At 34.1% G+C, this 57,671-nt stretch carries 40 protein-coding genes and 2 tRNA genes (1 of these 42 only partly in view); 17 read left to right on the forward strand and 25 right to left on the reverse strand.

Translation table 11 applies throughout. The features are described from left to right. Positions 1-1,060: the 3' portion of a TonB-dependent receptor gene (locus WN975_RS25420; protein WP_337968906.1), read on the forward strand. 1,949 nt of this gene lie to the left of the window's left edge; only the last 1,060 of its 3,009 coding nucleotides appear in the window; the start codon falls outside the window, past its left edge; its stop codon occupies positions 1,058-1,060. A gap of 13 nt (positions 1,061-1,073) precedes the next feature. Next, positions 1,074-2,567, forward strand: a complete 1,494-nt coding sequence (locus WN975_RS25425) for a RagB/SusD family nutrient uptake outer membrane protein (protein WP_337968907.1) — start codon at positions 1,074-1,076, stop codon at positions 2,565-2,567. 773 nt (positions 2,568-3,340) lie between these two features. Here WN975_RS25425 and WN975_RS25430 read toward each other — a convergent pair. Beyond that, on the reverse strand, positions 3,341-4,807 hold the full coding sequence (locus tag WN975_RS25430) for an MFS transporter (RefSeq protein ID WP_337968908.1): 1,467 nt from the start codon (positions 4,805-4,807) through the stop codon (positions 3,341-3,343). A 942-nt stretch (positions 4,808-5,749) separates the two neighbouring features. On the opposite strand from WN975_RS25430, the gene WN975_RS25435 reads away from it, so the two are divergent. The 11 genes from WN975_RS25435 to WN975_RS25485 all read left to right on the forward strand — a co-directional run bounded on the left by WN975_RS25435 (position 5,750) and on the right by WN975_RS25485 (position 27,000). Beyond that, on the forward strand, positions 5,750-7,681 hold the full coding sequence (locus WN975_RS25435; protein ID WP_337968909.1) for a glycoside hydrolase family 97 catalytic domain-containing protein: 1,932 nt from the start codon (positions 5,750-5,752) through the stop codon (positions 7,679-7,681). A 124-nt stretch (positions 7,682-7,805) separates the two neighbouring features. Continuing rightward, positions 7,806-8,768 (forward strand): glycoside hydrolase family 43 protein, encoded by a 963-nt coding sequence (locus tag WN975_RS25440; RefSeq protein WP_337968910.1) that lies wholly within the window; start codon positions 7,806-7,808, stop codon positions 8,766-8,768. An 88-nt stretch (positions 8,769-8,856) separates the two neighbouring features. After that, positions 8,857-10,152 (forward strand): glycosyl hydrolase family 8, encoded by a 1,296-nt coding sequence (locus WN975_RS25445; protein ID WP_337968911.1) that lies wholly within the window; start codon positions 8,857-8,859, stop codon positions 10,150-10,152. 28 nt (positions 10,153-10,180) lie between these two features. Continuing rightward, positions 10,181-11,311 carry an alpha/beta hydrolase-fold protein gene (locus WN975_RS25450; protein ID WP_337968912.1) on the forward strand — a complete coding sequence of 377 codons (1,131 nt, stop codon included), beginning with the start codon at positions 10,181-10,183 and terminating at the stop codon, positions 11,309-11,311. Positions 11,312-12,065: 754 nt separating this feature from the next. Continuing rightward, complete coding sequence (locus WN975_RS25455) at positions 12,066-15,269, forward strand: TonB-dependent receptor (protein ID WP_337968913.1); 3,204 nt, start codon at positions 12,066-12,068, stop codon at positions 15,267-15,269. Between the two features lie 10 nt (positions 15,270-15,279). Beyond that, complete coding sequence (locus WN975_RS25460; protein WP_337968914.1) at positions 15,280-17,169, forward strand: RagB/SusD family nutrient uptake outer membrane protein; 1,890 nt, start codon at positions 15,280-15,282, stop codon at positions 17,167-17,169. Positions 17,170-17,214: 45 nt separating this feature from the next. Continuing rightward, positions 17,215-20,241, forward strand: coding sequence for a SusC/RagA family TonB-linked outer membrane protein (locus tag WN975_RS25465; protein ID WP_337968915.1), 3,027 nt, complete (start codon positions 17,215-17,217; stop codon positions 20,239-20,241). A 27-nt stretch (positions 20,242-20,268) separates the two neighbouring features. After that, positions 20,269-22,005 (forward strand): RagB/SusD family nutrient uptake outer membrane protein, encoded by a 1,737-nt coding sequence (locus tag WN975_RS25470; RefSeq protein ID WP_337968916.1) that lies wholly within the window; start codon positions 20,269-20,271, stop codon positions 22,003-22,005. A gap of 52 nt (positions 22,006-22,057) precedes the next feature. After that, positions 22,058-23,089, forward strand: a complete 1,032-nt coding sequence (locus WN975_RS25475; RefSeq protein ID WP_337968917.1) for a DUF5627 domain-containing protein — start codon at positions 22,058-22,060, stop codon at positions 23,087-23,089. A gap of 17 nt (positions 23,090-23,106) precedes the next feature. Then, a complete protein-coding gene (locus WN975_RS25480; protein WP_337968918.1) occupies positions 23,107-24,780 on the forward strand; it encodes an endo-1,4-beta-xylanase in 1,674 nt (557 codons plus the stop codon). Between the two features lie 291 nt (positions 24,781-25,071). Beyond that, a complete protein-coding gene (locus tag WN975_RS25485; protein ID WP_337968919.1) occupies positions 25,072-27,000 on the forward strand; it encodes an RICIN domain-containing protein in 1,929 nt (642 codons plus the stop codon). Between the two features lie 351 nt (positions 27,001-27,351). On the opposite strand, the gene WN975_RS25490 is transcribed toward WN975_RS25485, so the two are convergent. The 23 genes from WN975_RS25490 to WN975_RS25600 form a co-directional block, all read right to left on the reverse strand. Beyond that, positions 27,352-27,436: transfer RNA gene (locus tag WN975_RS25490), tRNA-Ser, on the reverse strand. A gap of 140 nt (positions 27,437-27,576) precedes the next feature. Next, a tRNA-Ser gene (locus WN975_RS25495) sits at positions 27,577-27,664 on the reverse strand. 149 nt (positions 27,665-27,813) lie between these two features. After that, a complete protein-coding gene (locus WN975_RS25500; protein WP_337968920.1) occupies positions 27,814-28,203 on the reverse strand; it encodes an acyl-CoA thioesterase in 390 nt (129 codons plus the stop codon). Position 28,204: 1 nt separating this feature from the next. After that, positions 28,205-29,338, reverse strand: a complete 1,134-nt coding sequence (gene ribB, locus WN975_RS25505; RefSeq protein ID WP_165877219.1) for a 3,4-dihydroxy-2-butanone-4-phosphate synthase — start codon at positions 29,336-29,338, stop codon at positions 28,205-28,207. A 2-nt stretch (positions 29,339-29,340) separates the two neighbouring features. Next, the gene (locus WN975_RS25510; protein ID WP_337968921.1) at positions 29,341-30,801 is read right to left on the reverse strand and encodes an LptF/LptG family permease; all 1,461 of its coding nucleotides are present in this window, start codon (positions 30,799-30,801) and stop codon (positions 29,341-29,343) included. Positions 30,802-30,808: 7 nt separating this feature from the next. After that, positions 30,809-31,501, reverse strand: coding sequence for an outer membrane lipoprotein carrier protein LolA (locus WN975_RS25515; RefSeq protein WP_099712806.1), 693 nt, complete (start codon positions 31,499-31,501; stop codon positions 30,809-30,811). Between the two features lie 7 nt (positions 31,502-31,508). Then, positions 31,509-33,956 carry a DNA translocase FtsK gene (locus WN975_RS25520; RefSeq protein WP_337968922.1) on the reverse strand — a complete coding sequence of 816 codons (2,448 nt, stop codon included), beginning with the start codon at positions 33,954-33,956 and terminating at the stop codon, positions 31,509-31,511. A gap of 18 nt (positions 33,957-33,974) precedes the next feature. Continuing rightward, a complete protein-coding gene (locus tag WN975_RS25525) occupies positions 33,975-34,349 on the reverse strand; it encodes a diacylglycerol kinase family protein (RefSeq protein WP_099711194.1) in 375 nt (124 codons plus the stop codon). A 9-nt stretch (positions 34,350-34,358) separates the two neighbouring features. Further along, complete coding sequence (gene tpx / locus WN975_RS25530) at positions 34,359-34,856, reverse strand: thiol peroxidase (RefSeq protein ID WP_337968923.1); 498 nt, start codon at positions 34,854-34,856, stop codon at positions 34,359-34,361. A gap of 339 nt (positions 34,857-35,195) precedes the next feature. Continuing rightward, entirely contained in the window at positions 35,196-35,453 is a 258-nt protein-coding gene (locus WN975_RS25535; RefSeq protein ID WP_017495510.1) for a hypothetical protein, read from the reverse strand. Between the two features lie 103 nt (positions 35,454-35,556). Continuing rightward, positions 35,557-35,865 (reverse strand): thioredoxin family protein, encoded by a 309-nt coding sequence (locus tag WN975_RS25540; RefSeq protein ID WP_007805605.1) that lies wholly within the window; start codon positions 35,863-35,865, stop codon positions 35,557-35,559. Positions 35,866-36,037: 172 nt separating this feature from the next. Further along, positions 36,038-36,676, reverse strand: coding sequence for a peroxiredoxin (locus WN975_RS25545; protein WP_055098566.1), 639 nt, complete (start codon positions 36,674-36,676; stop codon positions 36,038-36,040). A gap of 136 nt (positions 36,677-36,812) precedes the next feature. Further along, the gene (locus WN975_RS25550) at positions 36,813-38,426 is read right to left on the reverse strand and encodes a glycoside hydrolase family 3 N-terminal domain-containing protein (protein ID WP_337968924.1); all 1,614 of its coding nucleotides are present in this window, start codon (positions 38,424-38,426) and stop codon (positions 36,813-36,815) included. Positions 38,427-38,428: 2 nt separating this feature from the next. Further along, a complete protein-coding gene (locus WN975_RS25555) occupies positions 38,429-38,875 on the reverse strand; it encodes a GNAT family N-acetyltransferase (protein ID WP_337968925.1) in 447 nt (148 codons plus the stop codon). Between the two features lie 193 nt (positions 38,876-39,068). Further along, on the reverse strand, positions 39,069-39,410 hold the full coding sequence (locus tag WN975_RS25560) for a hypothetical protein (RefSeq protein WP_337968926.1): 342 nt from the start codon (positions 39,408-39,410) through the stop codon (positions 39,069-39,071). 23 nt (positions 39,411-39,433) lie between these two features. After that, positions 39,434-40,756: an MFS transporter gene (locus tag WN975_RS25565; RefSeq protein WP_337968927.1), complete on the reverse strand. Its 1,323-nt coding sequence runs from the start codon at positions 40,754-40,756 to the stop codon at positions 39,434-39,436. Continuing rightward, positions 40,743-42,317 carry a family 10 glycosylhydrolase gene (locus tag WN975_RS25570; RefSeq protein ID WP_337968928.1) on the reverse strand — a complete coding sequence of 525 codons (1,575 nt, stop codon included), beginning with the start codon at positions 42,315-42,317 and terminating at the stop codon, positions 40,743-40,745. Before WN975_RS25570 ends, WN975_RS25565 begins: the two co-directional genes overlap by 14 nt. Before the next feature lie 94 nt (positions 42,318-42,411). Further along, entirely contained in the window at positions 42,412-43,680 is a 1,269-nt protein-coding gene (locus tag WN975_RS25575) for a DUF5009 domain-containing protein (protein WP_337968929.1), read from the reverse strand. Between the two features lie 334 nt (positions 43,681-44,014). Then, positions 44,015-45,223: an anhydro-N-acetylmuramic acid kinase gene (locus tag WN975_RS25580; protein ID WP_337968930.1), complete on the reverse strand. Its 1,209-nt coding sequence runs from the start codon at positions 45,221-45,223 to the stop codon at positions 44,015-44,017. A gap of 69 nt (positions 45,224-45,292) precedes the next feature. Then, positions 45,293-46,798, reverse strand: coding sequence for a sodium:solute symporter (locus WN975_RS25585; RefSeq protein ID WP_337968931.1), 1,506 nt, complete (start codon positions 46,796-46,798; stop codon positions 45,293-45,295). Between the two features lie 238 nt (positions 46,799-47,036). Continuing rightward, entirely contained in the window at positions 47,037-47,858 is an 822-nt protein-coding gene (gene murQ, locus WN975_RS25590) for an N-acetylmuramic acid 6-phosphate etherase (protein ID WP_337968932.1), read from the reverse strand. Positions 47,859-48,083: 225 nt separating this feature from the next. Further along, complete coding sequence (locus WN975_RS25595) at positions 48,084-49,361, reverse strand: RagB/SusD family nutrient uptake outer membrane protein (RefSeq protein ID WP_337968933.1); 1,278 nt, start codon at positions 49,359-49,361, stop codon at positions 48,084-48,086. A 15-nt stretch (positions 49,362-49,376) separates the two neighbouring features. After that, positions 49,377-52,439, reverse strand: a complete 3,063-nt coding sequence (locus WN975_RS25600) for a SusC/RagA family TonB-linked outer membrane protein (protein ID WP_337968934.1) — start codon at positions 52,437-52,439, stop codon at positions 49,377-49,379. Between the two features lie 220 nt (positions 52,440-52,659). Between WN975_RS25600 and WN975_RS25605 the strand changes: the two genes are divergently transcribed. The 4 genes from WN975_RS25605 to WN975_RS25620 all read left to right on the forward strand — a co-directional run bounded on the left by WN975_RS25605 (position 52,660) and on the right by WN975_RS25620 (position 57,189). Continuing rightward, the gene (locus WN975_RS25605; protein WP_337968935.1) at positions 52,660-53,409 is read left to right on the forward strand and encodes a DeoR/GlpR family DNA-binding transcription regulator; all 750 of its coding nucleotides are present in this window, start codon (positions 52,660-52,662) and stop codon (positions 53,407-53,409) included. A gap of 329 nt (positions 53,410-53,738) precedes the next feature. Continuing rightward, complete coding sequence (locus WN975_RS25610) at positions 53,739-54,668, forward strand: hypothetical protein (protein WP_337968936.1); 930 nt, start codon at positions 53,739-53,741, stop codon at positions 54,666-54,668. After that, on the forward strand, positions 54,669-55,148 hold the full coding sequence (locus WN975_RS25615; RefSeq protein WP_337968937.1) for a hypothetical protein: 480 nt from the start codon (positions 54,669-54,671) through the stop codon (positions 55,146-55,148). After that, positions 55,135-57,189: a hypothetical protein gene (locus tag WN975_RS25620; protein WP_337968938.1), complete on the forward strand. Its 2,055-nt coding sequence runs from the start codon at positions 55,135-55,137 to the stop codon at positions 57,187-57,189. Before WN975_RS25615 ends, WN975_RS25620 begins: the two co-directional genes overlap by 14 nt. Positions 57,190-57,395: 206 nt before the next feature. On the opposite strand, the gene WN975_RS25625 is transcribed toward WN975_RS25620, so the two are convergent. After that, positions 57,396-57,629 (reverse strand): hypothetical protein, encoded by a 234-nt coding sequence (locus WN975_RS25625; protein ID WP_337968939.1) that lies wholly within the window; start codon positions 57,627-57,629, stop codon positions 57,396-57,398. Positions 57,630-57,671: the final 42 nt, after the last annotated feature.

The following is a 57,671-nucleotide window of genomic DNA, read 5'->3' on the forward strand; positions in this document are numbered from 1 at the left end:
TTTAAAATGGGAGTCAAAACTAGACAGAAATGTAGGTGTAGATTTTGCTTTATTTGACGATAAATTCACAGGTACTTTAGAATATTTCAACAATAAAAGCAGTGATATTCTTTTTGCCGTGCCTCTTCCAGCTTCTGTAGGATCTGCTGGTGGCGGAACTCAAATTCAAAATGTTGCTGATGTAAAAGTACACGGATTTGAAGTGTCATTAGGTTACAATGACAGAAAAGGAGATTTTACATGGTCTGCAGTAGCTAATTTAGGAACAAGTAAAAACGAAGTAACCGGTTTAGCGCCTGGAGTAACAAGTGTTTTAGGTGGGCCAACAGCCAGAGCTGGTCTTGAAAACTTTTCGAGACTAGAAGTCGGTCAGCCGTTATTCTACTTTTATGGATATCAAACCAATGGAATTTATCAAAATCAGGCAGAAGTAGATGCTGTTTTTGGACCGGGTCAAACTACGATTAAACCAGGAGATCTTAAAATTGTTGACCGCGATGGAAATAAGGTAATTAATTCAAATGATAAAACAAATATTGGGAATCCATATCCAGATTTTACTTATGGTTTAAATCTTAGTGCAGCTTACAAAAATTTCGATTTTAACTGCTTTATATCTGGAGTTCAAGGAAACGATATTTACAATGCAAACACTTTTGACCTAACAGGTATGAATCGTTTGTTTAATGCCAGTACTGCAGTATTAGACAGAGCAATTGTTGTAAATGGAGTTGTCACAAATCCATCTGCTACTTTGCCAAGAGCACAAGGTGCAGATATCAACTGGTCGTCTGCAAACCAGCGTTATATTGAAGACGGATCGTATACAAGACTAAAAAATATAGCCTTAGGATATACATTTTCCGGAGATGCATTTAAGACTTATTTTTCAAAAATAAGATTCTATGTAAGTGGACAAAACTTAATTACAGTTACAAAATATGACGGTTTAGACCCTGAGATCGCACGTGCAGACGCCAATGCAAATTCTGCAGGTATTGATTTAGGAAGATATCCACAACCAAAATCTGTGATTTTTGGACTTGATGTTACATTTTAATTTATAAAAGATAATGAGAAAAATAAAATATATACTTATAGTGCTGTCCGGAGTTTTAACTATAACTTCATGTGACACTGGTGAATTAGAATTAACTAATCCCAACACTTTATCGCCTGAAACCTTCTTTAAAAGCGAAGCACAGGTGCAGTCATCTGTAAATGCATCCTATGCAGGTCTACAGACAAGAGGACTTTACGGAAGAAATTTTTCTTTTGCGATGGATCTTATGGGGCATGATGCTTTAGGAAATCCACAATTAGAAGGAAACAAAAAACCATTTCAGGATTTTTCTTTTAATGGAGGAAATGATATTATTCAATATTATTGGGAAGCCTGTTATATAGGAATATCCAGAGCTAATTTTGTACTGGATAATGAAGCGAAAATAAATGCTCTTCCAAATTCTGTTTTATCACAAGAAAAAAAGAACAAATATTTAGGAGAAGCTCATTTTCTAAGAGCTTACTATTACTTTCTTTTAGTGAAACGATTTGGAGATTTACCAATTTATAAAACAGGTACTATTGTTGGTAAAGGAAGAAGTCCAAAGGCAGAAGTTTATGCCTTGATTGAAGAAGATCTTGTATTTGCGTCTAAAAATCTTTTGCCAAGAGCAACAGAAGCAGCAGGAAGAGCCAATAAAGAAGCGGCTTTTGCTTATTTGGGAAAAGTATTGTTATACGAAAAAAAATACGATGAAGCGTTGGTTGCTTTTAATGGCGTTACCGGATACAGTCTTGAAGATAAAGGCAGTTTTTACAACAACTTTATGGCAGAAACAGAACACGGTAAAGAATCTATTTTTGAAATTGAGTTTGACGAGAAAAACGGAACAGGTGATCAATGGGGTGCAGTTGGTGATAGTCAGGGAACTGGTTTTGAAGAGTCTACACTTAGAGGACAGGAATATGGTAACCTAAGCTGGTATAACGTGTATCCGTCAGACGATTTATTAGATTCGTATGAAGTAGGCGATGACCGTTTCGGAGATACTTTTTATGTGCCGGGTTCAACTTATTTGAAAGGAACTAAGGTAATGATAGCAAGTAATTTTACTACTTCTGCAGGTATTAGAAGAGCAGGCTGGAAAAAATATCAAAACTATTACATAAGAGAAGATGAAGCGACACGCTCAAGTATTAACTTCAAAGTGATGCGTTACGCAGATATATTGCTTATGAAAGCCGAATGTGAAAACCAAAGAGCAGCAGGTTCACAAACTACAGCAATTGCATACATTAAAGAAGTTAGAGACAGAGCCAATTTAGCAACTAATATTACGGCTACAAAAGATGCTGTTTTTAAAGCAATTGTACATGAACGTAAAGTAGAATTTGCTGGTGAGCAAAGTCGTTTTGATGATATTATAAGATGGGGAATTGCTGCTACAGAATTAGCCGGAACTGGTTTTCAAACTGGTAAAAGTGAGTTATGGCCAATACCAAACAGAGAGACATCTTCAAATCCTAATATAAAACCAAGTGATAATAATCCTGGTTACTAAAAATTAAAATTTGGTAAGTTTGAGTTAAGTTAGTAATTGACAAAGAGCGCATTGTAAAATGCGCTCTTTGTTTTTTTAGTAAGTATAGAGATGCTTTAAGTTTGACGAATTTATAATCTAACAGTTTAAATTATTGATGGTTGCGATGCTTACTGAAATTTTTATAATGGCAAATCCCAATCTGTGTAAATATCGATTCTTTCATAATAGATAGTTATTTGTATTTTGTGCCGTTAGGCACTAAATCTTGGTAGAAAAGATGAATTGGAGTAATCCAGCGTGCCGTAGGTACGCAATGGATATCGTTTTGTTGCGTCCCTACGGCCAATGTCATTAAGTTAAGTGGAAATCTACAAAATTACTTAACAGTTTAATCAAGAAAGTAATTAGAAAAATCCGTTTTTATCAGCGTTTTCCTTTAGCGAATCAGTAAAATCAGCGTCTAATTTTGACGCGGATAAAACAGATTTACTTCGTAAAAACGCAGATAAAAACGGATTTTATTTTTTAAAAGCTTAGCTTAATGACATTGCTCTAAGGCACGACGACAAATTTGGAATCTAATGACTACCAATATTTAGTACCTAAAGGCACATTTTAACTATTGATTTGCATTGTTTAGTTTAATCCATAAAGTTTTGAAGTATATAAATATAATAACCACAATATAGCGTCACATTTTTAAAATTAGATAAAACGAGCAATTCATTGATTATAAAAAGTTTTAATTGATTTCAATGCTTTCAATTTTAAGGTTTTACGATTTTTCGACTTTATATTTCCCTTCTTTCCTTTAAATCCGTTTCTATTTGAATTTCCATTTTTTTATCTATTACATAAAAGCACAACAGAACTGCACTTATAATAAATATAAAGCCTGGATAAATGCTAACAGAAAGTTTAATTCCTTCTACTGCTGCCGGCACTTGATTAACTTCTTCGGCTACATAACCATATTTAGACAGAAAAGCTGCGCCTAAAGCACTGCCAATACTTATTCCGATTTTTAGCCCGAAAATCATTGCCGAAAAAACAGTAGCAGTCGCTCTTCGATTGTTTCTCCATTCGCTGTAATCAGCCACATCAGCAATCATAGCCCACAACAAAGGAATTGTTATTCCGTAAATAAATCCGTGTATTAATTGGGTTATAAAAACGATTGCAATAGCTGTTCTGCTATAAAAATTAAATAGCAGTAAACTAATAGCAGATAGAAAAATAAAACAGATGTAAATATTTCTTTTACCAAAGGAATCTGCAAGAGGTTTTGAAAACATAATTCCAAAGATCATGAAAGTAATTCCTCCGGCATTAAAGAGACTAAATGCAGACGTTGGAGCGTCTTTTGGCCACTGAAAATTTACAAATCCCATTGCCGTTAAAGAGTTGTTCAGTTTGTCAATAAATGTCGTAAAACCAATATCATTCAAAAAAATAGTTTGTGCGGCTGGATCTAAATAATATTTAAAATAGAAAACATACATACCACCTTTTAAAGATAAGGTTATAAATACAAGAATAGTAACCAGCACCATAACCAGCCAAGGCCCGTTTTTAGACAAATCGATAAAATCCTGCTTAACCGAAGATTCCTGATTCTTTGTTGGAATGATTCTTTCCTTGGTAGAAAAAAAAGCAACCAATAAACAAATGACGCCAACAAAGGCAAATAGGATCATCGTATTTTTAAAGCCAACTGCTTTATCTCCATTTCCTAGGATTAAAACTAATGGCAATAGAAGTGATTGAATTATAAATTGAGCGACCATTACAGCAACAAATCGATAGGAGGAAAGGCTGTTTCGTTCTTTCATATCGCCTGTTAAAACACCACTTAAAGCAACATAGGGTAAATTGTTTGCCGAGTAAAGTATCACTAAAAAAAAGTACGTTAAAAGTGCGTAAGCAATCTTGCCGGATATTCCGAAATTGGGAGTTAGAAAAGAGAGAACTGCAGCAATCCCAAAAGGTAAAGCAGTCCATAATATCCAAGGTCTGAATTTTCCCCATTTAGTTTGAGTACGATCAGCAATAACGCCCATAATGATATTAAAAAAGGCACCAATAAAACCTCCTGTAAAGATTATAATACTTGCTGTGCCGGCAGGAATTTTATAAACGTCTGTATAAAAGAAAGCTAAAAAAGTCAGCAAAGTTTGAAAAATTAAATTTGCTGCAAAATCACCTAAACCGTAACCTATTTTTTCTAATACAGAAAGCTTTTGCGATGTATCACTCATAAATTTATTAATTGCTTTTACCTGTTTTTATCCGTCTTTTTAATTTGGAATTGCTTTTTAAAGTATTCTTTTTTATAAAAACAGAGCACTTCTTTTTTACTGCATTTTAACAGAATGTGAAATGTAAAAATAGTCTGAAAGTTGAAATAAGATTATCATTTTTGAAGCCTAAAATATCATATTTGAAGCACAATTGGTTTCAGTGAAACGATTGAATCTATATTGCGATTTGAATTTCCTAATTTAGAAAAAAAAGTAAATTCAAATTGCTCTTCTCACTTTTTAATTTAGGTGTATAAACGTCTTAATTAAGTATCTAAAAAATAATTAGATTTTAATTAATTAAAGAGAAAAATAACTTCTCAATTTAATAGATGCTTGTTTTCTTCAATAATTTAAGCTAACGGTTGTTTTAGCTTTCTTTTTTATGAAATCTCTCCTCTTTATTCCCTCTATATGTCCCTAAAAATGACTGTTTATTGTTGGTTTGTCATTTTTACGAGTTCTTTAAGAAAAATGAATAAGCGCTTTTAAATTTGTAATTTTTATTTCGCGACTACTTATTGAATTATTTATTATTTAATTTTTTAGCTATAAAAATAATTATAATGTTTTATTTATGACTTGTTTTTGTGTAATCATTAATAAATTATAATACAACCGATTGCGTATTAATTGTTTTTATTTATATTTGTAATAAATACACTTATTATTTTAAGCCGATCTATAGAATTGAAATCTATACTATATATAAAGATGATTACCCAAAAAAGAAGTGTTTAAAAAAATTGAGTTGAAATTATGTTAGTTAGTTTTTAAAAAAGCCGAAGATCAAATAGGTTTCGGCTTTTTACTTCCAAAAATCGCAATTAATCATAATGACATTTCTTCTGATTATAACTAGTCTTTCAAATTGTTTCGAGATAGAAAAAAAATAAAATTATGAAGTTGAAAATTATTTTATTGTCCTTTTTTGTTTTTGGCTTATGTAATGTTTGGTCACAACAAATGCAATTAGAATCGCCTAATAAAAAAATCGCGATCACTTTGCATGGCACAAATAATAATAAAGGAGAATGGAATCTTAAAATAAAGTATCAGACAGATAAAAACACATCTGAAATACTTCCAAAAATAAGCTTAGGACTTTCACGAAATGATCAGGATTTTTTTAAAGAACTTATTTTCTTAAAAGTAAGTAAGCCAAAATTGATAAAAGAACATTATGAACTGCCATTTGGTAAAAAGTCAGTACGTGAAAATACAGCCAATGAAGTAACTGTTTCCTTTGAAAATCCCAATAAAGCCAAACTAAACATTATTATAAGAGTTTATAATGATGGCGTTGCATTTCGATATGAATTTTCGGAGAAAAAAGGTACCTATATAATTAAGGATGAATTCACGGCTTATCAAATACCAAAAGAAAGTAAACGCTGGTTAGAAAAATGGAATCCGGCAAATGAAGGTTTATATGCTTCTTCCAGCGATGATAAAATAGTGCAGCAAGAATCGTGTTATCCGGCATTGTTTAATTCACCGGATAAATCATGCTGGTTTTTACTGCATGAAGCGGATTTGAATCGCAGTTACTGTGGTACAAAATTGAGCAATACAAAAGATGCGAATACATACAAGCTTACTTTTCCTGATGCGCAAGATGCCAGAGGAACCGGCGAATCAAAACCTGCTATTTCGCTTCCGTGGCAATCTCCGTGGAGAGTAATTACAATAGGCAGTTTGTCTGATATTGTCGAAAGTACTTTAATCGAAGATGTTTCAACGCCAACTGCTTTTAAAACTACGCAATGGATAAAACCAGGGAAAGTTTCCTGGAATTACTGGTCAAGTAATCACGGAACTAAAGATTATAAAATTGTATGCGATTTTACAGATTTGGCCGTAAATATGAATTGGCCTTATACACTTTTAGACTGGGAATGGGATACGATGGCAAATGGCGGAAATCTGGAAGATGCTTTAAAATACATACATTCAAAAGGAATAAAACCCTTGATGTGGTACAATTCAGGAGGAGATCATACATGGGTTCCTTCGACTCCAAAAGATCGAATGCTGACTCATAAAAACAGAGTTGAAGAATTTACAAAACTTAAAAAACTTGGTGTAGCCGGAGTTAAAGTTGATTTTTTTGAAAGCGAAAAACAAGACATGATCAACTATTATATTGATATTCTTGAAGATGCGGCGCAATTTGAAATGCTGGTATATTTTCACGGTTGCCTTGTACCGCGCGGCTGGTCACGCACTTATCCAAATTTAATGACTTACGAAGCAGTTCGTGGCGCCGAATGGTATAATAATGGACCTGAATTTTCGACCACAGCGCCAGAGCATAACACCATTTTGCCTTTTACAAGAAACGTAGTAGGAGCAATGGATTATACGCCTGTTACGTTTACCAATTCTCAATTTCCACATCAAACTTCTTACGGACATGAACTTGCTCTTTCAGTGATTTTTGAATCTCCTCTGCAACATTTGGCAGATCGTCCCGAGGGATATTATGAATTACCGGATGAAGCAAAAATTTTCCTTAAAGAAGTACCTACAACATGGGATAATACCAAGCTTATTGACGGATATCCGGGTCAGGAAATAACGATAGCACGTCAAAAAGGGAATGCCTGGTACATTGGAGGCATAAGTGCGTCTCAGCGTGAAGAAATAACAAAAAAAATCAAACTGGATTTTTTGCAGGAGGGAGTTAATTATCGTGCCGTTATTATTGCCGATGGTAAACATGATAAAGCATTTGCTTCACAAAATATAGAAGTGAATAAGGAAAGTACTATTACTGTAAAATTGCTTCGAAGAGGAGGTTTTGTGATTTCATTAATTCCGATAGAGTAATTGAAATTCCTATAATCTGAAATGAAAAAAATCAGCCGATAAAAATTAAATCTAAAATTCAAGTGAAATAAAATGAATTAAAAGCAGTATTCACTAACTATAAAACCAAACCAAAAAACAAGTAATGAAAAACCAAACCAAAATTTTATTTTTAATAATATGCTGTTTATCAGCAATTAAAATAGAAGCACAAAATCCTATAATCAAGGATATTTTTACCGCAGATCCGGCTCCTCTTGTGCATAAAGGCATATTGTATTTATACACCGGACACGATGTGGCAACTCCAGAAGATACTAACTACAAAATGGCAGACTGGCATGTGTTTTCTACAACAAATATGAAAGACTGGAAAGATCATGGCGCACTTCTTTCGCCAAGTACATTTTCGTGGGCTACGGGTGACGCTTATGCCGCTCAATGTATCGAGAGAGATGGAAAGTTTTATTGGTTTGTTTCTACATTTCATAAAAAAGATGCCGTAAGCGCTGGTGGCGCAGCGATTGGTGTAGCGGTTTCAGATAGTCCTACAGGTCCTTTTAAAGATGCAATTGGGAAAGCGCTCATCATAAATGAAATGACAACTGATATGAAAATTGCCTGGGACGATATTGACCCAACCGTATTTGTTGACGACGACGGACAAGCTTATATGTTTTGGGGAAACGGAAGCTGTAAATGGGTAAAACTTAAAAAGAACATGACAGAAGTGGATGGCCCAATTACCACTTTTAAACCTAAAAATTATATCGAAGGACCTTGGGTTTACAAAAGAAAAGGACTGTATTATTTAGTATATGCCAGTGCAGGGACAAAACCGGAAATGATAGAATATTGTACCGCCAAAACGATAACAGGTCCGTGGAATTATCAGGGGATTATTCAGGAAAATGTACAAAATAGTTTTACCACACATCCTGGTATTATCGACTATAAAGGAAAATCATACTTTTTTTATCATAACGGAAGTTTGCCAACTGGCGGGAGTTACAGACGTTCAATCTGTGTAGATGATATGCATTATAATAAAGATGGAACCATTCAAAAAATAATACAAACTACAGAAGGTGTTAGTAAGATCAAATAAAAAAAGGATCTCAGTTTAATTTTTCCATTCAAAAAAAGGAATGGGTTTAGAATGCACATTTTTTTTATTAACTAATAAAAAGATAAACATGATTATTCATAAAAATGCGACAAGCGAATACTTGGTTAGAATCCGACTTTTAATACTGATTCTTGCCTTGATTATTCCGGTTCTTGGCTTTAGCCAAAATAAAAAGAAAGCAGAAAAAGTAGAACTAGAAAAACCACAATACCGCAATCTTTTTGCAGAAGCGGGCTATAGCCAAAGTGAAATAGACAAGAAATTAGCGAAAGCATATTATGATGTTTTTGAAGGACCGAACAAAGTTTATTTTGAAGAAGGAGATTCACTAGGATATGTTTCTGATGTTAAAAATAAAGATGCCCGTACCGAAGGAATGTCATACGGAATGATGATTGCCGTTCAGTTCAATAAAAAGGAAGTTTTTGATCGTATCTGGCGATGGTCTGTAAAATATATGCAGCATCAGGATGGACCAAGAGAAGGTTATTTTGCGTGGAGCGTGAATCCGGTGACTAAAAAACAAAATTCAGCCGGTTCTGCTTCAGATGGAGAATTGTATTATATCACCAGTCTGCTTTTTGCTTCTAATAAATGGGGAAATGCTACAGGAATAGATTATTACAAAGAAGCCAGAAGAATATTAGACGCAATGTGGAAAAAAGATGGCACTGCTAATGTGCATAATATTATAAACACAGAACATAAGCAAATATCTTTTGTGCCAGAAGGCGGCGGCTACAACTGGACAGATCCTTCGTATCATGTTCCTGCATTTTATGAAATATGGGCTTTGTATGCAAAAGACGGACACGAGGAATTTTATAAAGAATGTGCTGAAGTTTCCCGTAATTTTTTGCATAAAACCTGCCATCCCGTAACAGGTTTAACTTCAGATTATGCTGAGTTTAGTGGAGAACCTCATCCTACACCGTGGCTTCCTCCTGCGTTTCGTTACGATTCGTGGCGCGTTCCTATGAATATAGCAATGGATTATACCTGGTACGGAAAAGATAAAAAATGGCAGGAAGATTATGCAAAGAGGTTTCAAAATTTCCTTAGATCTAAAGGATTAGACACTTATGAAGATCAATTTAATCTGGATGGTTCTACTCCTGATTTTATTCTTCAGGCGGGACCAGTCAAAAAACTAAGACATTCTATCGGTTTGGTGTCAACAGCGGCAACTGCATCGTTAGTGAATCCTGATAAAAACAGCATCGATTTTGTTCACGCGATCTGGAATGCCAAACTCGAACCTTATGATGACGGTTATTTTGATCCGTATTATGATGGATTAATGTACCTCTTCAGTCTAATGCATCTTAGCGGAAATTACAAGATTATAGCCGTAGAACGTTAATTAGATTTTAAATCAAAAAAATAAAAATATGAAACAGTATACTATTGCCATTTTATGGATGTTTGTTTTGTCAGGCGGTGTAGGTTTTGCACAAACGAGCCAGACTTCAATTATCGAAGATTTTAAATCTTCAACAGTAAATCAGCCCGGACAAGAATATCCAAAAGTCAATTCTCAGGGGTATGTACGATTTCAAATTTCAGCTCCCGAAGCCAAGTCTGTTGTAGTAAGTCTTGGATTAGGCGGGGCAAAAGGAGGAACTGTTCTTGCAAAAGAAGCAGATGGTTTCTGGAGAGGTACCACAGCAGGAGCAATGGATGAAGGCTTTCATTATTATCATGTAACGGTCGACGGAGGTCTTTTTAACGATCCCGGTGCGCTTAACTTTTATGGATCGACACGTTGGGAAAGCGGTATCGAAATACCTGCTCACGATAAGGACTTTTATGCATTAAAAGAGGTTCCGCATGGAAATGTACAGCAGATTTTGTTTCCTTCAAAAAGTACCAATACATCGCGCAGAGCCTTTGTATACACACCTCCGGGTTATGATAAAGATAAAAATAAAAAATATCCCGTTTTGTATTTGCAACATGGCTGGGGAGAAGATGAGACAGCGTGGAGCAATCAGGGACATGTAAATCTAATCATGGATAATTTAATTTCTGAAGGAAAAATAAAACCATTTCTTATTGTAATGACGTACGGAATGACAAATGAAATTAAATATGGAGGTTTGGCAAGTTTCAAAATAGAGCCTTTTCAGACGGTTCTTGTAGAAGAATTAATCCCTTATGTTGATTCAAATTTCCGAACACTTTCGAATCAGGCAAATCGCGCAATGGCAGGTTTATCAATGGGAGGAATGGAAACACACACGATTACACTCAATAAACCCGACGTTTTTTCTCATTATGCACTCTTAAGCGGAGGTATTTATAAACCTGAAGAAATTAAAGATAAATCTAAAGTTAAGCTTGTTTTTATAAGCTGTGGCAGCCGTGAAAAACCGGAATCTGTACAGACTGCAGTAAAAACTCTAAAAGATGCCGGATACAATGCAGTTTCTTATGTCTCTGAAAATACAGGTCACGAATTTTTGACGTGGAGACGCAGTTTTAAAGAAATGGCGCCTCTTTTATTTAAAGACCTGAACTAGAATATAAAATGATGACTTATCATAAGCTCCAGCGGAGCGACATATCTTGGCATTACTTATAAAAATATCACACGCCGTGCAATGTCGTTGAGTTAAGTTTTTAGAAAATGAAATTAATCTCGCAAAGGCGCGAAGGCGCAAAGGTTTTGTCATTTCGACTGAAGGGAGAAATCTCCGCGAGAAGCTCGACAAACATTGGATTCTTGTTACGGAGTTACTTGCGGAGATTTCTCTCCCGAAGCTTCAGGAGAGAAATGACAATATTGTATTTAAGCTTAGTGATTTGCGTAGTGAATATTACAAACAATTTTTATTTATGAATTAAAAAAAACAACCAAAATAATTAACCAAAACTTTATTAACTAACCATTATGACCAAAACCTTATTTTATCGAAAAATTTTTTCAAAAGCTGGTTCTTTTTGCCAGCGTGTAATTCTCAAATCTTATGAGGAATATAAAGAAAGTAAATCAAAAGAGCTATTCCCGAATTATTTAGGAAACAACTTTAGGCTGGATACAAGCCGTTTTACTAAGACAATCAATCATCCACCGATTCAAATAATCTCATTTAGACATTGATAATTTATTTATGTGATTATAAATAGCAGCCTGAATTAAAGTAAAAGTATTATCAATTTCCGGCTGGAAAAAATATAAAATTAATTTAATCAAGTCTGTATCTGTTTATCGATAGTATCGATACTATTGACAGCAGTATAAAGTATAGATCAAGTTCAAAATATTTAAATAACATGAAAATAAAATTATCTAAAATTCTAAACGGAGCAATGTATCTGCCTTTAGGAGTTTTGTTTCAGTTTTTGTTTATCCCCCAATTATCCGCTGCAGAGAATCTCTTCTCTGATTCAGAATATGTTACAAACAGTACGATCAAGCAGGATATTACAGTTACTGGTAGGGTAACATCATCAGAAGATGGAAACGGTGTGCCGGGAACTACTATTTCAGTAAAAGGAGTACCGAATTTAAGTACGACTACTGATTTTGATGGAAGATATACAATTAATGTCCCTTCTGATGCTGTTTTGCTATTCAGTTTTGTAGGGTTCAAAACTGTTGAAAAACAAGTTGGCAATATCAAAGAAATCAACGTGGTATTGACACCCGAGAAAACGACCTTAGACGAGGTTATTGTAGTTGGGTACGGAAAACAGAAAAAAGAAAGTTTAGTAGCTGCAATTACTCAGGTTTCAGGAAAAGTCCTGGAACGTGCCGGTGGTGTTCAAAGTATTGGTGCCGCATTGACGGGTAATGTACCGGGTTTGATAACATCGGCAAGTTCTGGTATGCCCGGTGAGGAAGATCCTCAGCTTTTTATACGTGGTGCAAGTACCTGGAATAATGCGCAACCTCTTATTTTGGTTGACGGTGTAGAGCGACCAATAAATAGTGTTGAGATAACTTCTGTAGAATCTGTTTCGGTATTAAAAGATGCTTCGGCTACTGCGGTTTATGGAGTTAGAGGTGCAAACGGAGTAATACTTATTACTACTAAACGCGGTCAATCTGGTAAAGCATTGATAAGAACCACTTTTAATACGACTGTAAAAACCCTTTCTAAATTGCCTTCTAAGCTAGATTCTTATGACGGGTTAATGGTTAAAAATAGGGTTATCGAAAACGAGTTGGCATTGAGTCCGTCGAGTTGGGTCGATTATGTTCCTCAGGCGATTATTGATAAGTATAGATATCCGGCCAATGTAGCGGAATCTGAGCGTTATCCTAATGTAGACTGGCAAAAGGCATTATTTAATGATTATGCAATGTCTTATAATGCGAGTTTAAATGTTAGCGGCGGAACTAAATCTGTAAAATATTTTGCAAGCGCTGATTTTTTAAGTGAAGGTGATTTGTTTAAAAAATACAACAATAATAGAGGATATGATCCGGGCTATGGTTATAATCGTCTGAATGTTAGGAGTAATTTAGATTTTCAAGTTACTTCTAGTACAGTGTTTAAAATTGGTCTTGCCGGTTCTCGTGGCGAGAAGAAAAGTCCTTGGGGAGCTTCCGGAGGTGAATATACGATGTGGGATGCAGCATATTCAACTGCTCCGGATGTTTTTCTGCCGTATTATTCGGATGGTTCCTGGGGATATTATGCACCAAATCAAGGAAAAGCATCAAATTCAGTACGAAATCTTGCTATAAGTGGTATTCAATATGTTACAACAACAAGATTAAATACGGATTTTACGCTTGAACAAAGTTTTGACAAAGTGATAAAAGGATTAAGCTTTAAAGGAATGGTTGCCCTCGATAACACTTTTGTAGAAGGTGATCGCGGAATTAGTGATTTGTTTAACGATGTACAAGAAAAGTATATTGATCCGGTTACGGGCGTAGTTCTTTTCAAAAGAACGTATGATTCTAATAATAGGTTTGATTTTCAAGAAGGCGTAAAATGGACTACTACTGGAGGAAGTGTGAGAGATTATGCAACTTCACGTAAACTTTTTTATCAATTGCAATTAAATTATCAAACAAAAATTGCTCAAAATCATAATATAACTGCCTTGGGACTTTTTAGCAGAGATCAATACGCTGTTGGAAGTGAAATTCCGCATTATAGAGAAGACTGGGTATTCCGTACGACTTATAATTATGCCAATAAATATTTTATAGAATATAATGGAGCTTACAATGGATCTGAAAAATTTAGCAAGGAGAATCGTTTTGCATTTTTCTCTTCAGGTGGATTAAGCTGGATTGTTTCCAAAGAAAATTTCATGAAAGGCACAGAATCTTTCCTTGATTTATTAAAGATCAGAGGTACTTACGGAGAGATTGGAGATGATAATGTCAATGGCAGATTTCTTTATCAATCTCAATGGGCATACGGTGGTAATTCACTTTTAGGAACAACAGGCGAGGCAGCAGAAGCAAGCCCTTATACCTGGTACAAACAAGCGACTGTTGGTAATGAAGATGTACACTGGGAGAAAGCAAAGAAAAGCGATATAGGTGTTGATTTTGGTTTCTTTAAAGGATTCGTCTCGGGTACATTTGATTATTATCAGGAAGATCGAACAGATATTTTATTAAATGGTTCCAGTAGAGCAATACCTGGATATTATGGTGCAGTAGCGCCAGTTGCAAATTTAGGAGAAGTTCAAAATCGAGGATATGAATTAGAATTAAAGTTCAATCATACTTTTGGAAATGGTTTGAATTTATGGTGGACAACTAGTTTTACGCATTCGAAAAATAAAATTATAAGTGCAGATAATCCGGAGTTATTGCCAGGTTATCAAAAAAGTGAAGGATATTCTATTGGTCAGGCGCATTCTTATGTAAGTCAGGGCTACTACAATAATTGGGATGAGTTGTATGCCAGTACAATTCATAGCACAAATGATGCGACAAAACTTCCGGGGAATTTTAATATCCTTGATTATAATGCTGACGGTATTATTGATGCCAAAGATAATATCCCTTATGGTTATACAGGAACGCCACAAAACACTTATAACAATATTGTAGGTGTTAACTGGAAAGGTTTCAGCGCATTTGTACAGTTTTATGGCGTAAATAATGTTACCAGACAAGTTGTTCTTACAAGTCTATCAGGGCAAAATCATGTGGTGTACGATCAGGGATCATTCTGGTCACCGGATAATACAAATGCAGATCAGCCAATGCCTCGTTGGCTTGCTACAGCCAGCGACTTTAACAATGGAAGCAGGTATATGTATGACGGATCTTACCTCCGTTTAAAAAATGCTGAAATCGCCTATACTTTCGACGGAAAAACAAGTTGGATAAAATCGTCAGGGTTTCAAAGTATACGATTTTATTTAAATGGAAATAATTTGTTTTTATGGTCCAATATGCCAGATGACAGAGAAGCAAATTATGCAGGAACAGGCTGGGCATCACAAGGTGCTTATCCAACTGTAAAAAGGTTCAACTTGGGGGCTAACATTATATTCTAAAATTTTAACTATGAAGAATTATATTAAAATAATATCAAAGTACAGCTTAGTTTTAGGCTTATTTATACTTTCCGGATCTTGCAGTGATTATCTTGATAAATCTCCTGATTCGGATATATCACCTGAGGAAGCTTTTAAGAATTTTGAAAACTTTCAGGGATTTACGGAAGAATTGTACCAATGTATTCCGGATTTTACCAATGGATATTGGACAAATTCATGGAATTGGGGAGAAGATGAAATTCAGTCTACTGCACGTGATTTTCATTTTGTATGCAAGATAGATAAAGGAGATTTTTGGGGCTGGCAAACTGAATATGATGGCTGGCAAGCAGGCTGGATGAACAGAAATAATGTAAGTACGGATAATGACCGTATGCACAAAGATCTGTGGACATTGGGCTGGGCAGGAATTCGTAAGGCAAATATTGGTCTTGAAAATATTGATAAAATGACCGAATATACGCAAGAAGAAAAGGACTTAATCAAAGGACAATTGTTGTTTTTTAGAGGATGGTTTCATTTTGAGTTTATGCAGTATTTTGGAGGTCTTCCTTATATCGATAAAGTACTTCCTAGTGATCAGCCTCTTAAATTGCCAAGACTTACGTATCAGGAATGTGCTGATAAAGCGGCAAGTGATTTCAGAGCAGCGGCTGATTTACTTCCAACCAATTGGGATAATACCGTTATCGGAAAAAGAACATTAGGAAAGAATGAACTTCGAATCAATAAGATAATGGCGCTGGGCTATTTAGGTAAAAATTATTTGTGGGCGGGAAGCCCGTTAATGAATAAAGTATCTACAGGAAATGCCGGTTATAATCAGGAATATTGTAAAAAAGCGGCAGCAGCTTTTGCCGAATTATTAAGTATAACAGAAAGTGGAGCTTCTCAATACAAACTTTTACCATTTACAAGTTACAGCACTAATTTTTATACTACAGGAAGCAACTGGAAAATGCCCGGTGGTACCGAAGCTATTTTTAGAGGTCCTTATTGGGGCGCAAACGGTTCTAACTGGGGAACTTCTAAGCAATATCAGCCAGCTCCTCAAATATGTGACGGAGATGTAAAATTCCTGCCTACAGCTAATTATGTTGATAATTATGGAATGGCAAATGGAAAACCTATTAAAGATATCACCAAAGCAGATCCGGATTCAGGATACGATCCAAACTATCCTTGGAAAGGTCGTGATCCTCGTTTTTACAATGATATTGTATATGATGGTGTAAAATGCGTTACGGGTTCTATACCGGCTGCCGAAGAAAATAATCGCTACGCAAACCTTTATACCAATGGTAGTTACCGAAATATTAGTACAGGAAGCAGAACGGGTTATTTGCTCTATAAGTTTATTCCAAGAAGTGCCAATAAGTTTGACGACGGATTTGGATATGGAAACAATTTAAATATTCACCTTCCGTGGATGCGTCTATCAGATATATATATAATGTATGCCGAAGCTGCGGCTCAAGGTTATGGTTCTGCTGCAGGAAAAGATCCTAAATATTCCGGAACTGCTGCAGATGCTATAAATGTAATTCGTGACAGAGCCGGAGTTGGACATGTGGCAACAGAATATCTGGGTTCACTAGATTCTTTTATGAACGAAGTTAGACGTGAACGTGCTGTGGAGTTGAGTTTTGAAGGACACCGCTTTAATGATTTACGCCGTTGGTTATTATTAATTCAAAGTCCATATACGATAAAAAAATCTATAGAATTTGACCGTACCGCTTCATTTGATCCAACTAAACCAAGCGAAAACAGAGTTGTTAATATTCGCGAGGAAGTGATTCTGGTGAGAAATTTTAGCGAAAAGCATTATTGGCTTCCGCTAAAAAATGCAGATGTAAATATGTATTTAGAATTTTCGCAAAATCCCGGATGGTAATTAAAATGATTGTTTTAAAAAACTTAAAAATAAAACTATAGAATAATGAGATATATACAACTTAAAATAGTGTTATGTTTTGTGCTATTTGCTTTCTTACCTTCCAAGATTTTTGCTCAAATTGAACAGAAAATAAATTTAGCAGGAATCGTTATTGGGGCAGAAGGAAAACCTCTTGAGAATGCAACGATTGTCAGCAAAGAAGATAATACTACAACAACTACCGATAATACGGGAAGCTACTCCATAAGTGTGACGCCTAATACAGATCTAGAGATTAGCGCTATTGGTTATACGACACTTATAGTAAAAGCAACAATTGATATAAGCGATATAAATTTAGACAAAGAGAATTCAAATTTAGTTCAGATTGCTTTTAGAAAACAAGAAAGTAAGGATTTAATGGGCGCTATTTCCTTTGTAAATCTGCCTGAAATTTTAGATAAAAACTATACAACTTTTAGTTTAGACGGCGTTCAGGCTTTTGTTGGAGGATACAATAATGGCAATATCTGGGGAATGAATGGCTATTTAGTCTTAGTAGATGGAGTGCCTCGCGATATTAATACAGTATTATCTACAGAAATTGAACAAATCACTTTTCTAAAAGGAGTTTCGGCAATTGCCCTTTATGGAAGCCGCGCTGCAAAAGGCGTAATTTATATTACAACCAAAAAAGGTAAAGTACAAAAGCAACAAATTACCACAAGATTTGATAATGGAATATCGATACCAAAGAGTCTTCCAAAATATTTAGGTTCTGCAGAATACATGCATTATTATAATCAGGCTCGTGCAAATGATGGTTTAGATCCAACCTATTCTGATGAAACCATTTATAATTATTCAACAGGCAAAAATCCATATCGATATGCCGATGTTAATTACTATTCGCCAGAATACATTAAGAAATTTTATTTTAATTATGATGCAAATGTTGAGATAACAGGCGGAAATAAATCGGCTAGATATTATACGGTTGTCAATTTTTCGACACAAGAAGATCCTTTACAAGATTATGGTGAAGCTGCAAATAATAAAAACAATAGATTTAATGTGAGAGGAAATGTAGATCTTCGAATTAATGACCGTATTTCAGCAACAATTGGGGCAAATGCGATATACAGTAATTCAAGAGGAATAAATACAAACTACTGGAGCAGCGCAGCCATTTTGCGCCCTTATTTATTCAGTCCATTAGTACCAATTAGTATGATTGAACCTTCTGATGACGCATCAATGGCGCTTGTAAAAAACAGTAATTATATAGTCGACGGACAATATTTATTAGGCGGTACACAACTTAATCCTACCAATCCTTTTGCCGCTATATATGCCGGAGGTCACAATACTTATATAAGTCGTCAGTTTCAGTTTAATACAGGTATTAATGTTGAGTTAGGCGATGTCATTAACGGATTGACATTTCGTACTGATTTTGGAGTTGATTATTCTAATTCATACAACCAATCTTATAATAATAGTTATGCGACTTATGAAGCATCATGGAATAATTATGCCGGAAAGGATCAGATTACATCTTTAACAAAGTATGGGAAAGATTCAAAAACGGGAATTGAAAATATCAGCGGAAGCGCACTTTCTCAAACCGTTTCTTTTTCGGCACAGTTTAATTATGTGAAAAAAATAAATGAACATAATAATGTATCAGCAATGCTTATTGGTTCAGGATTTCAGCAGAGTTTTTCTGGTGTATATCACAAAACGAGTAATGCTAATTTAGGTTTGAATTTAGCGTATAATTTTGATCAAAAATACTTTGCAGAATTTAACGGAGCATTTGTGCATTCGGCGAAATTTGCTGAAGGCAACCGTGAAGCATTTTCTCCTACAATGACTTTAGGATGGAAATTATCTGAAGAAAATTTCCTGAAAGACCTGACAGCTGTTAATAGTTTAAAATTGAATGTTTCGGCAGGAGTTTTAAATACAGATTTAGATGTTTCAAATTATTATTTATACGAAAGTATCTACAGTCAAACTGATGGAGCGTGGTTTAGTTGGAGAGATGGAGCTCTTAACAGAAGTACTGATGCCAGAAGAGGTGAAAATTTAAACTTAGGTTTTGCAAAGAGAAAAGAGTTGAGTGTTGGATTAGAAGGAGTATTCTTTAAAAACTTCATCACTTTAAATACGAACTTTTTTGCCAATGAAGTTACCGGAAATGTTATTCAGGCTTCAACTTTATATCCAAATTATTTTGTTACAAACTTTCCTAACACTTCATTTCTACCTTATATTAATTATAATAATGATAAACGTATTGGATTTGATTTTGATATTAGATTTAATAAAAAAGTCGGAAATGTAGATTTAGCACTTGGATTCACAGGAACTTATATAGATACAGAAGCGACAAAGAGAGCCGAATTATACGATGATAATTATCAAAACAGACAAGGCAAAGCTTTAGATGCGCTTTGGGGACTTAGAAGCGCTGGCTTTTTTAGAGATGCGCAAGATATTTCCAGTTCACCTTCTCAAACTTTCGGACAAGTCAAACCAGGAGATATTAAATATATAGATCAAAACGGTGATGGCATTATCGATATTAGAGACGAAGTTTATTTAGGTAAAGCAGGCTGGAATGGAGCGCCATTTACATTTGGAATTAATTTTACTTCAAAATGGAATAATTTTACTTTTTTCACAATTTTCACAGGACAAACAGGCGCTTATGCGATGAAAAACAGTTCGTATTTTTTGATGGATGGTGAAGATAAATATTCAATTAACGTGCGCGATAGTTGGACAGAAGCGAATAAAGATACAGCACTCTATCCAAGGTTAACTTCACTTAACAGCGATAATAATTTCCGTTCATCAGATTTTTGGATCTATAGTACAAATAGAGTAAATCTTTCTAAAGTACAGCTTACATACGATTTTCCAAAAAAGACACTTCAAAAAACTTTTTTCAATGAACTGAGTGTTTATGCACTTGGAGCTAATCTTTTAACGCTGTCTAAAAACAGAGATATCATGGAATTAAGTATTGGAAATGCTCCACAAACCAGATATTATAACCTTGGTCTTAAAGCATTATTTTAAAATCAAAAACCACTTAATTTAAATATTATGAAAGTAAAAATAGTATTTTTTATATCAGTTCTGTTTGTTTTTAGTAGCTGTGATGATTTGATTGATCCGGCAATAGAAAATAACAGAGGACTTAAAGATATGTATGCAGAAGCTGAATATGCACAAGGAATTCTTCTGAATGCTTATACAAGACTTCCTGGAAATTCCTGGTCATTTAATGATGTTGCAACAGATGATGCTGTCACGAATGATATTTCAAGCAATTATCTTAAAATAGCAACAGGTCAATGGACATCAAACTTTAACCCGTTAGATCAATGGTCAAATTCAAGATCAGCCATTCAGTATTTGAATATTTTTCTGGCTGAAGCTCCAAAAGTACAATGGGCAAAAGATCAAAATGTAAGCCTTTTATTTAAAGACCGTTTGATGGGTGAAGCTTATGGATTAAGAGCTTTGTACATGTATTATTTGTTGCAGGCTCATGCAGGAACCGCTACTAATGATCAATTATTAGGAGTGCCAATTTTATTGGAGCCGGAAACGGCAAGTTCAAACTTTAATGTTGCCCGTTCATCTTTTGAAGATTGTATGAAACAATTGTATAGTGATGTAAAAAAAGCGACAGAATTGCTTCCGTTAGATTTTGAAGACGCTTCAACATTACCTGCAGGTCAAAATAATTTAAATGATTATAATCGTGTTTTTGGACAATATGCGAGACAAAGAATGTCTTCCAGAATTGCACAAGTTGTAAGAGCACAAGCAGCTTTATTGGCCGCTAGTCCAGCTTTTAGTACAGGAAACACAACAACTTGGGAAGATGCAGCTAAATATTCAGGCGCATTATTGAACCTGAATGGAGGAGTTTTAGGAATTGCTTCTAATGGATTAAACTGGTTCAGCGATGTTGAAGAGTTAAAAGCTATGGGCGCCGGAATTAATCCTCCGGAAATTCTTTGGAGAAGTGATATTGCGGATAGTAATAATTTAGAAAGTGACAATTTTCCTCCAACGCTGTTTGGAAAAGGACGTATCAATCCAACGCAAAATTTGGTGGATGCTTTCCCGATGGCAAACGGTTATCCTATTACAGATGCCAGCGGTAATTATGATGCAACAAAGCCTTATGAAAACCGTGATCCTCGTTTGAAAAAATTCATTTTAGTAAACCAGTCAACTGCCGGAGTGAGCAATTCTGTAATTACAACAGCTAGTGATGGTACAACAAATGATGCCTTAAACAAGGTTGGTACATCAACTCGTACGGGATATTATATGAGAAAATTATTGAGACAAGATGTGAATTTAAATCCAACTTCAATTAATAATCAGAGACATTATAAACCACGAATGAGATATACTGAATTGTATCTTATTTATGCCGAAGCTGCAAATGAAGCCTGGGGACCAACAGCAACAGGTTCTATAGGATTTTCTGCCTATGATGTTGTTAAGGCTTTAAGAAAAAGAGCCGGAATAGTTCAGCCTGATCCTTATTTGGAAACCATTAAAGGAGATAAAACGGAAATGCGCAACCTAATTAGAAATGAGCGTCGTTTAGAGCTATGTTTTGAAGGGTTTAGATTTTGGGATTTACGCAGATGGAATTCAAGCTTAAATGCTTCAGCAAATGGAGATAAAATCCAAGGCGGCGTTCATCAAAAAATTACTGTAGAAAGCAGACTTTATACAGAGTATATGAAATATGGACCTATTCCATACTCAGAAGCGCTTAAGTTTAATGCTTTACTGCAAAACAAGGGATGGTAGAACATTAAGGTTCTGCTTAGTGAAAATGGAAATTTAATATAATTAAAGAAAAATGAAAAACAGAATATTATTAATGCTAACAGCTGTATTTGTATCCATGATTTCATGTACAAATCAAGATACGGAATTTGATAATTACGATCATCAGTCGGTTTATTTTGCGTATCAATTCCCTGTCAGAACGATAACATTAGGAGAAGATATATTTGATACCACTTTAGACAATCAGCACAAGTGTAAAATAATGGGAACTCTGGGAGGTGTTTATCAAAATGATAAAGACGTAACTATTGATATTGCTGTTGCAAATTCGTTGCCTGTTGGTTTCTTATTTAATGCCGGCGAAAATGAAATTGTTCCTATGCCAAGTAATTATTATACACTTTCGAGTGATAAGATTGTGATCCCAAAAGGTCAGATTACGGGTGGCGTTGAGGTACAATTATCTGATGCTTTTTTTGCAGATCCTCAATCGATAAGAAAGACATACGTTATTCCTATCGAAATGAAAAAAGTAGTTAATGCTGATTCTATACTTTCCGGAAAAGCTTTAGTTCCCAATCCGTTAAAACTGCAAAAGACAGACTGGAGCGTTGCGCCCAAAGATTATATTTTATACGCCATAAAGTATATAAATACCTGGGATGCTAATTATTTAAGAAGAGGCAAAGATGTTATTACCGGAAATAATGGAAATACGGCACTCAATAAAACAGTTGTCAGACATAATACCTATGTAGAACAAGATCAGGTTTCCAAAATTAATACACTCTCCTTAAATATCATTGATTTTCCTGTTACTATCAAAGATGCTAATGGAGTTAATGTCAATTTTAATCTCGTACTCACATTTGATAATGAAAATAAATGTACGATCTCAGGAAGCAGTACATCGTATTCAGCAAGCGGAACAGGTATGTATGTAAAAAAAGGAGAAAAAAATAGCTGGGGAAGTAAAGACCGCGATGCCCTTTATCTTGATTATAAAGTAAATTTTCAAGATTTTAATGTAGCCACAAAAGACACATTAGTATTACGTGACAGAGGAGTAACAGCGGCGGTTTATAATCCCGTTAAAAAATAATTTAAAAATTAAAGAAGATGAATAAATTATATAAAATAGGACTATTGTCTTCAGTTTTGATGATGGCTGCATCCTGTACAAACGATAATACTTTAAAGTACAATTATGATAAACCTGCAAGTATTGCCAATCAGGAAGAAATTAATGCCTATTCTGATTTAAAAAGCTATATAAATCGAAGTGCTAATCCTAATTTTAAATTAGGTGCCGGTATTTCATTATCTGATTATACAAGTAAAAGTTTAATGTATAGAGTCGTCAACAAGAATTTTGATGAGATTACGCTGGGTTATGAAATGAAATATGGTGCAATAGTAAAATCAGACGGAAAACTTGATCTTGACAATGTCAACAAATTATTAAAGGCAGCAACTGAAGCAACTGTTTCGGTTTTTGGACACACTCTTTGCTGGCACGCCAATCAAAATGCCGCTTATCTAAATAAGTTGATTGCACCGGATATTTTATCAACAACAGGTCCGGGTTGGGATCTGGTAACCGGGGCAGATTTTGAAACTGCAGACGCATCAAATTATCAATACAATTCTAATGTTGTGGCATCTTTTACAGCTGCAGGTCAGGGCGCAAATGGAGTAGGAAGAGCTTTAAAGCTAAATAACGCAGTTGTTCGTGCCAATGATTGGGAAGCGCAGTTGTACTTAAAGTTTTCTCCTGCTGTACAAGTAGGCGAAAAATATACCCTTAAAATGGATGTGCGTGCAGATGTTGAAGCATCTTCTCCTACGCAGGCACAAATCACTCCGGGTAATTATAAACATTGGGATTTCTTTGGAGCAATTACTTACACAACCTCTTGGACAACTTATACTAAAGAGATTACTGTTACTACTGAAATGGCAAACTGCGGAGCAATAGCTTTTAATCTTGGTAAGACTGCAACTAATTTTTATTTCGACAATATAACCTTGAAAAAGTATAATGCGACCGGCAGTATTCAGACAAAAGAAAAAACACCAGAAGAGAAGAAGACTATTATTGGTGACGCGTTGGATAAGTGGATCACAGGAATGGTTAAAAACTGCGCTCCATATGTCAAAGCCTGGGATGTTGTTAATGAACCAATGGATGATGGAAATCCTTATGAATTAAAAACAGGTGTTGGCAAAATAAATATGGCTTCGGATGAATTTTACTGGCAAGATTATATGGGAAAAGATTATGCTGTGGAAGCATTTAGACTTGCCAGAAAAAGCGGTAATTCAACAGATAAATTATTCATAAATGACTACAATCTGGAATATAGTACTGATAAATGCAAAGGCCTTATTCAATATGTAAATTATATTGAAAGTAAAGGAGAAAAAGTAGATGGAATAGGAACTCAAATGCATATTAGTATCAATTCTGACAAAGATAAAATCAATACAATGTTCAAATTACTGGCTGCAACCGGAAAGCTTATAAAAGTTTCAGAACTGGATGTTGCCGCTGGGCTTAATCCTTCGGAATCTGATCTTAAAAAACAAGCAGATATGTATAAATATGTTGTGGATATGTATGTGAAAAACATTCCGGCAAATCAGAGATACGGAATCACTGTTTGGGGATTAACGGACAGTAAATCAGATTCTTCGTGGTTGCCAGGACAACATCAGGGTTTGTGGGATATTAATTTTACCCGTAAGTTTTCTTATGCAAGTTTTGCCGAAGGACTTAAAGGTGTGAAGTAACAATTATGAAATTCGATTAATTATTTACAGGAATATTTTTGCTTGCATTTTTAAGTTGTAGAAAAGATGATATTCCTGTAAAGGAAATATCTCTAATTGAGGCTTGCGTTATCGTGGCCTCAAAAAACTCCGCAGTAAAATCCTGAAAGCAAGTTTTTGAAAGCCCCTTGCGGCAATAAAGTTTTAAGTAACCAATCACTCCAAGTTTTTTAGAGGTTTTCATTGCTGAATTGACAGTAAAAAATCTACTAAAAGGTGAAGAGTATATTTATTAATTAAACCATTTATATTATGAAAAGATTTCAAAAATTACTGTTTCTATTTTTAGTGTTTATTCCCCAAATACAATTGTTTGCATGGCCAGGAATGCCACTGCCTCCGCTGCATGTTGAAGGCAAAAATTTAAAAGATCCTTGCGGAAAAAACATTTTACTACACGGTGTTGCCATAACTCCCAGTCCGTGGTTTAATGGTTGCTCTTATAATCAATGTCGTTGGGATAACTATAATGTTCAAGGTTGCCTAAATTATAATAATGCCGTTATGGATGCGCTCACAGACACCAATAACGGATGGAAATTAAATTATATAAGACTTCACATTGACCCTTACTGGACCAATACACCTGGTTGTACAGCAGCAGAAAATGATATCTCATGCTTTGATTACAATAGATTAGTAACTTATGTAAATCAAGTTATAATCCCTTTAATAAATCATGCCAGAAGCAGAGGGCTCTATGTTGTCCTTCGTCCTCCCGGCGTATCTCCTCAGCGAATTGCTTTTGGAGATAATTATCATAATTATTTAAGAAAGGTATGGCAATATCTATCGAACCATCCAAATTTAAAGAATGTCGATAATGTTATGTTTGAAATAGCCAATGAACCTATAGAAATACTTGGGACAAATGGAAATTGGGGTGCAACGGGCGATGAGCATTTTGCAGCTTTGCATAATTACTTTCAGGATTTAGTAAATATAATTAAAGGTAATGGTGCAAATAATGTTTGCTGGATACCGGGAACTGGATATCAATCGCATTACCAAGGATATCCAAACCATTTGATAACAGGAGGAAATATAGGTTATGCTGTGCATGTTTATCCGGGATATTGGGGAGCTAATGCAGAAAATACCACTAGTTTTAATAATGCCTGGAATGCTAACGTGCAGCCAATTGCTAATGTAGCACCAATTATGATAACAGAAACGGATTGGTCGCCTAACGGCTCCGGAACTTGGGGAACTGGTACAACAAGTGGTTTTGGTCTTAATATGAAAGGCAGAATTGATGCTACAGGAAATTGTAGTTGGAATGTACTTCAACCAGAAGACTTGATAACTAACGCAGATCCGTATAATGTTACAACTGCTTTCAACAACAATTGGGAAGCTTGTGCTGCACCGGTTAAGCAATGGTTTGCTGCATATGCAAATAATAATGTACCATCACAAACCTGTGCTACGACTTCACTTGTAAATAATGGTGTTTATGAAATTGAATTTAAAACAAATTCAAGTAAAGTAATAGATCTTAAATATGGGACTAATTCAAATGGTGCTGTAATTCATCCTTGGGATAGATTAGGAGGAACAGCACAACAATGGATTGCTGTTGATGCTGGAAATGGCTATTGGCGTTTTAAATCAAATGCAAGTGCTACAGGACGTGTAATAGATCTTGAGAGCGCAGATCCAACAAATGGAAAATCGATAAGACTTTGGGATGATTATAATAATGATGCTCAAAAATGGTTAGTAACCGATGTTGGTAATGGTTATTATAGCATAAAATCAGCCGTAAATACATCAAAAAGTTGGGACGTTTCTAATTGTAATATGGATGGCTCAGCAAATCTTCAGCTTTGGGAATATTACGGAACTTCGTGTCAATTGTTTAAGTTTAATAAAATAGGAAGTACTTCAAAAAGTGCAGAGGCGAAAAATGCTTTAGCAGATAATATAAAAATAGATACCGATGTTCAAGTATATCCTAATCCATCAAAGGGCGGAGAGTTTAATATTTATTTTGCTTCAGAGTCAGACGAAAATTATTCTGTAACGATATACGCAATAGGCGGAGCAGTATTATACGAAACAAAAAATCTAAAGTCTAATACAAATCAAGTTATCAGAACTAAACTTGCTAAGGGGATATATTTGGCGATGATTTCTCAAAATTCAACTACAACAACCAAAAAAATAGTAATTGAATAGCCTATTCTAAAACAATACATATAGATTTCGAGATTAACTTTATAAGTTGATTTATTATTTATTCATTGTAAAACCACTGTTTTAAATTAAAATAGTGGTTTTATTTTTTTTTCGAAACTTTACAGTTTTTATATATTTTTCAAATTTACTGAAGATTTTAATTTTGAATTTTTGGCAATGAAAGTTTTTCATAAAAAAGCATATCTATAGATCTACTCAGGAAACGATATAATGGTGTTCAAGATGTGGTATAAATGTGCTACAACCTTGTGCATCTACAAAAAAAAATGGGTATAAAAGAAAAACCCTGCAAATCTTTTGATTTGCAGGGTTTACCACTTTAACATTTAGCGGAGAAAGAGGGATTCGAACCCCCGGACCTGTTACAGTCAACAGTTTTCAAGACTGCCGCATTCGACCGCTCTGCCATTTCTCCAGTATGTTGCAATCGTTTTGTTATTGCGAGTGCAAATATAAGGGGATTTTTCGATTCTGAAAATTTTTTTCGAACTATTTACAAAGAAAATTATATAATAAAAAACAAAAAACCCTCAACAATGTTGAGGGTTTAAATACTGGCGGAGAAAGAGGGATTCGAACCCCCGGACCTGTTACAGTCAACAGTTTTCAAGACTGCCGCATTCGACCGCTCTGCCATTTCTCCAGTATGTCGCGATCATTTCGTGATTGCGAGTGCAAATATAGTGCGCTTTTCCGATTATAAAAACTTTTTTAGCGATTTTTTCAAGATAATTTTTAAGTGTCTAATTATCAGTATTTACTAAAACAATATTTTTTTGTTAAATAATGTATTTAGTCTAAAATCGGGGTTGGTTTCTTGTTTTCGTCTACTGCAACAAACGAAAAAGTTCCTGAAACTACAGTCTCACGAAGTTCAGAATACATTTGTTCCATGAAAATATCGACATGAATTTTGCAGCTTGTTCTTCCTACCGTGATAACTTTCGCTACTAATTCGATTAAAGTTCCTGCCGGAATTGCTTTTTTAAAATCAATTTGACCAGTCGAAATCGTCACTACTTTTTTTCTGCTGAATCTAGTCGCGCAAATAAAAGCGACTTCATCCATCAAATGAAGTGCAGTTCCTCCAAATAAAGTGTCATAATGGTTCGTTGTACTCGGAAAAACAGCTTTGAATATATGTGTTTCAGATTTTGTAATTCTTTCTTCTAATGTTGTCATATTAATAGCTTACGTATTCAGTAATTTCAAGTCCGTATCCAATCATTCCGACACGTTTTGTTTGCTCTGTATTTGATACCAATCTAATTTTAGAAATATCAATATCATGCAAAATTTGGGCTCCAATTCCATAATCTTTACTATCAATGATAACTTTTGGAGCTTTCATTGTTCCTTCAGCTTGTAAAGCTTTAAGTTCAGAGATTCGGCTTAATAAGTTTACCGCTTGCATATCCTGATTAATGAAAATTACAGCACCTTTTCCGTTTTCATTAATAACCTTAAACATGCCGTCTAATTGTTGTTCAGCATTATTGGTTAAAGTTCCCAATAAATCATTATTTACCTGAGAAGAGTGGATTCTTGTTAAGATTGGTTCTCCAAGATTCCATGTTCCTTTAGTTAAAGCAATATGAATTTGTTTGTTTGTCGTTTGTTCGTAAGCTCTTAATCTAAAAGTTCCAAAACGAGTCTCAATGTCAAAATCTTCTTTTTTTACAATCAAACTGTCGTGTTGCATTCTATAAGCAACCAAATCTTCAATCGAAACTAATTTAAGATCGAATTTTTTAGCCACTTTTACCAATTCAGGTAAACGAGACATAGTTCCGTCTTCGTTTAAAATTTCACAGATTACACCAGCAGATTTAAATCCTGCTAATCTTGCAAAATCAATTGCAGCTTCTGTATGTCCAGTTCTTCTTAAAACACCACCTTGTTTGGCAACCAAAGGGAAGATATGTCCAGGTCTTGCTAATTCATGTGGTTTAACATTTGAATCTGTCAAAGCCAATACAGTTTTAGCTCTATCCGCTGCAGAAATTCCGGTAGTTACGCCATGTCCTTTTAAATCTACTGAAACCGTAAAAGCAGTTTCCATATGATCTGTATTATTACTAACCATTGGTCTTAAATCCAATTCTTTACAACGGCTTTCTGTTAGCGGAGCGCAAATTAAACCACGTCCGTGAGTCGCCATAAAATTGATCATTTCCGGAGTTACTTTTTCGGCAGCAGCCAAAAAATCACCTTCGTTTTCGCGATCTTCATCATCGACTACAATGATAACTCTACCTTGACGAATATCTTCTATAGCTTCTTCAATGGTATTCAATTGTATTTTTGTTGTTGACATAATTATTGTTGATTTTGAGCTGGAAAAAACCGCTCGGAAATTTTTTGAATTAGTTGTGAAATTGGAGTAATAATTGCGTCAAAGTTTATTAATCCATTGTCGTTTGTCGCGCGATAGGTCAATAATATTGCCAATGGTGACAATACAAAAGATGACATCCATGAGCCTACAAATGGACTCATACCTCCTTCTTGTGAAAGTCTTTTTCCAAAAGTATTAATGAAATGGAAGGTAATAAAAATCAAAACCGCAAAGACAATTGGTAAACCAAGTCCTCCTTTACGAATAATAGCACCTAATGGAGCGCCAATAAAGAACATTAAGAAACAAGCAAAGGCAATCACGAACTTCTCGTATAAAGCCGTTAAATGTTTGTTGATTTCTCGCTGTTTGTCTTTTAAATCTTTTTGAGTTGATTCAATAGAATAGATGTTACTGGTCACATTGCTGCTGGCCATTCTTAAGATTTCTGCCTTTTGTTTGTTTTTGTATAATGACAAAAGGTTATTTGGCAACGGTTTCTTCTTTTTGGTAGAATCTGCTTTTATTGGGATTGCAGATTTTCTAATTCCAACACGTTGATTTATATTTTCTGAAAAAGAAATAATTTCATTGTTCAGGTTCTTATTTAAAGAGTCAAGAGTATAGCGCAATTCGTTAACGTTCAGCATTGCGTTTGTACCGCTTATGCTTTCTTTATCTTCATCAACTTTATTTAATTCCGATAAGTCGATATTGATAATTTGTTTTTTAAACTTACCTTTTACAAAAGGAAGTTTAGCGCGGTCTTCGTATTTTTTTGGAGTAACATCCTGATAGTAGTAACCATCATTCAAAACCAGTTTTAAGATACTTGATTTTTCATTACTGATTAATTTTCCGTCTTTCGCTTTGATAACGGTTTTGTTTTCCCCCATATTATTGGGCTTCTCGTGGATTGTAACTCCAGTCAGAATGTTTCCGTTTTCACCGGATTTTTTGTTCACTTTAATGTTGTAAAAACCAACATCATTAAACTGACCTTCGGCAATTGCCATTGCAGGTTTTGCCTGAGCGATATTTTTACGGAAGTTCATAAATTTATATTCAGCATACGGAATCACGTTATTGGCGAACCAAAACGCAACGATGCTTAAAAAGAATATGAATATAATTAAAGCCCGCATCGCTCTTTGCAATGAAATCCCGGAAGATTTCATTGCGGCGAATTCGTAATTCTCGGCTAAATTTCCAAAAGACATAATCGAAGCCAATAAAACCGATAGCGGTAAAACCAGCGGAATAATCCTGGGCATCGAGAATAACAGGAATTTTAAAACCAATATCAAATCGAGGTCTTTACCCGCAAGTTCTGCGATAAAAAGCCATACGGTTTGAAGTATGAATATGAAAAAAAGGATTACAAATACCGTAGTAAATGTAAGTAAGAATGTTTTTAGTAAGTATTTGTCTAAAATTTTCAACCTTGAATTAATCTAATTTATTGATGTAGTACTTTGGATATTTGCTCGCTACAAAGGTAAATTGATTTTTTGATAAAGGCTGATTGGTTTTAAAAGAATTAACGGTCAAAGTTGTTTTTGTTCCATTTTTTCCAGTTTCAATCAAATTATAGATGTGTTTTGTCTGAACATCAATACCTAAAAGAATCTCTTTTCTTTGATCTTTTGTATTTGTAGGAGCCAATTTGATATATTGAATTTTTCTTCCTTTTACATTTTGAACAATATCCATGTTGTATTTGTATCCGGAATTAAAGAAAGTAAGCATCTTTGATGGCGTAATAGCAGTATCGTCTTTTTCGTTTACTTTAGATATAGTAACTTCTTCGTCTTCAGGGTTTATAGTGTATGTTTTTTGCCCGTCAAACATTTTAGTAACGCCCATAAAATTCAATACATATTGATTGCCTTTCATAGTTACGTTTCCTTTGCTGTCCTGATTGATATTTTCTTTAGCATTATTCAATGAATATTTAAAGTCAATAACAATGTTGTCGTAGCTTTTTATTTTAGAAGTTACTTCGTTCAATAAATCTTTCGCTTTTTTATCCTGAGCTTGAATAGAAGTGAAGCTCAAAAGCAAAATAATTGCCATTTGAAGACACTTTTTAGTCATGTTTGCGATAGAATTGTGGTTGATTTCTTGAATTTTTGTTTTCATGATTGGATTAATTTTGTTCATTATTAAAAAATTGATCAAGAGCACTCAAATCAGATATGTTCACACTTCTTGCTTTACTGCCTTCAAACGGACCAACAATTCCAGCTGATTCCAGCTGATCGATCAAACGACCGGCTCTGTTGTATCCTAATTTTAATTTTCTTTGCAATAATGAAGCTGAACCTTGCTGCGCGTTAACAATAATCTCAGCAGCTTCTCTAAATAAGGTATCTCTTTCGGAAATATCCATATCAAGATTAATGCCAGTTTCTTCTCCAACAAACTCCGGAAGCAAATATGCTGTGGCATAAGCTTTTTGGGAACCAATAAAATCTGTAATTTTTTCGACCTCAGGAGTGTCAATAAATGCACATTGTACACGAACAACATCATTTCCGTTGGTATATAATAAATCTCCACGACCAATTAATTGATCAGCTCCTTGTGTGTCCAGAATGGTTCTCGAGTCAATTTTTGAAGTTACTCTAAAAGCTATTCTGGCAGGGAAATTCGCCTTAATCAAACCTGTAATAACGTTTACCGATGGTCTTTGTGTCGCGATAATCAAGTGAATACCAATTGCACGCGCTAACTGGGCTAAACGCGCAATAGGAATTTCTACCTCTTTTCCGGCAGTCATAATCAAATCGGCAAACTCATCGACAACTAATATAATATAAGGTAGAAAACGATGTCCGGCTTCGGGATTTAATTTTCTCGCTTTAAATTTATCATTGTATTCTTTGATATTACGAACCATCGCATCTTTCAATAATGAATAACGATTGTCCATTTCAGTACAAAGTGAGTTCAAAGTATTGACTACTTTTGCATTATCAGTAATAATAGCGTCTCCCGCATCAGGAAGTTTGGCTAAATAATGTCTTTCTATTTTATTGAACAGCGTAAGTTCTACTTTTTTCGGATCGACCAAAACAAATTTTACTTCGGCTGGATGTTTTTTGTATAAAAGAGAAGTTAAAACAGCATTTAAACCAACAGATTTTCCTTGTCCTGTAGCACCCGCCATCAATAAGTGAGGCATTTTTGCTAAATCGACGACAAAAGTTTCGTTCGAAATTGTTTTTCCTAAAGCAATTGGTAGCTCCATTTCGGCTTCCTGAAACTTCGCTGATCCAATAACGCTTTTCATAGAAACCATTGTAGGATTCTTATTTGGAACCTCAATACCAATTGTTCCTTTTCCTGGAATTGGCGCAATAATACGAATTCCTAATGCCGAAAGTGACAAAGCAATATCATCTTCTAAACTTTTAATTTTAGAAATTCTGATTCCTGCTTCCGGTACAATTTCGTATAAAGTTACAGATGGACCAACGGTCGCTTTAATCTGTGCAATTTCAATTTTATAGTTACGAAGAGTATCTACAATTTTGTTTTTATTTTCTTCTAATTCTTCCTGATTAATCGTGATTCCTCCAGTCGAATATTCTTTTAATAAATCGATTGTTGGAAATTTATAATTCGATAAATCTAATGTAGGATCAAATAATCCAAAATCAGCAACAAGACGAGAAGCCAGGTTTTCTTCGATAATATCTTCTTCTTCAGCTTTTTCGATAACAAATTCTTCAGTGTGTACCGGAGTTGTTGTTACAGGATTAATATCCATTTGAAGAGGTTTTATAACCGGATTCAAATCAATTTCCGAAGAATGATTTATAGTTGGCTTTAAAGCTTCTTTGTTGATTTCAAATTGAGAAACTTCAGTTTTTAAGTGAATATTGTCTAATTCCGGATCTTCTTCAATCGCGAATTCTTCCAGATTGTATGCACTTTCTGGTTGTTGAGGCGTTTTTATCGAATTTAATTCAGAATTGAATTCTTTTTTAGTAGAATCAAAATACGACTGAATTTTTTCAGGAGAAAGTTTGATTTTAAAAATCAGATAAACGATTAATCCAAAAAGCAAACTCAATAAAGTTCCTGTTTTTCCGATGTAATCCTGTAGAAATAAATTTAATTCATAACCAATTGTTCCGCCTAATTCAGGTGCTGAAGTGGCGAAAAATCCAAATAGAACAGAAACAATAATAATAGCAAATAAGTCCCAAAACCATATGTTTTTTAGCTTTTTTAGAGATAATTCTAATGCTAAAAACATTCCGGTAAGGAAAAATAGTCGAACTAATATAAAAGAAGCAATTCCAAATCCTCTATATACGATCAGATCGGCGAGATAAGCTCCGAATTTTCCGAGCCAGTTCTCTACGACTTCAGTACGGTCGCTAAGCTGGCTAACTGCACTTTGGTCAGCTTGCCATTGTCCGTTGACGTAAAAAGAAATGAATGCAACTAATAATGCAACTGAAAAGAGTATCAAAAGGCATCCCAAAACAAACTTTTGTTGTTTGGTTAATTTCCAGGACTTTATCGTCTCAGCTTTTGGTTCGTTTTTTTTGTCTAAAGTTTCTTTTTTTGTTGTTTTTGCCATTATGGGGTTTCCTATTGCCTATATAAATTTTGGTATATAAATAATCAAGCCTATTGCGATCGCTGTCATTGCGGCAAAAAATACTGCACCAGCGGCAATATCTTTTATAAATCCGATTCGTCTGCTGTAATCTGGATGAATAAAATCAGCTATTTTTTCAACAGCCGTATTTAATCCTTCGACGCTTAAAACTAAGCCGATTGCTAATGTTTGGCAAAGCCATTCGGTTTGCGAAATATGAAAATAAAAACCAGCAATGGTCATGAAAATTCCCAATGAGAATTGAACCATGATACTGTGTTCTGTTTTTATAAGTTTTACAGCACCGTTAAAAGCATAAGTCATGCTTTTAAGACGGCCTGTAACAAAAGTATTGTCTTTTTGAAATTCCATTTATTGGTATTATAGTGCTGCTAAAGCTGCTTCGTAATTTGGTTCGTTTGCAATTTCTGCAACTTGTTCTGTATGAGTAATTTTTCCGTTAGCGTCAACAACAATGATCACTCTTGAATGTAAGCCAGCCAATGGTCCGTCAACGATTTCTAAACCGTTTGTTTTACCAAAAGCACCTTCTTGAAAGTCAGATAAGTTTACAACATTTGCTAATCCTTCAGCACCACAAAAACGTTTTTGAGCAAAAGGTAAATCTCTTGAAATGCATAAAACTGTAGTGTTCTCTAAGTTGCTTGCACTTTCGTTGAATTTTCTAACTGAAGTCGCGCAAGTTCCTGTATCAATGCTTGGAAAAATGTTTAAAACTAATTTTTTTCCTGCGAAATCGCTTAGTGAAGCAACTGATAAATCGTTTTGTACTAATTTGAAATCAGCAAGTTGCGATCCAACTGTTGGTAATTCGCCTGAAGTATGAATTGGATTTCCTCCTAATGTTATTGAAGCCATGATTTTTGATTAAATTAATGAGGTTCAAAAGTAAGGATTAATATTTGAATCTAAAAGTATTTGTTGTGGGTTGTCGCTACAATTAAGCTAGTAATAAGATAACGAATAATTTGAGGATTTATGTTATCAACGTGATGTTTTGTCTTTGCGAGGAACGAAGCAATCTCACGATAGTTTGCGTTTTTATTTTGTAAAGTTTGATTATTGTTAGTGCGGTTGCTTCGTTCCTCGCAATGACTTTGTTTGTGCTAAAAACTGAAACAAAAAAAAACGCCTCCTTGGAATGAAAGCGTTTTTTAAGTCATGTTTTTTTTATTTCTTCTTAAGAAAAAAGGTCGATTATTTATCGATAGAACCTAAAACACGTTTCATAAACGCATTCAAAGCTTCTTTTTTATCAGTACCCTGAACTACCATTTTGTGTACTTCAAGCGCACCGTACATATTTGAAATTAATTCGCCAATTACATCTAATTCTTCATCTTTTAGAGACGGAATTTCAGTCATCGCTTCCAGAACTTCAATCGTTTCAATGATATAATCCTGATCGTTTTCTTCGATAAATTGGGTCAATTGCTTTATTACGGGTAATTTCATTTTCTAGATTTTAGATTGTTAGACTACTTAGACATTTTAGACTTTTTCAAATTTTTAGAAATATCTAAGTAGTCTAAAAATCTAAGCAAGTCTCATAATCTAATTACGCAATAGCGTTTACCAAGTCGATTAAAACTTCTTGTTTGTTGGTTTGAGTTTCTCCAACTAATTGTCCGTTTACAAAAGTTGCGAATGTTGGCAAGTTGCTTACATTGGCTAATTTTCTTGATTCCGGAGAATTTTCTGCATCAACCAAAACAAAAGTGATAGCTTCATTTTCTGTTGCTAATTTTTTGAATTTTGGTTTCATAATACGGCAATTTCCACACCATGAAGCTGAATATTGTACTACTACTTTTTCGTTTTTAGCAACTAAATCTGCTAACGTATCTTCGTTTAAGTCGATTAACATGTTTTTATTTTTTGAGGTTCTGAGTTACTGAGATTCTGAGTTGCTAAGTTTTTTAGCTTCTTTGTCCCAGCTTCTTTTGAATAATTTTGGCAGTAAGATTTTAAGTTACTAAGGCTTTAAGAGAAAATCTTAGAGCCTTAGCATCTTAGTATCTTAGAACCTTTAAAAGGAATTAGTTTGCGCTTAAGTACTCAGCAGTACTAACTCTGTCAGCAGACATAGCTTCTTTTCCAGCTTCCCAGTTTGCAGGACAAACTTCACCTTTTTCCTGGATATGAGTATAAGCATCAACCATACGTAAGTATTCGTTTACGTTACGACCTAATGGCATATCGTTAACACTTTCGTGGAAGATTTTTCCAGTTTCGTCAATAAGGTAAGTAGCTCTGTAAGTTACGTTTGAACCTTCGATGATAACTGAATCAGTTTCTTCGCTGTATTCTGTAGAATCTATATCTAAAATTCCTAAAATGTTAGATAAATTACGGTTTGTATCCGCTAAGATTGGGTAAGTTACACCTTCAATTCCACCGTTGTTTTTTGGAGTGTTTAACCAAGCAAAGTGTACTTCGTTTGTATCACATGAAGCTCCGATTACGATAGTATTTCTTTTTTCAAATTCTGGTAATGCAGCTTGAAAGGCGTGTAATTCAGTTGGACATACAAAAGTGAAATCTTTTGGGTACCAAAACAATAATACTTTTTTGTTGTTGTTTACTGCTTCTTCAAAGATGTTGATTTTTAAGTTGTCACCCATTTCTGAGATAGCATCTACTGCAATACTTGGGAATTTTTTTCCTACTAAAGACATATTTTTCGTTTTACGTTAAAAATTTATTTCTGGTGCAAAAGTAGGGCATAAGTAGACTTACTTACAATAAGATGTAATTATAAAAATTTATTAAGTAATAGTATTTAGTTATGATTATTTGTAATAGTTTTGTAACTTATTGAAGTTCAATATTTACGGGTAAGCTTCCGTTGCAGGCGCCATTTTCAAGAAATTGAATTCCTGCAATTTTTTGAAATTCTTCAAAATCCTGATACGCCTGAATTAATCCTGAAGCCTTAGAAAGATTCGGGATTATTGGCAAAACATACGGATTTCCGAAAACATAAACGATACATTTTTTGGTTTGAAGCAATCTCGAAAGTAAATCTAAAACTTCGGTATTAATTTCGAAATTATTCATTGGTTTTGCCTTTGGAACAAACAATGAAATGATTATGGTTTCGAAATTTTGAAGTTCTTTTTCGATCGAAGAAATGTTTGAAACTTCTAAGTTTTCAAAAGCAAATTCCGGAGATTTTAATTCTGAATTTATCGTTTTGAAAAAAGTATTTTCTACATTTTTATATAAACTCAATTTTGCTAATTGATTGTTCTTTTGAGCTTCAAAAGCTAATTCAGTATTTGAATTATCAATAATTTTTGTAATTGAATTTTGAGCAATTTCAAGATTTAGTTTTGATGTTTTTTCGAAATTTAATTCTCCCGAAGTAAAATTAGAATCAGCAATAATTCCAACTTTTTCTTTGGCTTTCATTATTCTGTTGAAACTTTCTTCGATACGTTCCGGCGAAGCATTTTTAAGAATTGCCTCGATTCCTTCGGGAACATTTTCGGCAAAGCATAAAACATCATTTCCTGCATTGAAAGCTTCCCATTCCAGTTCGCCTTTTGTTTCATACAATTTAGAAACGCTGTGCATGTTTAGCGCATCAGAAATTACCAAACCATCATAACCCAATTGTTTGCGTAAAAGTGTTTCGATAATAGGTTTTGATAAAGTTGCCGATGTATCTTTTCCGTCATTTAAACTAGGAACCGCCAAATGTCCAATCATAATCGAATCAACATTATTTTCGATTCCTTTAATGAATGGATATAATTCGTTTTCTATTAATTCTTCCAGAGTTTCTTTTAAAACCGGTAATCCTAAATGCGAATCGACATTCGTGTTTCCGTGTCCGGGAAAGTGTTTCAGACAGCCTAAAACTCCAACTTCAGACATTCCGTTAAGATATTCAACAGCAAAATCAGCAACTTTTTCTTTGTTTTCTCCAAAAGAACGATATCCAATAACCGGATTATTCGGATTGTTATTAATATCTGCCAATGGCGATAAATTATAATGAATTCCAGCAGCTTTTAAGTCTAAACCAATTTGTTTTCCAACTTCATAAACTAAAGCTGATTTACTTTCCGGTAAAGCGCCAAGCGTAATTGCATATGGATATTGTGGAGTTTTTTCGATACGCATTGCTAATCCCCATTCGGCATCGATACTTATTAAAAGTGGAGTAGAAGCGGCTTTTTGGTAACGAACAATTAAGCCTTTGATTTTTTGATAACTATCGTCATTAAAAACAACTTTTTTCTTGCTTTCGTAGTTTGTTGCAGCACTCGCACGACTATGAAAAAAAGTCAATCCGCCAATGTTGTGTTCTTTTATCAAACGTTCGGTTTCCTGAATGTTTTCTTCGGTATCGTTTATGAAAACTGCAGGAAAAAAGAATTGTCCCACTTTTTGTCTTAATGCTTGTGCTGTCATTTTCATTATTATAAAGTCTTTTTCATACAAACGCTATTATCCATTTTTTCATAAGGAGGATAATTCGGAATTATAGAATAACCCAGTTTTTGATATAAATTGATTGCTTCCGGTTGGTTTTTTCCGGTTTCGAGAATAGTATAAGTAAAACCAACTTCTTTTGCCCAAATTTCTAATTCGGCCAAAACCTGAGATGCAATTCCTCTTTTTCGAAAATCAGGATGTACAAACATTCGTTTAATTTCGGTTGAATCGCTTTCTTTTTCTCTAAAAGCGCCACAACCAACAGGAATTCCGTTTTCATAATAAACGAGAACATGCTTAATCTTATCGGTTTTATTAAACTGATTGTAAAAAGCGTGATCTTCGCCGTCTCTAATCGCTAAATCTTTGTCTAACAAAGCAACAAGATTTATAAAATCGATATCGTCTGAATTAGTTCGTTTTATGCTCATGATTTGGAATACTTAGATTGGTATCGTTTAATTTTCTAACACATAGAAACATAGTATTTGGTTCTTGGAAAAGACGTTTCACTTTATTTAAATACATCCCGAAGCTTCGGGACTATGTGTTGAGAAATGAGTTTCTCTTTTTTATTCTTTTCACATAAAAAAATCTATGTTTCTATGTGTTTAAAAGAATGTTTTATTTCAATTTTGCTTTCTTTTGTTTAGCCAATTGTTTTTTGGTTTCAATAGCTTTTTCTAATCGGTTTTTGAAACGGAAAAGTTTTGGCAAACCTTCAAGTCGGTCTTCGATTGTAATTTCTTCGTAAACGATAATGGCTTTTTCTAAAACTCTAATTTCGTTTTCAATATCATTTTCATTTTTATAGATCGTTGCTAATCGATCATAAGGATGATTTCCTTTAAAGCTTTCCTTGACATTTTCCTCATATAACTCAATTGCTTTTTCTAAATTTCCTGTTTTCTCGAACTCAGCTCCTTTCAAGTTGCGTTCGGCCTGCAAATTTTCATTGATTTCCATATGTAAGATGTTTGATTTGGGGTTTAAACTTCTTCAGATTTCTTCCCAAAATCTTTTGGGAAAATTAAAAAACGTGATAAAATAAGACCTGGAATTGTGGCGATTATTACCCAAATAAAGAAGTGTTCATAACCTAAATATTTTTGAATAAAACCACTTAACATTCCCGGAAGCATCATTCCTAATGCCATAAAACCTGTTGCAAGTGCATAATGTGCTGTTTTTGATTCTCCTTCGGCAACATATATTAAATACATCATAAAACCTGTAAAACCAAAACCGTATCCAAATTGTTCCAGAATAACAGTGATGCAGGTATATAGATTTAAAGGAGAGTTAATTTCGAAAAAATAAAAATTTAAATGAAGATGAAAAAGCTCTTGCGGCTGAAAATGAGCTAATCCAATAAAGCCAAGAATAGGCAAATGCATGGCAAGAAACATTGGAAACATCCATTTAGTCAGACCATGTTTAGAAAGTGCGATTCCGCCTAAAATTCCTCCAACTGTTAAAGCGAAAATCCCTAAAGTTCCGTAAATAATTCCAACCGCTTCAGTATCTAATCCCATTCCTCCAATTTCTCTTCCGTCAAGTAAAAACGGAGTTAACATTTTTAGTAATTGAGATTCACCAAGTCTGAAAACAAGTATAAAAGCCAGGATTATTCCAATTTGTTTTTTTTGGAAGAAACTTATAAATATAGTTGCAAAGTTTTGATGATGTACTTTGTCGGTACTTTCTGATGCATTTATTTCATTTTTTGGAGTAAAAATGAAATTGTAAATCGTAATAAATGTCATTAATAAACCAACAAAAATCATGGTATAAGACCACGCTTTTGTATTGTCACCATATTTATGTTCTAAATAACCGGCAAGCAAAACAATTAATCCGTTTCCGGCAAGCATCGAAAGTCTGTAAAACGTACTTCTGATTCCTAAGAAAAAAGATTGCTCTTCTTTTGGTAAAACCAATAAATAAAAGCCATCAGTCGCAATATCATTCGAAGCCGAAGCAAAAGCTGCGACCCAGAAAATTGCTAAAGTCATTATAAAAAAGCCACTCGCAGGAATCGTAAATCCGACCAGTAAAAAGGCAAGCGAAATTAATAATTGCATTGATAGAAACCATTTTCGTTTAGTTCCCGTCAACTCAATAAACGGACTCCAAAGCGGTTTTATAACCCAAGGTAAGTATAATAAACTGGTATAAACGCCAATATCTTCGTTTGAAATACCCAGATTCTTGTACATAATTACAGAAACTGAGATAATTACGGCATAGGGCAAACCGGATGTAAAATTTAGAAACGGAATCCAGAACCAGGGTTTATTATCTATTTTCATCAGGTTGTGCAGGGGTATAGATTTTATAATTCTTTTTTAAGTCGATTGCAGTTGGAGTACTTTCGTTCGCAAAATAATCAATAAATGTTACAGCACAAGCTTTGTACTGTTTCATTTTTTCGGCAGGAATAGAAAATACAATTGTTCCGTCATATTGATTAACCGCGATTTTGTCAACTATTTTCGAAGGATCATTAATATCTACTTTAGAGACATTTTCTCCTCCATAAATCACCATATAACGAACCTGAGTGTTCAATGGAGATTTAATATTGAATAAATATTTATTAGTACTGTCTTTCTGAAATTCATTTACAACCGGAATGTCAATTACAATGTGTTTCAAATTAGGAACCGCAGCAGGAAGTGCCGGATATTTATATTGGTTTTCTGCTAATAAACGCACCACATCAAAGTTTTTATCTATGAACCATTTAGAACTGAAATAGGCGCTTCCGCCAACGTTCTTAAAACTTCTGGCAAAATCAACCTGATTTGGAATTTCAGTTGCAAAATTCCAGCTTTTGTCACCGTCGCCTCTGATTTTATAAGAAGCATGTCCAATGTAAATAGCAGTATTATTAGAGTTTTCTGACCACCATTTTACTAATTTCGAATAAGAAGCTCTCGGATTATTCATGCTCCAATACAATTGAGGAGCGATATAATCAATCCATTTTTGGTCCATCCATAAAACAGGATCTGCATACAAATCGTCGTAATTTGCTGTCGATTGAGTTTCAGAACCTTTTGGATCTACTGATTTATTACGCCAAACTCCAAACGGACTTATCCCGAATTGTACCCAAGGTTTGCTCGTTTTGATCATTGTCGAAATAGTGTGAACAAAGTTGCTCACATTGGCACGACGCCAATCGCCAAGACTTAAACCTGCGCCATATTTTTTGTAAGATGCGGTATCGTTAAATGTCTTTCCGGGAACGGTATATGGATAAAAATAATCATCAAAATGAATCGCGTCGATATCGTATTTATCTACAACTTCTTTTACAACTTTAGTCAAATGTTCCTGAACTTCAGGCAAAGCAGGATCATAATAGATTTTTCCGCCATATTCAATCATCCATTCCGGATGTTTAAAAATGTCGTGATTTGGACTTAATTGTTGTTTGTTTAGATCAAAAGTAGCGCGATAAGGATTCAGCCAAGCATGAAATTCGAAACCTCTTTTGTGTGCTTCCTCAATCATCCAAGCCAAAACATCATAATATGGATTTGGCGCCTGACCTTCTTTCCCTGTTAAAAATCGAGACCACGGAGCAAGTTCAGAAGGATAAAGAGCATCTCCAACACTTCTAACCTGAACAATTACTGCATTATAATTTAGTTTTTTATAAGCTTCTAAAATCTCGAGATAATCTGCTTTTTCTTTTTCTACACCATCAGTGGCGGTTTTTGGCCAGTCGATATTTACAACGGTCGCAATCCAGACACCTCTAAATTCGTGTTTAGGGTGTGCAGTACTTTCCTGTGCATTGGATTTCCATCCAAAGAAAAATAAAAATAGAATAGAGAATAATAGTTGCTGATTTTTATGCATTTCAATCTTTTTTAACAGAAACCAAAAATAGTTTTTTTAGATGAGTATAAGAAATTATAATATTAGAATAGTTCCCTTTGTTTTTTCGTCGAATTTATACCTTAAAAATCATGCCCTTTTTGTAAAAATACCATAAAACACAACTCCATAAAAGAATATATAGTACGGAATAAGTAAGGGACGATATCATTTGATTTTCAAAAAGCGGACTTATCCAGTATTGGTAGGCATAATCTCTAACGTTTATTTGTTCCGAAATATTTTCCGAGTTCTGAACTTTAATTAAAGCAAGTGCGCGAGGCAATATTCCGGAAACGAAAAATACAATCATTGGATTTACGCCCCAACTCAATAAAAATTTCGTCCATTTTTTGTGTTCCAATACATCTACAATATAATAGATCAGTGTAAGAAGTAAAAGCGCAATTCCGGCAGTAAATAAAACGTAAGAACTCGTCCAAAGTGCTTTGTTTATTGGGAAAAACACAGACCATAGCAATCCCGAAATAATCAATATAATACTGATAATTCCCATTTTTTTGGCAATTTCCAGTTTTGGCAAAGGTTTAAGAAGTAATTGCCCAATCAGTAAACCAATTATTCCGTTTGCGATAGTTGGAATAGTACTTAAAATTCCTTCTGGATCCCAGGTTTTGGTAGCAATATACATATGATCTTTTAGTAAAATACTGTCTAACCAGGAAGCCAGATTAGTAATAGGTTCAAGGTTTGATTGACCAAATCCGGGAACAGGAATCAACGTCATTATTGCCCAATATCCCAATAAAATTGAAGAACTTAGAATGATTTGAGTTTTTATAGTAGTTTTTAAATAGATAATAGAAACAAAGAAATACACAATCCCAATGCGTTGTAGAACGCCGGGAAGTCTCACGTCTTTAAAGTTTTCGTGTCCGCCATAAGCCAGAGTCAGAAAAATTACAAATAAACTAATTGCTAGAATAGTTTTAGTTTTTAGCTTAAAATCGCCAATTAAAGCATATCCAACTATAAATGTAATCGCTAAACGAACAAGCAAAAGCGGAAATCCATCCAATCCTAAAAAGTAAATACTATTAAAAAAGTACAAAAAGAATCCGAGGCAAATAATGCGCAACGAACGTGTTATTATTTTGAGAATATTTTCGGGTTTATGTTGTTTAATGGGCATTGCCAAAGGAACTGCAATTCCTACGACAAAAATAAAAAACGGAAATACGAGATCAGCCAGCGTGCAGCCATTCCATTTTGCGTGATCGAGAATTGGATAAACATAATCCCAACTTCCCGGATTATTTACAACCGTCATCAATAAAACGGTAAGTCCTCTTAAAACATCAACTGAAATAATGCGATCTTTCATTTTTCTATTTTATTTAATTTGTTTGGAGCAATTATTTTTAACACATTGTATTGAAGCTTAATATAATTAAGTTAAGCTTTTAGAAAATAAAATTAATCTCGCAAAGGCGCGAAGTCGCAAAGTTTTGTCATTTCGATCGAAGGGAGGAATCAAACGCGTAGCTCGACAAAGATTGGCGACATTACTTTACGGAGTTTCTTGTGTGATTTCTCCCTTCGATCGAAATGACAATATTGTGTTTAGACTTTGCGACTTCGCGGCTTTGCGAGAGATTTATTCGCCATCGTCCCGACGCTTTGGGATAGATTTTTTCTTAACTTCATGACATTCTATATTAATTGGGCAATGAAATTTTCCCCATAGTTACAGATGGGATTCCTTGATGAGAACCAAAATTAAAATCGTTTCCTGCTACAGTTTGATTGGCAAGAATCGCAAATAAAACTGCTTCTTTGGCATCGCCTGAAATTCCCAAATCATCACTTTTGTGAAATGTACAAGGCAATAATTCTTTTAACCATTTTACTAATAATGGATTATGTGTTCCTCCGCCCGACATATAGATTTTAAAATCTTCAAGTTTAGAAGCGCTGTTTTTTATAGCATAATGAATAGCTTCGGCAATTGTTTCGGCACTAAAACGCGTTAAAGTTGCCAATAAATCTGATGCTGAAATTGTATTAATGTTGCTTTTTGCCAAAGCAGTTTTTACATAAGCTTCGCCAAAAAGTTCCGGACCAATAGTTTTTGGAAATTCCTGAGTGAAAAATGCATCGTCTTTCAAGTTGTCTAATAACAATTGATTTACGGTTCCTTGTTGCGCGATTTCGGCATCTTTGTCGTAACTTTTTTCAGGAAAATATTGTTTTGTAAAAAGATCAATTAAAGTATTTCCGGTTCCGGTATCGGTTACAAAAGTTTCTTCGGCATTTAAGGAAGCAGGTAAAAAAGTAAAATTCGCAATTCCGCCCATGTTGAGCATAATGCGGTTTTCGCCTTTTTTCCCAAATAAAAAATAATCGCCATAAACCGCCAATGGAGCGCCTTCGCCACCTGCTGCAATATGTTTTTGTCTAAAATCAGACAAAGTGATAATGCCTGTTTTTACTGCAATATGATCGCCATCGCCAATTTGTAAAGTAGCGTTTGGGAATTTTTCCTGTTGATGCAAAAACTTTGGCGCATGCAAAACCGTTTGACCGTGCGAAGCAATTAAATCAATTTCATCAGTAGAAATATTCCTTTTTTTAAGAAAAGCGTTGATCATTTCGGCGTGCAAAATACCAATCCATTCGTTGAGCATTACCAAATGCTGAAAATCAATTTCTTTCTTCGCAAAAACTTTACGGATCTCAATTTTAATTTCTTCCGAGTAATCGATAGTTTCAAATTGAGTTACTTTGACAGCGGTATTTTGGCCTGAGCCCGAAATTTCGCATAACGCAATATCAAGTCCATCAAGCGAAGTTCCTGACATTAATCCGATGATTTTTCGGGTTTCTTTTTGAGCGATTTGGTAAAGTGCGCTTATATTTTTGTTCATGAAAATTGAATTTTATGAAGTCTGTTGAATTGAAATGCTAAAATCAGATTATTTTGCATAGAAAATGACTTAAAAAGAGATTTTTTCTTCAGAAGTTTTACTCGTAAAATAAAGTCCAATGTAAGTGAATAATCCGTTTAAGATTATAAGTTCATTATCAAAAGTATAACCTATAACTGAAGCCGAATGTTCACTCACAAAATACGTCAAAATTGGAGCGATAATACAAATTACAGGCACGATTTTGTCGTTTACGCGTCTTGATTTTTGCAATAATCCAAAAGCATATAATCCTAATAACGGTCCGTAAGTATAAGATGCCGCTCTAAAAATTAAGGCAACTACAGAGCTGTCATTAAAAGAATTCAAGACAATAATTACGAGAAATAATAGTATCGAAAATCCAAAATGAACTAAATGTCTTCTTTTGATATTGTTGGTATTGGAGAGATTTTCTGTTTTATCCATTCCCATAAAATCCACACAAAATGAAGTTGTTAAAGCTGTCAACGCCGAATCTGTCGTAGCAAAAGTGGCGGCGATAATTCCTAATAGAAAAACAAATGCCGGAACAATTGACAAATGATTCAATGCAATTTCCGGAAAAAGTAAATCTGTTCTTGGTTTTCCAGTTACTAAATCTAACGGAGTTGAAATACTATTTTTGTTTGCATAGATGTATAATAAAGCGCCTAAACTTAGAAAAATAATATTGATAAGTACAAACACGCCCGTAAACGTAAACATGTTTTTTTGTGCTTCGCCGATATTTTTGCAGCTTAGGTTTTTTTGCATTAAATCCTGATCAAGTCCAACCATTGCGATAGTTACAAAGATTCCGCCAAGAATTTGTTTTACGAAATGGTATTTGCTGGTTAAGAAATTATCAAAGAAAAATACTTGCGAATAGTTACTTTTTCGAATGGTTGAAACAGATTCAATTACGCTTAAATTCAAACTGTCGCACACAAAATAAATGGTAATAAAAACCGAAGTAACTAAGAAAAAAGTCTGTAAAGTATCCGTAATAATAATGGTTTTTAAGCCGCTTTTATAAGTATATAAAAATATTAGCGTCAAGGCTAAAAATACCGTCATTGGAAATGGAATTCCATAAAAATCAAAGACATAACGCTGTAACACAATAACCACTAAATACAAGCGAAAAGCCGAACTTACGGTTCTGCTTACCAAAAAAATAGAAGCGGCAGTTTTATAACTGTTAGTTCCCATTCTTTGTTCGATATAACTGTAAATAGAGGTGAGGTTCATTCGATAATATAATGGAAGCAATACTTTGGCGATAATAATAAACCCAATCGCGTTTCCTAAAATAAACTGAAAATACTTGAATTGTTCTCCGTTTGGCGATCCGACTTCGCCAGGAACCGAAATAAAAGTCACGCCGGACAATGCGGTTCCAATCATTCCAAAAGCAACTAAATACCATTTAGAATTTTTATTGGCTTTAAAAAACGAATCATTGTCTTGCCCTTTTTTACTGATGACTTGAGAAATGAGCAATAATAGTCCAAAATATACGATGATAAAAATTAAGATGGTGCTTGAAGACATTTTGGTTTTGGATTAGTTATGAAATTATTTTTTAATTTGGTTGGTGTAATTACTTCGTCTTTTTGTTTGGGTAATAAAAGTACAATTAAACACAATATTGTCATTTCGACAGAGGAGAAATCACACACGAAACTCCGCGTAGAAAGTCGCCAATCTTTGTCGAATTACTAGTGTGATTTCTCCTTCGTCGAAATGACAAAAGTCTGCGATAAATTTATTCTCCACACTATTCTTTACTTTATTTCGTAGCGATATTTTCCTGTAAAACAGCTCTGACGCTTTTGTGTTTTTGAAGCAATTCGGCAGCAAGATCGTGTTCGATATTAAGTTCTTCCATAATCATTTTAATGGCTCTTTTTACCAGTTTTTCGTTAGACAATTGCATGTCAACCATTTTGTTGCCTTTGATTTTTCCCAGTTTAATCATAACCGAAGTTGAGATCATATTTAAAGTTAGCTTTTGAGCGGTTCCGGCTTTCATACGTGTACTTCCGGTTAAAAATTCCGGACCAACAACAACTTCTATTGGATAATCGGCAACTTCAGCAATTAAACCTTTGCTAATGCAGGAAATACTACCGGTTTTAATGTTGTTTTCTTTGGCTTTTTTAAGTCCGCCTAAAACATAAGGCGTGTTTCCCGAAGCAGCAATTCCAATGATAAAATCCAAACTCGAAATTTGATGTTTCGATAAATCTTTCCAGGCTTGTTCTGTGTCGTCTTCGGCATTTTCGACTGCTTTTCTGATGGCAGTATCTCCGCCAGCGATAATTCCGATAATCATATCGTGTGGAACGCCAAAAGTTGGCGGACATTCAGAAGCATCCAGAATCCCGATACGTCCGGAAGTTCCGGCTCCAATGTAAAATAAACGTCCGCCAAGCTGCATTTTTTTTACAATTGCTTTTACCAGTTTTTCAATCTTCGGAATTTGTTTTTCAACAATAAGTGGTACTTTTTTATCTTCGGTATTTATGTTTATGAGCAATTCTTTGGTGCTCATTTGGTCTAAATTTTTATACAGAGATTCTTGTTCGGTTTCAGGGTTTTTGTTTGGCATAACAAATAAATTGTGGTTATTTTATAAAAATCGGGGTATAATGTTACCATATATTATAAGTCAATTTTAAACACGAATTTCACAAATTAACACTAATTAGGTTTGTGAAATTAATTTCGTAAACTAAGCTAGCCTATTAAAATTTGTGCAAATCGGTGAAATTCGTGTTTACAATATTTATGTTGGACTATAAATGCATTATATCATACCCCGATTTTAAAATTTTTAGATAGCAGGATCTGGCGGAGTATTTGTATTATTATTTCTCTCAGAATCCGGATAAGGATACCAGTTTCGGTTTCTTTCGGCTCCGGTAGTTCCTGCGCCCGGACGATCAAATCTTCTGCTGTCTTCCAGTTTCAGACTTGACATATACATTTCGATACAGCGATTTCTGTAAATCTCGGTTAAAATTGCGGGTTTTGTAACCGCTCCCGTATATGACGCAAGATTCGCTCCAATTCCGTAAGTATCTGCTGCTGCAGTTTTGGTCAAAACTTTATTTAATTCGATAATTGCTTGTGGTAAATTGTCTTTACGGGCATATCCTTCGGCTTTGATTAACATCATTTCGCCCGGTAAATAAAGCGGAATTGGTTTAATATTTGAATCAAAGAAACCAGTTGCAACCGTAGGATTTGAGCCCGGTTTAATGTAGAAATTCAATCTTCCGTCTGCGCTATCAGGCGCTAAACTTGCCGGTAATCCTAACGTTAAATCAACAGGTTGAAAAACATTATTTGTCGTAATCGAAATATAAGCAATTGGATTTGCACTAATCTGATCGAAAGCAAATATTGATTTAACCGAAAGATCGACCAAGTTGGCATAAGCAATAGCATTGTCATAATCTCCTGCCATTAAATAGGTTCTTGCTAAAAGCGCATAAACGGAATTTTTATAATTAACTCCGGCTACTAAACCAGAAAATCCTGTTGCTTTGTCCAATAAAGGTTCTGTTGCTTTTAGAATTTTAATTGCTTCGGTTAAGACATCTGCTCTGGAATCAAAAGAGGCATTTTTCCCTGTTTTTAAAGGTACACTTTGAAAATATTGTACAAGAGTTGTAATCGCCATTGCCTTGAAAATTGTAGCATGAACAAGAACACTCGCTTTTTCATTTTCCGAAGTTAATACATCAATATGATCGATAACTTTTTGAGATTCAGATTTAATCACCAAACATTGTGACCACAGATTGTTTACGACTTGATTTTTGGTCGAAAGTACGCCGCCACCTACAGAAAGTTCACCTTCGTCAACATTTCCGGCATTTAGCAATCGCAATTCTTTTGTTGTAAATCCATTTCCGGTAATCGTGTTGTAAACAGGACTAATACGCTCGATAGTCCAAAGTTGTTGTAATCCGTTGGCAGCACCAATGATTCCTTCTCTGGTTCCAAAAACCAATTCCTGAGACGGTTTTGTTGGGTCAACATACTCTTCATTACAACTTGCAAAAAGCAGTGAAAGAGCTACTATAGGGATGAATATTTTTTTCATGATGTTTTTGTTTGATTAAAATTGAACTTTTACGGCCAATGAGTATGAACTTGGAATTGGCACTGTTCCAAAATTGTATTTAGCAACCGATGATTGTCCGCCAGAATTGGTTTCCGGATCAAAACTGGTGAAATTATCCCATGAAATCAGGTTTCTTCCACTTGCTGTAATCGTTAAATCATCAAAGAAGTTGTTTATTTTTCCGAAAGAATAATTCAAAGAAACTTCTCTTAATTTTAGGTAGCTTCCGTCAACAACTCTAAACTCTTCGATGTTGTAAATCGACCATATATAACCACGAGGTAATTCTCCGTTAAGTTCTTTGGTTACAATTGTTCCTGATCCTACACCTTGTCTGGTTCTATAATCGGCATCAAAAACATCTACGCCCTGAACGCCATCAAATAATATAGAAAGACCGAATTTTTTGTAATTAACATTAGCTCCAAACGCGATAACATAATCCGGATTTGGATTACCAATTTGTTTGTTCAAAATAGTTCCTGTTGGCTGTCCGTTAGCATCTCTTTGTGGCGCTCCGGTATTTACATCACCTTTTTCAGTTTGAGGATATCCGTCTGGAGTTAGCAATAAACTTCCGTCTGAATTTCGGGCAAAATAAGTACCGTAGAAAATCCCGATTGGTTTGTTCATCTCTACAAAAACCGGAGCTCCGGCTAAATTGCTGTCTAATTTAAAACGCTGTTGCGGTAATCCAGTTACTTTATTTCTGTTGCTGCTATAGTTTACAAAAACGTCAACATGTAAATTCTCTTTTTTGATCAGATCATATTTCAAATTGATTTCATACCCTTTATTGTTCATTTGTCCAATGTTTTTAATGGTATTTGTAGCTCCTTCAGAAGCCGCCAATTGAACTGGTAACAACAAATCATCAATATCAGCATTGTAATAACTGAAAGATAAATTCAGACGATCTTTTAGGAAACCAAAATCACCACCAACTTCATACGTAACACTTTGTTCCGGTTTTAAGTCTAAGTTTCCTTGTTTGAAACCTTCAATAGTAAAAGTACTGTTTCCTAAAAGGGTTCCTGTAGAATAATTGGTAAAACGGGCATAAGGTTTAATCGCCGTTAAACTTCCTGATTTTCCCCAAGAAGCTCTAAAACGTACCGAACTTACTGCGTCATGAATGCCTTCCATAAATTTTTCGTCAGAAAGTACATAACTCGCACTTGCTTTTGGATAAAACTGAGATCGGTTATCGCTTGAGAAAATAGTCGATGCATCTTGTCTTAGAGCAACAGTCATATAAAGTTTGTCTTTATAACCAACAGTTTCCTGAAGATAATATCCCCATAAATTATATTTGGACTGACTAGAACTCGGAGAACCCGGAATCAATGTATTAAAAGCATTTATAGTTTCAATAAAAGGTTTTAAGTTACGACCTTCGATAGCTACAAAATCATCACGATAGGTTTGTACGTTGTAACCTCCGTAAGTTGTAGCTTTCCATTTATCGTTGATATTCCAAAGATATCTTAAGTTCAAATCATTGTTAAATTGTACAACTCTGTTACTAGCTTCAGAAACATAACCGTCGTTATAATACGCTGGATTTACCACATAAGGATATCTTGGAATAAATACATTTCCTCTTTGATTGTAATTATCGATACCAAAAATTAAATCGGCATTGAAATTTTTAAAAGGCGTATAATTCAATTGTAAATCCGAAATAATACGATCTGTATTTTGTGTGATTTTGAAAGTTTCTATTATCGAAAGCGGATTAACTCTATTTGGATCAACAGCCATTAAATTGCCGTTCACATCTCTTTGATGAATGTCGTAAGTATTATTGGTAATGTTTATAGCATTAATTGGACTCCAGAAAACGTTTCCATCCGGTTTTTCATTCGAACTTGAATTCACGTAATTTAATCCTACCGTAGCTGACAATTTTGAATTAAAATCATGCTTTAATCTCACTTTGACTCCGGCTCTTTTAAAATCGGTATTTTTTACAATTCCTTCATTTACCAGATACCCAAGAGAAGCAAAATATTTGGTTTTCTCGTCGCCGCCTTGAAGAGAGAAGTAAGTGTCAGTTCCAACGCCTGTACCAAAAATATCATCCTGATAATCGTATCGTTTTACATCAGTAGTTCTGGTTTCAAGATTTCGACCAAGAACGGTAACTGTAGTTGGACTTGCAGGATTTCCCTGAATTGGGAACAATGCCGGAGAAGCATTTACAAACTGCTTATCAGACATATTCATGTCCAGTTTTTTTCGGATTTGGTTTGAAGTCACGCTCGTCGAAAAAGTATATCTCGTTTCGCCAGCGACACCTTTTTTAGTTGTAATTAAAACTACACCATTTGCAGCTCTTGATCCGTAAATTGCTGCGGCAGCACCTCCGTTCAAAACCTCTACGCTTTGTATGTCGTTGGGATTAATATCTGCAGATCTGTTTTGACCAATTTGCATATTAGAATTTCCTGACGTTACATTCAGGTTCGTTACATTGGTTGTGGCATTGTTCAAAACCACACCGTCAATAACATATAATGGATCTGAAGAACCTAAAATAGATGAAGTTCCTCTAAGTTTAATACTGAAACCTCCGGCAGGATCTCCTGAGTTTTGAGAAACCTGTGCTCCGGCAATTTTTCCCTGCAAAGCTGTCGAAAGACCTCCGGGTTGTGCTTTAACCAAATCTTCGCCTTTTATGCTCGTTACAGCATTTCCAAGTTCTTTACGTGTCGCACGTACAGTAGAACCCAGAACAACAACTTCAGAAAGCGTGTTGAGCTCTTCGGTCATTTTAAGATTAACGGAGTTGGTATCGGCTGTAATTTTGGCTTTTTTAGGCGCAAATCCAACGAAAGTAAAAACGAGGGTTTCGCCTTCGTTTACTGCGATGCTAAATTTTCCGTCTAAATCAGTTACGGTACTTTTTGAGGTTCCTTCAATCAAAACGGATACTCCTGGTAGAGAAAGTCCGTCTGTACTACTCGTAATTGTACCGGTTACGGTTTTTGTTTGCGCAAGAACGGGTTGAGCAAACAAAATAATTCCAAATAAAATAAATAATAGTTTTTTCATTTTAAAATATTTGTTTGGTTAGAAAACCTAAATATAGGGATTAATTCTTATAAATGAATTTTTATGCAATATTTTTGTTTATAATATTATAAAACGCATAAAAACGCAACAATAATTGTTTTATAATGCTATTTTGAGCTCTATGGAAGTGTTTTTAAAATATTAATCTACAGATCGTGCACGATAATGCATTATATTTTATATTTGTTAAAAAATTAAAATGCTTAAAAAAGAAAGACATCAATTTATCATGGATAAATTTAAGAATGTCGAAAAAATAAATACGATTGATCTTGCCTTAGAATTGAACATTTCTGAGGATACAATACGTAGGGATTTTAATGAATTACACAATAAAGGACTCATCAATAAAGTATATGGTGCTGCTTTTCCTGTAAAAGAAAAATCAAATAATGTATTTGATATTACCATTATTAACGAAGACAAAAAGATAATTGTAGGACAAAAAGCATTGTCTTTTTTAAGCGAAGGACAAGTGATTATAATGACCGGAGGAACGACCAATTTATCTTTTTGCAAACTTATTCCAATAGATTTCTCCGCTACTATATATACGTATAGTTTGCCTATTGCCATGCAGTTATCGCAGCATCCTAATATCGAATTGATTTTTATTGGAGGCAAATTACAGAAAAAAGCGATGGTAACCGTTGGCATCGACGTAGTTCAGGTTTTGTCTAAAATCAGAGCCGATGTTTGCTTTCTGGGCGTAAGTAGTTTAGACGTCAATCAAGGACTTACCGAAATGGGATATGAAGTCTCAATCATCAAAAAAGAAATGATCAACGCCTCAGACAAAGTTATTGTTCTGGCAACCTCAGATAAAATAAATGGCAAAATGCCGCATCAGGTTTGTGGTCTCGACAAAATAGATGCAATCGTAACGGAACTAAATCCAAAAAGTTCCAGAATTAGAAATTTTGTAGAGGCTGGGGCTAGAGTGTATTGATTTAACTGCGTTATTTTGCAGGTTTTTTTTATTGTTTACTGCTGTGTGATTCTAATTGTTATTGGAATTATGCAGCATTTTTTTATTACTTGTATAAACGGGTATATCTACGTGGTTGTTTAGGCAGGTTAATTGATATTTTTGAGTTATACTTATTTTAATTTTAGAAAAAGGTTTTCCGTAAAGACACTATAAATTAAATAGAGATATTTGTTTTTATTGCCAAAATATACAATTTTTTATTTTGTAAGAAATTATTTTTTATTTGGTGATGTTTTTTATATATTTTGCTGTTCAATAATTATGAACTTAATCTTAAGATCTATTAAATGATAAAAACCGAATATGGTGCTTTTGACGGAGATAAATGGGAATCAATAAGTCAAATTTGCTTTAAACAGAATTTTCGAGATGAAGGTTACCAAGAGGTAAAAGCAAGTCCTGGGGATTATGGTATTGAAGGGTTCACTCGTACAGGAAAAGTTTTTCAATGTTATTGTCCTGATGAAATGTATTCAAGTTCTGTATTATATGATAAACAAAGGGATAAAATCACTACTGATTTAAAAAAACTTAAAACTTATGAAAATCAATTAAAAGGTTTTTTAGGAACTACAAAAATAAATAAATGGTATTTTGTTACTCCTGTTTATGGAAAAAATGAGATTATAACACATTGTACAACAAAAAGAGATGAAGTAAGGTCTTGGAACTTGTCAATTGTAGATAATGATAATTTTGAAGTCATTTTTGAAGATATAAGCTTTTTGCATCCATACTTAAATCTTGCAATTGATTCTACTGGTCAAAAAATAAATTTGTCTCCAAATAAGGCAATTAAAGAAAATGATAAGCTAAAGTGGAAAGGAAAAGAAATAACATTAGTTGAAAATGCGCAACGAAAACATGCATTAAGATTTGATAAAGGGGCTCAGGATATTGATAAGCGTATTGATGACTTAACTGAAAAAACTATTGCTTCATTTTTGGGAGGAAATATATTACTAAGGATGTGGCAGAATGAATATCCTACTGAGTATGAGAAGTTTTTGTCAATTATAAGTTTGGTTGAGAATGAAGTTATAGAAAAATGTATGTTTCCTGCGCAGGATAAAAATGCATTGTATTTTAGCTTTAAAAGCTTAGTTGAAGAAAAATTAAACGCGGCTTTTCCAAAATTAGAACAAGAAATGCTTATGAACTTAGCTAATCAAGTACTTGCTGATTGGATTTTAAGATGCCCAATAAATTTTGAATAAATGAGAGATTTTGAAATAAAAGATATAAAGTTTTCCAAAAAGCCTATTTCAATTCCGGTTGATTATAGACCAATGTATAAAATAGCTCAAATAGTTATGATTTTATCTATTACTTGTATTGGAAATAAATCTAGTTTGCTAAAACTACATTTGTTAAGTTGGGCATTAAAAGATGATAAAAACAAAGATGAAGTTTTAGAATTAATAAGGAATAATTATGAGATAGATATTGCTGTTTGGGGAATTGAACCGGCACTTAACAGAGCACTTTTATTTTGTATATCGGAGAATATCTGCATTATAGAAAACGGAAAGTATATATTGACAAAAAAAGGAGAAGATTTTTTCAAGGTGATTGTTAAGGCAGAAGTTTTTAAAGAAGAATTTGAGTTTCTGAATTTTGTGGGAAAAAGAAAAATAACTGATAATAGAATAGAATCTATTTCAAATAAATGGTCGTTATTCAATGTTAAAAATTAATAAAATAAAATTTGAGGTAAATACTGATTCTGGATTGTTTGGTTCAACTTATGAGTTTAGTAGTGGACTTAATATTATTAGAGCGGACAACACTAGCGGAAAAAGCAGTCTTTTTCAAGCAATATCTTATTGTTTGGGGTTTGAGGAGATAATTGGTGGTAGAAATGAAAAGACAATGCAGTCAGTTTTTAGAGATCAAGTAGAATATCCTAAGGATTCATTTCATAAGGTAATTCAGTCTTTTGTTTATTTAGAAATTGAAAATGGTTCGAAAGATATCCTTACAGTTAAAAGAAGTGTAGTAAGTAATTCTGATAGAAAACCACAGTTGGTCGATGTGTATTTTGGAAAATTGATTGACAATACTGAAGATATTTTACCCGAATATAAACCAATGTATATTCATGATAAAGGAGGTGCTACAGATGAAATGTATGGGTTTCATCTCTTTTTAGAAAATTTTTTAGATTGGAATTTGCCAAATGTTTTGACAAATTCTGGTGATTCTAGAAAGTTATATATTCAGCAAATTGCTTCTGCGTTTATGATTGAACAAAAATCAGGATGGTCTGATTTTTTTGCAACAATGCCACATTTTGGACTCGCCAATAAAGAGGCTAGAGCTGTAGAGTTTCTTTTGAAATTAGATGTAACTGAAAATAAAAAGAGAAAACAACAGATAGTATTTAATAAAAAAATAATAGAAGATAAATGGGCAACTTTGAATAATCAATTTATTCGACTTGCTGAGAAAGGTGGTGGGAAAATGGTAGGTCTTGAGCAGAAGCCAACAATAATTAATGATTATAAGGGATTAAATATTTTTTTAACTAAAGATGAGGAAGAGTATTCAATTTCAAATTATATTGATTTACAGGTTGAAGAATTAGCATTAACAAATAAAAAAAATGTTTTTTCGGTTGGACAAAATATTTCAACTGATGAAGCCCAACTTGAAAAATTAAATAACTTTATTAATCATTTATCTTTAAATTACGAACTTTTATCAACTGAATTAAACTTTGATAAAGATAGATTACGTAGTTACAAATCACAATTGAATTTGCTAAAAATTGATTTAGGAAAGAATAAAGGCGCCTTAAAGGTGAAAAATCTGGGGGCTGAATTTGATTTAAAAACTTCAAGTGAGGTATGTCCAACATGTAATCAGGATATAAAAGACTCATTATTACCTTTAGAAGTTGAACAAGTTCCGATGCGTTTGGAAGATAATATAGATTTCATAGATGCTCAGATAAAAATGATCATTGTATATATTGAAGGACAAGAAAAAACAATAAATGAAAAGGAAAAAAAGATAGATTTGTATAGGGTAAAATTATCAGAGTCTAGATCAAGTGTTAGACAACTTAAAAAAGAACTGATTTCAGATGAAAGATTACCATCAATTATTGAAATTGAGAATAGGTTAAATTTAAAGAAACGTATAGAGTTTTATAAAAAGTTTCTTGAAGATTTTAATCTGTTAATTGAAGAATTAAAAGATTTGTCAGAGCAATGGAAAAAAGTTGTAATTGCTGAAAGTAAATTACCTAAGAACTTTTTCTCTAAAAGTGATGATGAGAAACTAATATTTCTTGAAAATCAATTTAAAATTTTACTTAAAGAATTTGATTATACAAGTCAACAAAATGAATTTGTACATATTTCAAGAGAAAATTATTTGCCAGTCATAAGTAAACCTTTTGGAGATGAAACAAAAGATTATAGTATAAGATTTGATTCGTCAGGAAGTGATTTTATAAGATGTATTTGGGCTTATACTTTTAGTTTATTAGATACATCAATAAAATTTGATGGAAATCATCCTAAGTTAATTATGATGGATGAACCAAAACAACAAGATGCCGCAATAGGAAATTTTCACACTTTTCTAAAAAGAATTTCGTCTCATATTGAATCTCAAGTATTGATTTTTGCATCCTTTGAGAATTCTAATGAAGCGTTCAAAACTGCTACAAAAGATGTTAAGTTTAATTTAGTTTATATTGAAGATAAATTAATAAAACCAATTTCATAAGCTAAAATTGTAGCTTATTAAGGCTTAGGTATAATCACCCATTCTTTGAAGTCTTATAGAAATCTAAAATATAATTAGAAGTTTTATGATGTATGAAGTCTCCAAGTTTCGTAATCCCTCTAATATAGTAATTAAGAAATTAAATATAAAAACCTCGATCTTCAAAAATCGAGGTTTTTATATTTATTATAAATTTCAATAAGACTTTATTCCAAATTCAAATAAGGGTTTAAAACTTCGGCTAATTCATTGAGCCAATAAAAGCTGTCTTTTAAGTTGATTAGTTCATTTTTTAGGGTTGTGTCTTGGCGCAAAATTCCTAAGGCAAGTACATAATTTAGTTTTCTTATTGCCCTAGACATTTCTGCGGGTTCGATTGTGTCGTTAAAAAAATTGATTAGCCTTTTTTCGGCTTCATTTGAAAGGGTGTTTGTACTCATAACTCTGTAATTTTAGGAAATATAAAACCCACATGGCTAAGG

Source organism: uncultured Flavobacterium sp., assembly GCF_951805225.1.
Taxonomy (GTDB): Bacteria; Bacteroidota; Bacteroidia; order Flavobacteriales; family Flavobacteriaceae; genus Flavobacterium.

Coding starts and splice junctions, on each gene's coding strand:
- WN975_RS25540 (WP_007805605.1), bottom strand. CDS start 35,865: ATGTTAATCGACTTAAACGAAGATACGTTAGCAGATTTAGTTGCTAAA.
- WN975_RS25430 (WP_337968908.1), bottom strand. CDS start 4,807: ATGAGTGATACATCGCAAAAGCTTTCTGTATTAGAAAAAATAGGTTAC.
- WN975_RS25445 (WP_337968911.1), top strand. CDS start 8,857: ATGATTATTCATAAAAATGCGACAAGCGAATACTTGGTTAGAATCCGA.
- tpx (WP_337968923.1), bottom strand. CDS start 34,856: ATGGCTTCAATAACATTAGGAGGAAATCCAATTCATACTTCAGGCGAA.
- WN975_RS25625 (WP_337968939.1), bottom strand. CDS start 57,629: ATGAGTACAAACACCCTTTCAAATGAAGCCGAAAAAAGGCTAATCAAT.
- WN975_RS25605 (WP_337968935.1), top strand. CDS start 52,660: ATGCTTAAAAAAGAAAGACATCAATTTATCATGGATAAATTTAAGAAT.
- WN975_RS25545 (WP_055098566.1), bottom strand. CDS start 36,676: ATGTCTTTAGTAGGAAAAAAATTCCCAAGTATTGCAGTAGATGCTATC.
- WN975_RS25500 (WP_337968920.1), bottom strand. CDS start 28,203: ATGACAACATTAGAAGAAAGAATTACAAAATCTGAAACACATATATTC.
- WN975_RS25480 (WP_337968918.1), top strand. CDS start 23,107: ATGAATAAATTATATAAAATAGGACTATTGTCTTCAGTTTTGATGATG.
- WN975_RS25520 (WP_337968922.1), bottom strand. CDS start 33,956: ATGGCAAAAACAACAAAAAAAGAAACTTTAGACAAAAAAAACGAACCA.
- ribB (WP_165877219.1), bottom strand. CDS start 29,338: ATGTCAACAACAAAAATACAATTGAATACCATTGAAGAAGCTATAGAA.
- WN975_RS25525 (WP_099711194.1), bottom strand. CDS start 34,349: ATGGAATTTCAAAAAGACAATACTTTTGTTACAGGCCGTCTTAAAAGC.
- WN975_RS25460 (WP_337968914.1), top strand. CDS start 15,280: ATGAAGAATTATATTAAAATAATATCAAAGTACAGCTTAGTTTTAGGC.
- WN975_RS25585 (WP_337968931.1), bottom strand. CDS start 46,798: ATGTCTTCAAGCACCATCTTAATTTTTATCATCGTATATTTTGGACTA.
- WN975_RS25580 (WP_337968930.1), bottom strand. CDS start 45,223: ATGAACAAAAATATAAGCGCACTTTACCAAATCGCTCAAAAAGAAACC.
- WN975_RS25435 (WP_337968909.1), top strand. CDS start 5,750: ATGAAGTTGAAAATTATTTTATTGTCCTTTTTTGTTTTTGGCTTATGT.
- WN975_RS25450 (WP_337968912.1), top strand. CDS start 10,181: ATGAAACAGTATACTATTGCCATTTTATGGATGTTTGTTTTGTCAGGC.
- WN975_RS25610 (WP_337968936.1), top strand. CDS start 53,739: ATGATAAAAACCGAATATGGTGCTTTTGACGGAGATAAATGGGAATCA.
- WN975_RS25485 (WP_337968919.1), top strand. CDS start 25,072: ATGAAAAGATTTCAAAAATTACTGTTTCTATTTTTAGTGTTTATTCCC.
- WN975_RS25470 (WP_337968916.1), top strand. CDS start 20,269: ATGAAAGTAAAAATAGTATTTTTTATATCAGTTCTGTTTGTTTTTAGT.
- WN975_RS25515 (WP_099712806.1), bottom strand. CDS start 31,501: ATGAAAACAAAAATTCAAGAAATCAACCACAATTCTATCGCAAACATG.
- WN975_RS25555 (WP_337968925.1), bottom strand. CDS start 38,875: ATGAGCATAAAACGAACTAATTCAGACGATATCGATTTTATAAATCTT.
- WN975_RS25570 (WP_337968928.1), bottom strand. CDS start 42,317: ATGCATAAAAATCAGCAACTATTATTCTCTATTCTATTTTTATTTTTC.
- WN975_RS25615 (WP_337968937.1), top strand. CDS start 54,669: ATGAGAGATTTTGAAATAAAAGATATAAAGTTTTCCAAAAAGCCTATT.
- WN975_RS25465 (WP_337968915.1), top strand. CDS start 17,215: ATGAGATATATACAACTTAAAATAGTGTTATGTTTTGTGCTATTTGCT.
- WN975_RS25560 (WP_337968926.1), bottom strand. CDS start 39,410: ATGGAAATCAATGAAAATTTGCAGGCCGAACGCAACTTGAAAGGAGCT.
- murQ (WP_337968932.1), bottom strand. CDS start 47,858: ATGCCAAACAAAAACCCTGAAACCGAACAAGAATCTCTGTATAAAAAT.
- WN975_RS25425 (WP_337968907.1), top strand. CDS start 1,074: ATGAGAAAAATAAAATATATACTTATAGTGCTGTCCGGAGTTTTAACT.
- WN975_RS25475 (WP_337968917.1), top strand. CDS start 22,058: ATGAAAAACAGAATATTATTAATGCTAACAGCTGTATTTGTATCCATG.
- WN975_RS25455 (WP_337968913.1), top strand. CDS start 12,066: ATGAAAATAAAATTATCTAAAATTCTAAACGGAGCAATGTATCTGCCT.
- WN975_RS25440 (WP_337968910.1), top strand. CDS start 7,806: ATGAAAAACCAAACCAAAATTTTATTTTTAATAATATGCTGTTTATCA.
- WN975_RS25535 (WP_017495510.1), bottom strand. CDS start 35,453: ATGAAATTACCCGTAATAAAGCAATTGACCCAATTTATCGAAGAAAAC.
- WN975_RS25595 (WP_337968933.1), bottom strand. CDS start 49,361: ATGAAAAAAATATTCATCCCTATAGTAGCTCTTTCACTGCTTTTTGCA.
- WN975_RS25575 (WP_337968929.1), bottom strand. CDS start 43,680: ATGAAAGATCGCATTATTTCAGTTGATGTTTTAAGAGGACTTACCGTT.
- WN975_RS25565 (WP_337968927.1), bottom strand. CDS start 40,756: ATGAAAATAGATAATAAACCCTGGTTCTGGATTCCGTTTCTAAATTTT.
- WN975_RS25620 (WP_337968938.1), top strand. CDS start 55,135: ATGTTAAAAATTAATAAAATAAAATTTGAGGTAAATACTGATTCTGGA.
- WN975_RS25550 (WP_337968924.1), bottom strand. CDS start 38,426: ATGAAAATGACAGCACAAGCATTAAGACAAAAAGTGGGACAATTCTTT.
- WN975_RS25600 (WP_337968934.1), bottom strand. CDS start 52,439: ATGAAAAAACTATTATTTATTTTATTTGGAATTATTTTGTTTGCTCAA.